The sequence below is a fragment of the Pseudomonas shahriarae genome (assembly GCF_014268455.2).
GTDB classification, from domain to species: Bacteria; Pseudomonadota; Gammaproteobacteria; order Pseudomonadales; family Pseudomonadaceae; genus Aquipseudomonas; species Aquipseudomonas shahriarae.
This window is the reverse complement of sequence record NZ_CP077085.1, coordinates 861105-918775: the sequence shown is the minus strand read 5'-3', so window position 1 is coordinate 918775 and position 57671 is coordinate 861105. Positions and strand designations below refer to the sequence as shown.

Genomic DNA, 57671 nt, shown 5'->3' with positions numbered 1-57671 from the left:
TGATAGAGTGCTGCCGCCATTTCACCCCCCAGATGGTCATGACAAAGCCGCGCCTGACGCAACGACGACGGTGCCAGCAAGGCCGCCACCGGCAGGCCGACTGCACTGCGCGCCACACTGGCCATGGTGGTACTGGCCAGCGCATCGACTGCCGCGCTCACATCGGCCGCCGCCATGCGAAAGAAGCGTTTGCGCCCCCGGGCTTCAATGCGCAGCAATCCACCCGCCGCCAATCGCGCCAGATGCGCATTGGCCGATGACGCGGATAACCCCGCCAGCATCGCCAGTTCTTCGGACGGCTTGGCCGAGCCGTCCATCAACGCCCAGATCATCGCGGCGCGTTTGGGGTCGGCCAGCAAGGTGGCGATCTGGCTGATGCAAGGTGCCTGTTCCATGTATTCACTCCCTGTAGATTCGTTGGTCTGCTCCATTTCGCGGAAAAGTATAAGTGTGTAAGCAGCAGATTCCGTGGCGTCTTACAGCCAAATCAGCGACAGCATTTGCCTGAAGTTTCCTGAATTCCCTGGGGTTATTACGTAGTCCCTTGCTGTTCAGGCAACTGCGCGCTCAACTTCCCACAACGTGCCACGAGCATTTCACGCAGGAGGTTGATCGGCTTACTCAACTGCGCGCGATGGGCGCACAGCAGATTGAGCGGTGTGCGCTCACCCTGCAGCTCCGGCAAGAGCAACCGCAGGCGGCCTGCCAGTACGTCGGCGCTGACATCCAGCCAGGACTTATAGGCAATCCCCACCCCGGCCACGGCCCAGCGCCGCACCACGTCGGCATCGTCACTGAAGCGGTCACCGGTAACCGTCAGACTGATTTCCCGTTTGCCATCCTGAAAGCTCCAATGGTCATGCACGCGGCTACCGAGCATGTACAGCAGGCAGTTGTGCTGGGCCAGTTCCTCCAGGTGGCGCGGCTCGCCATGCCGGGCCAGGTAGCTGGGCGCGGCGCACAGCACCCGGCGATTGTCCGGCGCGACCGGCAAGGCCACCAGGCTCGAATCCTCGGGTTCGCCATAGCGCAAGGCGATATCCACCGGCTGGCGGAACAGGTCGGCAATCCGGTCGCCCAGTAGCAGGCGCACACTTAATTGCGGGTGCTCGCGCTGAAATTCGTCCAGCCACGGCAACAGCAGGTTGCGGCCGAAGTCCGAAGGCGCCGACAGTTGCAAAACACCACTGACATGGTCCTGGCTGCTGGCCAGCAGGCGCCGGCCTTCATCCAGTTGGCTCAAGGCACCGCGGGCGTATTGCAAGAAACCCTCGCCCTCGGCAGTCAGGCGCAGGCTGCGAGTAGAACGTGCCAGCAAGCGCGCGCCCAATTGTTGCTCAATGCGTTTCAACGCTGCGCTGGCCACCGCCGCCGACATATCCATGACCCGTGCGGCGGCCGACAAACTCCCCAAATCCGCCGCACGTACGAACAACTGCAAATCATCAAAACGCAGCATGACCACCGCCCCGAGGGATTATCAAAAAACCATTGAAAGAGACTGCTCTTTTAGCGGGTTTTATCTGCAAGAGAAATAGCTAATGATCTAACCATCCCATTCCGCCCTTCCTGGAACTTGCCATGAAAGCCATCGCCTACTACGCCGCATTGCCAATCAACGACCCAAAGTCCCTGCAGGATATCCAGTTGCCTGAGCCGGTGGCCGGTCCGCGCGACCTGCTGGTAGAAGTCAAAGCCATCTCGGTCAACCCGGTGGATACCAAGATCCGCCAGAACGTCACCCCGGAAAACGGCGCGGCCAAAGTGCTGGGCTGGGACGTGGCCGGTGTGGTCAAGGCCGTGGGCAGTGAAGTGACGCTGTTCAAGGCCGGCGACAAAGTGTTTTATGCGGGCTCCCTGACCCGCCCGGGTGGCAACAGCGAACTGCACACCGTCGATGAGCGCATCGTCGGCCATATGCCCAAGAGCCTGGGGTTTGCCGAAGCCGCAGCCCTGCCGCTGACTGCCATCACCGCCTGGGAACTGCTGTTCGAGCGCTTGCAAGTGCCTGAAGGCAAGACCGATCAAGGCCAGAGCCTGCTGATTGTCGGCGCTGCCGGTGGCGTAGGTTCGATCCTCACCCAATTGGCGGCGCAACTCACCGCACTCAAGGTGATCGGCAGCGCCTCGCGCCCGCAAACCCAGGCCTGGGCCAAGGACCTGGGCGCTGACCTGGTAGTCGACCACAGCCAGCCACTGAGCGAAGAGCTCAAGCGCGTAGGCCACCCACAGGTGACCCACGTCGCCAGCCTGACCCAGACCGACCAGCACCTGGACCAGTTGGTCGAAGCGCTCGCGCCCCAAGGCAAACTGGCACTGATTGATGACCCCAAGTCGCTGGATGTGCTCAAGCTCAAGCGCAAGAGCCTGTCGCTGCACTGGGAATTCATGTACACCCGCTCGATGTTCGAGACTGCCGACATGATCGAGCAACACAACCTGCTCAATCGAGTGGCCGAGCTGATCGATGCCGGCACGCTGAAAACCACGGTGGGCGAGCACTTCGGCGTGATCAACGCAGAGAACCTGCGCCGCGCCCATGCTTTGCTGGAAAGCGGCAAGGCAAAGGGCAAGATTGTGCTGGAAGGCTTCTAAGACGCGGGCTCTGTCAGTGTCGTCCGTTCCACCTGTGGGCAACGGACGGCACCGCTAGTCAGACACTTGATCCTTGTCATATTTTTGAGCGTCTTCGGGTTTATATTGGCCGCCTTTGCCACGCAATCTTTTACGTGAGGAAGTCAGCAATGAAGATCCTGATAAAAGCGTTAGCAAAATCCCAAGGCAACAAATGGCAGGTCCGCCTGGACCAGGACGCCTTTACCTTCCGCAGTGAAGCCGAGGCCCGCGCCTTCGCCAACACCCTGCAAAACCGGATCCAGGCGCCCCACCGGTTTCCCGAAAACCAGCAGCGCGCTACGGGCTGAAAAGACTGTCAGACCTGCGCTTGCAAGGCTCGCTGCCGCTGCAGGCGCTGGGTCCACATGGCCACCACTACCGCCAACACCCCGCACAGGCTGATGACGATCGACATCGGCATGGCCGTGCCGTCGTGCAATGCGCCGACCAACGATGCCGCACCCGCCGCCACACCAAACTGGATACAGCCCAGCAGTGCCGAGGCGCTGCCGGCCCGCGCGCCCTGGCCGTTCATGGCGCACGCCGAGGTATTGGGCATGATGCAGCCCAGGCTGGCGATACACAGGAACAGCGGCACCAGCAGCGGCCACAGTGCTTCGGTATGCAAGGCACTGACGGCCAGCAATGCCAGCGCTGCCGCGAGGTAAACCCATACCGTACGGGTCAGGAGAAAGGCCGGCCCGCGCTTGGACAGCAGCCGCGCATTGACCTGCGCCACCAGGATAAAGCCCGCGGCGTTGGTGCCGAACAGCCAGCCATAATGCTCAGCCGGCACGCCGTACAGCTTGATAAAGACGAAAGGCGAACCGGCAATGTAGGCAAACATCCCGCCAATCGCGATGCCGCCGGTCACGGCATACCCCAGGTATACGCGGTCGGCCAGCAGGCGTCCGTACTGGCGCAACGCTCCGGACAGCGGCTGCCGAGGTTGATGGGCCGGAAAACTCTCCGGCAGACCGACAGCCACTGCCACACCCGCACCGACGCTGAACAGGGTCAACGCCAGGAAGATCGACTGCCAGCCCCACAGGCTGACCATCACCCCACCGAGCATCGGCGCCAGGATCGGCGCCAGCCCGACCACCAGCATCAACTGCGAAAAGACCTTGGCCGAACCCACCGCGTCGCACTTGTCGCTGACCACCGCCCGGGAAATCACCATGCCCGCACACCCGCCCAGGGCCTGGACGAAGCGCGCACCGATCAGCCACTCCAGGGACGGCGCATAGGCGCACGCCAGGGAGGCCAAGGTGAACAGGGTGACACCACTCAATAGCGGGATGCGCCGGCCAAAACGATCCGCCAGCGGCCCATAGATCAATTGACCGACCGCAAGCCCGGTGAAGTACACCGCCAGGGTCAACTGGATATGTTTTTCGTCGGTGCCGAACGCCACCGCCATGGCCGGGAAGCCCGGCAGATAAAAGTCGATGGCCAGCGGCGCAAATGCGCTCAAGGCCCCCAGAATGAGGAGTATGCGAAGGTTCATCAGGCACCCAAAAGAGTCGGCAGCCCGACAGTCTAGCCGCGCTTGGGTGCCTTGAACATTACGATAGCTCGCTAACTATTAAATAATCAGGCGAGCTTGGCGCTGTAGCCTTCTTCGGTAATCACGTGGATCACTTCTTCCGGCAACAAACGACTTTCCACCCCGACTTCCTTGGCCCCCAGATCGACCTTCACACTGGCTGCCGGGTCCAGGGCCTGAACGGCTTGGGTGACGGCACGAACGCAGTGGCCGCAGGTCATTCCTTCAACGCTGAATATTTGCATGACATGACTCCTTAAGTGAGGTTGCACCCAGTTTCATCCTTGCCACGATGGCAAGGTCAAGCGCCGAAAACAACAGCCGGGCTGGTATTCCCTGGCGGCGTCGGCCAAGCTGCAACCATCCACGATTTGAAACCCGGAGAATTCACCATGCGCTGGTCGCTTTTTGGCCTTGTGAGCCTGTTGAGCCTGTTCGCCGCCGCCCCCCAGGCCAGCGCGGCCGAGGATTATGCGGTGCTGATCATTTCCAGGGAGCGCCTGGAAGTCCCCACCAATTGCGAGATTGGCCTGTACGTCAATGACCAGTTGGCCGGGCGGCTGTTCCAGGAGCAATCCACCTCGTTCAACTTCCCCGCAGGCCCGGTCTCGCTGCGCCTCAAGCTACTGCCAGGCCAAGCCCCAGGCTGCCTGCCAGGATTGCTGGCGCCCAAGGCACAACACATCGAGTTGAAGGCAGGCGATGTGCGCAAACTGCGCATTGCCCAGGGTGCGGACGGCATGTACCTCAAGGCGGCAAAGCTGGGCTATTAATCTACGGCAGCCAAACAATGGAGCTTGACCTTCCCCTAAGGTCAAGGTTGATCCTACAGCTAACATTTCCCGGAAGACTGCCGCAAAGCGCAACCGCCGGCCGCGAGATCTGCGCAAAATTGGGCAGCATCCATTCGGGGCTGTTGTGTCCAACTGGTTCGGCCTGCTCGACCTGCTACGGACCCTGTCCAGCGCGGACATGGTGAGCAATGCGCTGCTGTTGAAACCTGGAAACCCAAGGATCTGGAGGATCACCGCCCATGAACATCGGTCTGGCAGCCCGGCAAAGCGGCTTGAGCGCCAAGATGATTCGCTATTACGAATCCATCAACCTGCTTAAACCGGCCAATCGCAGCGACAGCGGCTATCGCCTATATGGCCACGACGACCTGCACACCCTGGCATTCATCAAGCGTTCGAGGGATCTGGGGTTTTCCCTGGAGGAGGTCGGCAAGTTGCTGGAACTGTGGCAGGACCGGCAACGGGCCAGTGCCGACGTCAAGGCGTTGGCTCGCCAGCATATCGAAGAGTTGAACCACAAGATCCGCGAGTTGGGGCAGCTGCGCGATACATTGCAGGACCTGATGGAGCACTGCCAGGGCGATCACCGGCCGGACTGCCCGATTCTCAAGGAGTTGGCAGCGGGCGGTTGTTGCAAGTGACGGGGTATCACTGACCGCCCACAAAACCCAATGTGGGAGCCAGCTCCCACATTTACATTGCCAGTGACCTGAAGATCACTGCATCCAAGGCGGTGGCGGTTCTTCCGCCGGTTTGCCCGGTGGCGCATCATCCGCCGCACGGATCGCCTGGCGCCGCTCTTCGTCGAGCCGTGCCGCTTCGATCTCGCGCATCACGCCGCCCACATCCGCCAACTCTTCCGGCTCGTCGAACTCGCCGGTCAGCACGCTGGCCGGGTGCAAGGTGCCGGCTTCGTACAGCGCCCACATTTCCTTGGCGTACTTGGTGGTCTTCAATTCCGGGGCAAAGCGCCCGAAATACGAAGCCATGTTGCCCACGTCCCGCTCCAGCATGGTGAATGCGTGGTTGTTACCCGCCGCATCCACCGCTTGCGGCAGGTCGATAATGACGGGGCCGGTCGGCGTCAACAGCACGTTGAACTCCGAAAGGTCACCGTGCACCAGGCCGGTACACAGCATCAGCACGATCTGCGAGATCAGGAAGGCGTGATATTCACGGGCCTGATCCGGTTCCAGGACCACGTCGTTCAGACGTGGCGCCGCGTCACCGTATTCATCGGCCACCAGCTCCATCAGCAACACGCCTTCGAGGAAGTCGTAGGGCTGGGGCACACGAACGCCCGCACCGGCCAGGCGAAACAGCGCCGCTACTTCGGCGTTCTGCCACGCGTCTTCGGTTTCTTTCTTGCCGAACTTGGAGCCCTTGGCCATGGCCCGGGCCTGTCGGCTGTTGCGGACCTTGCGGCCTTCCTGGTATTCGGCCGCCTGACGAAAACTTCGTTTATTCGCCTCCTTGTAAACCTTGGCGCAACGTAACTCGTTGCCGCAGCGCACCACATAAACAGCTGCTTCTTTACCACTCATAAGTGGGCGCAGCACTTCGTCGACCAGACCGTCCTCGATCAGGGGTTCAATGCGTTTAGGAGTCTTCATCAGCTTTTATTGTGGGTCCTTTATTACCAAACACGCGTATGGCACTCGTTATACGGCAATCCTCGCACAGCGGGGAGAGGGTAACGAGCTTTGATCTGCTAAAGAATGCATCCAATATGCCAGATTAATCCGACAAAGCCGTTATTGCCCAAGGCGTTCGGATGATAGCCGAGATCAGCGCTCAATGATCGCTGTCACACCCTGCCCGCCCGCCGCGCAGATCGAGATCAGCCCGCGCCCCTTGCCCGCCGCATCCAGCAGCTTGGCCAAGTTGGCGACGATACGCCCACCGGTGGCGGCAAACGGGTGCCCGGCCGCCAGGGAGCTGCCCTTGACGTTAAGGCGGCTGCGGTCGATGGCGCCCAACGGCGCGTCCAGGCCCAGGAGGGTCTTGCAGTAATCGGCATCTTCCCAGGCCTTGAGTGTGCACAACACCTGGGCGGCGAAGGCCTCGTGAATTTCGTAGTAATCAAAATCCTGCAGTGTCAGGCCATTTCTCGCCAGCAGGCGTGGCACGGCATACACCGGCGCCATCAACAGCCCTTCGGCGCCGTTGACGAAATCCACCGCCGCCGCCTCGCCATCGCGCAGGTAGGCGAGGATCGGTAGGCCACGCTCCTTGGCCCAGGCTTCGCTGCCCAACAACACCAGGGACGCGCCATCGGTCAGGGGGGTGGAGTTGCCGGCGGTGAGGGTACCCTTTTCGCTGCGTTCAAAAGCCGGTTTGAGGCTGGCGAGTTTTTCCAGGGTCAGGTCCGGGCGCAGGTTATTGTCGCGGGTCAGGCCGAGAAACGGTGTGAGCAAATCGTTGTGCCAGCCCTCGGCGTAGGACGCGGCCATCTTCTGGTGGCTTTCCAGGGCCAGTTGGTCCTGTTCGGCGCGGGGAATCTGCCAGGTCTGCGCCATCAACTCGCAGTGCTGGCCCATGGACAGGCCGGTACGCGGCTCGCCATTGCGCGGCAGTTCCGGCTTGAGGTGTTGCGGACGAAGTTGTAACAGGACTTTTAATTTATCCGCCATGGATTTGCTGCGGTTGGCTTGCAGCAGGATCTTGCGCAACCCCTCATTGACGCCAATGGGCGCGTCGGAGGTGGTGTCGACGCCGCCGGCAATCCCGCATTCGATCTGCCCCAGGGCAATCTTGTTGGCCACCAGCAGCGCCGCTTCCAGCCCGGTGCCACAGGCCTGTTGAATGTCATAGGCCGGGGTTTGTGGCGACAGGCGCGAGCCCAGCACGCATTCGCGGGTCAGGTTGAAATCCCGCGAGTGCTTGAGCACTGCACCTGCGGCTACCTCGCCCATGCGCAGGCCGTGCAGGTTGTAGCGCTCGATCAAACCTTCCAGGGCGGCGGTCAACATGGCCTGGTTGCTCGCTGTGGCGTAGGGGCCATTGGAACGAGCGAAGGGGATACGATTACCGCCAATGATCGCGACGCGGCGCAACTGAGTCATGTAAAGCTCCCTGAAGGTGGTAGGTGCAATCCTGAGCCTAGACTAGGAACGACTGTCACCGATTGATGGTCCACCCTTTGAACCCCAGCAGCCGGAGAGCGTTCCATGTCTGACCGTTATATCGACTTCGCCAACTCAAGCCTCGGCCACCGCCTGGTCTCGGCCATTGGCCTGCCGTCCCCGGTACGCCTGGAGCGCTGGCAAGCCGGGCGCCTGCGCCCGGTGGACGGCGCCCTGCTGTTGGGCGGCGGCCCGCTCGCGGCCCAGGTACACGGGTTTGCCAATAAACTCACCGAGGCCATCTACAGCTACGGCCCCGAACCGCTGCAGGCCACGCCGTGGATTCCCGGGCATGGTCCCAAGCTCAAGGCGGTGCTGTTCGACGCCAGCCACTTGCAGCACACCGACCAACTCAAGCAACTGCGCGAATTCTTTCAGCCGCTGCTGAAAAATCTCGACCACAGCGCACACCTGGTGATTCTCGGCCGCGCCCCGGAAAGCCTCGACGAGCCGTTTGCCGCCAGCGCCCAGCGCGCCCTCGAAGGCTTCAGCCGGTCCCTGGCCAAGGAGCTGCGCAACGGCGGCACCCTGCAACTGCTGTATGTCGCAGAAGGCGCCGAGGATCAGTTGGAAGGTGCGCTGCGGTTTTTCCTCTCGCCGAAAAGTGCCTATATCAGCGGCCAAGTGCTACGCCTCAGCGCCTGCCCGACCCAGGTGCACGACTGGACGCGCCCGCTGGCCGGGCGCAAGGCCCTGGTGACCGGAGCTGCCCGTGGCATCGGCGCGTCGATTGCCGAAACCCTGGCGCGCGACGGTGCCGAAATTGTGTTGCTGGATGTGCCGCAAGCCAAGGCCGATCTCGACGCCCTCGCCGCACGGTTGGGCGGGCGTGGCATTGCCCTGGATATCTGCGCCGATGACGCGGCCACGCAATTGATCGAGCAATTGCCGGACGGCATCGACATTGTGGTGCACAACGCTGGCATCACCCGCGACAAGACCCTAGCCAATATGACCCCGGAATACTGGGACGCGGTGCTGGCGGTCAATCTCAACGCCCCGCAAGTGTTGACCAAGGCCCTGCTCGACAGCGGCACCCTGCACGACAATGGCCGCGTGGTATTGCTCGCGTCCATCAGCGGCATCGCTGGCAATCGCGGGCAAACCAACTACGCCGCGAGCAAGGCCGGGCTGATCGGCCTGGCCCAAGCCTGGGCGCCGTTGCTGGCGCAACGCGGCATCAGCATCAACGCGGTGGCACCGGGCTTTATCGAGACCCAGATGACTGCGCATATTCCCTTCGCCTTGCGTGAAGCCGGGCGACGCATGAGCTCCCTGGGCCAGGGCGGCCTGCCGCAGGACGTTGCAGAAGCAGTGGCCTGGCTAGGCCAGCCAGGCTCGGGGGCGGTCAGTGGTCAGGCGTTGCGGGTGTGCGGGCAAAGCCTGCTGGGAGCATAACGATGCTGTGGCACACATTACCCAGCAGCCCGGCGCTGCCACCGTTGTACTGGCGCGCCGCACTCAAGCGCAAAATCACCGGCACCACCCTGCCCGACTTTGGGCTGCACTGCCGGGTGCAGGTCAATCCCGAGGCAGTGGCGGCCTATCGCAAGGTCTGCGGGTTTGCCGACAGCCCAATGCTGCCGGCGACCTATCCGCACATCCTGGCGTTCGGCCTGCAGTTGCAGTTGCTGACAGCCCGGGAATTTCCTTTCCCACTGTTGGGGCTGGTGCATCTGAGCAACCGTATCCGCGTATTCCGCCCCATGGGCGGGGTCAGCGAGGTGCGGGTCAGTGTGCATACGCGCAACCTGCAACCCCATGCCAAGGGTGCGACCTTTGACTTGATCACCACCGTCGAGGATTCCCTGGGATTGCTGTGGGAAGGCGAAAGTCGAATGCTCTGTCGTGGGGTGAAACTCGAGGGGGAGACGCCGGAGCAATCCCTGCCAACACCCAATACCGTCAGCGAACTGACCCGCTGGCAGGCGCCGTCCGACATCGGTCGGCGGTACGCCCGGGTATCCGGCGACTACAACCCGATCCACTTGAGCGCCCTCACTGCCAAGCTGTTCGGCTTCCCCCAGGCGATCGCCCACGGGCTGTGGAACAAGGCACGCACCGTCGCCGCCCTGCATGAACATCTGCCGGCGGCGAATATCGAGATCTACGTTGAGTTCAAGAAACCTGTGCGGCTGCCTGGACAGGTCATCTTGTTAAGCAGTGCCTCTGGCTCCAGCGGCGAGTTGCAACTCAAGGGCAATGGCGACATCGAACATATGCTCGGGAAGTGGCAGCCGATTGCCTGAAAGCGGGGTAATTTGCTGATTAATTGTATATATACACCCTAAGTTATAGCGGGCCATTGGTAGCCCGCTAACTTATTTAACTTATTGATCTAGAACACATAACCACAAATAAAAAACCGCCTTATATACCTTTGGCATTAATCATCAGGACGAGTAAGTCTGCCTGTATATAAATCGTTAATACCAAGTTGAGCATTGCGATAAAGAGTACCGGGGACTGTTATAGCCACAACGGACGCATGTATTGCTCGCTGAAGAACGGGCGAACTAGCGAAACCAACAAAGGCTGTACCAGGTGCTAAGGAACTCATCATGAAAACTCAAGTCGTGTTGTGGAAGGCAAGTACTGCATTGGCCCTTATTCTGGCGATGAGCCTGGGAGGCTGCAGCAGTGGTGGTGGCGGCCATAAGAGCAGCGTCGCATCCTCCTCCCCGGATGCCGGTACCGACGGTGGTACAGGTGGTGGTGACGGTGGCGGCACTGGTGGCGGTACCGGCGGCGGCACTGGTGGCGGTACCGGCGGCGGCACTGGTGGCGGTACCGGCGGTGGCACTGGTGGCGGTACCGGCGGCGGCACTGGTGGCGGTACCGGCGGTGGCACTGGCGGCGGCACTGGCGGCGGTACCGGCGGTGGCACTGGCGGCGGCACAGGCTCGACCACCAGCCCCTTGGTCACTGGGCAGATTGCAGCCAACCTGGGCGACACGCTCGGCAATGTCGGCACAGCCATTGGTGGCATCGGCACAACCGTTGGCGGTGTTCCAGTAGTCGGCACTACGGCAGGTGGCCTGGTGACCAGCGTGGGCACCGCGGTCGGCAGCATCGGCACTGGCGTCGGCGATGGCCTGGGTTCCCTGGGCACTAACAGCAACTCCCTGGGCGTTACCGTGGCCGGCGTGGCCAACGGCGTCGCCGACCTGGGCACCGGGGTTTCGAACACCGGTAAAACCCTGTCGACCACCTTGGGCGGTATCCCAGTAGTCGGCGGCCTTACTGGCGGCGTCGGTGGGGCCGCCGGTGGCCTGGTGGATAAAGTCGGCCAGGCGGTCACCATGCTCGGCGATACCTTGAGCACTGCCAGCACCACCGGTCCCCTGGGATCGGTCACCAACACCCTGGGCGGCAAAGTGCTGGTGCCTGTGGTCTCGCTGGTGGAAAACACCACGGGCAATCTGGGCAAAGCCACTGGCCTGGGCAACCCGGTCAACGGCCTGCTGGATAAAGTCGGCTCTACCGCCACCGGCCTCGGCACCCAGGTGGCAGGCGCAGGTGGCACAGGCAACCCGGTGACCGGTGCCCTGGGCACGGTACTCGGCGGTGTCGGTGCGGTAGCAGGCACTGCAGGTGGTTATGTCGCACCGTCTGCCGGAACCGGCAGTGGCAGCGCCCCAGCCTCCGGTCTGCCTGAACTGGTGGGCGGCCTGGTGGCCAACGTCGGTAACGGCCTGAATGCGGGCAACACCAACGGTACCGTCAGTGCGGGCGGTGTGGCAGGTGGCGCATTGGGCAACACGGTGGCTTCGCTCGGCACAGTGATCGGTGGCAACGGCGTCGCCAACACGGCGGCAACCGCACCGGTCGCAGGTCTTGCGAACAATGTGGGCGCGGCGCTGAACCCTGTGACTTCGGGGGTCAGCAGCCTGACCCAAAACATCGGCACCTCTACCGGCATCGGTGCACCGGTTAATGGCCTGGTGACTCAAGTGGGCGGCGCAACCAGCGGCCTCGGTGGCAACATCACCGCAGCCAATGCCAACCCGATCACCAACACCGTGGGCCAGACCGTCAACGCAGTCGGTGGAGCGGTCTCCTCAGTGGGTGGTCTGGTCACCGGCGGCACCAGCGGCAGTGGCGGTGGCCTGCTCGGCGGCCTGAACATCAACGCCAACGCCACGGCGTCTGGATCGGCCACTGCAAACACCGGCGTAGGCGGCCTGCTCAAGGGCCTGACCGGTCAATAGAAAAATTGCACCTGGCCCATTAGACGGCCTCCCCTACAGCGCCTACGCTTGGTTGAGACGAGAGATTCCAATGGGTCTCTCGTCTTTTTTATTGGACTCCCAACCGCGTCCAAGAGCCCGGTGGGAACCTGCGAAATGCCGCTGCAGTTTTGACCATGGAGTGTCCTATGCGCGCCTTGACCCCGTTGTTATTGCTCACCCTCAGCGCCTACGTCCACGCCGAGACCCTACCCAGCTTCCTCAACAGCAACGACACCATTCGCAATCTCCCGGTCCCCAACCTGCCGGCCGACGCCTACCGCCCGGTGACGCCGCAGACCCAGCTACCCGAGACCCCGGCCGCACAAGCGCAACCGCTGCTGATGGACACCAAAGTCACCATCCGCAAGCTGCAGATCGAAGGCGGCACGGTGTACCCGCTCAAGGACGTTGCACAGGTGTTCGAGCCGTTGATTGGCCGTGAAACCAACCTCGCGCAACTGATCGAAGCGACCCGCAGCATCACTCGCCGCTACCAGCAGGATGGCTACTTGTTGTCCTACGCCTTCCTGCCCGACCAGCGTTTCGAACAGGGCCTGGTGCGCGTGGTGCTGGTCGAGGGCTATATCAAGGACTACCAGGTACAAGGCGACATTGGTTCGGTCTCGGCCTACGTCGACAAACTGGCGCAAAAACTCCAGGCCGAACGCCCGCTGACCCGCAAGACCTTTGAGCGCTATACCACCTTGATGGGGCGCATTCCGGGCGTCACGCTGCAAGCGCAAGTACCGCCACCGGGCACCACCGATGGTGCCGCGCACATGAACATCCAGGCCAGCCGCAAACCCTTTACCAGCAGCATGAACATGACCGACGACAGCCGTGGCGGCCTACAAGCCTTGATCGCCGGCACCAGCAATTCCCACACGGCAATGGGCGAACAAGTGAGCCTCAGCGGCCTGTTCCCGCCGGGTGAAGACAAAGAGCATTACTACCGGCTCGACTACAGCCAATTCATCAACGCCGAAGGCACACAACTGAGCTTGTATGGCGCGCGCTATCGCAGCGATCCGAGCACCCATATCCGCCTGAACGGCGGCTTCTCGCTCAAGCCACACCGCGAGAACGACCGCTTCTCCATCGGCCTGAGCCACCCATTGATCGCCTCGCCCAGCGAGTCCCTGACCCTCGGCACCCGCTTCTACGGGGTGAACGACAGGACTCGCTATCAACTGGTGGGTTACCCGCAACGCTTTGACGTAGAAACCGACTTGCGTGCGCTGGCCTTTGAAGGGGATTGGCGCAAGGCCGACAATCGCCAACTGCGCATCCTAAGCGCCGGCCTGTACCAGGGCATCGACGGACTGGGAGCCCACACGCGCAGTGACCTTGAGGGGATAAAGTCGGACCTGGACTTCTTCCGCCTGCGCCTGTCCGGGGTGCAGAGCGACAAGTTCTTCGACAACTGGCAAGGCGTGCTCTCGGCAGCGCTGTACTGGAGCGACGACACCTTGCCCGACAGCGAACGTGCGGTGTTCGGTGGGCAAAATTTCGGCCGAGGCTACCCGGATGACCAGGGCTCGGGCGACAAGGGTTGGGGGGTGGCCTACGAGGTGAACTACAGCTACAACCGCGCCGGCGACTGGGTAAGAATCGTGCAGCCCTACGTCGTGCTCGACCGCGCCAAGGCCTGGTTCAACAACCTGCCGGTCAAGGACAGCGACATGTCATCCGCCGCCGTTGGCGTGCGCTTTGGCGATGCCAAGTACTACAACATCGCGCTGGAGGCGGCCAAGCCGATGTCCGATATGGCAATGGATAGCTTTAACCGGCGGCCGCGCTATACATTGAGTTTTAGCTATCAGCTATAGGAACCGGCTTGCCGGCGATGCGGCGACCCGACAAGCCAGCTCCCACAGGGAACACAGCTTCGCGCTCTGACTCTGCGGTTGCCGTAGCTCTGCTTTTGATCTGGCTGTTGCTGTGGCTCTGCTTTTGATCTGGCTTTTGATCTTGATCTCAGGCGCCCCGTTAAACCACGATGGCCGCAGGCAGGTATTGCGCAGTGGGCACCCCGGCATGGATGCCGGGGTAGCCGCGACACGGCCAGGGATGGCCGATCGCGGCGGGCCCACGGAGCAATGCCTGACTGCGGGCATGCCGAGCCTAGGCGAGGCACCGAGTGGTGGGGCAAGAGCGTTTTGCTTACTTTGGCGCTTCTCCAAAGTGAGCCGCCGTAAGGGCGGAACCCTAAGTGGCCGTGACCGCAGCAACGGATATGTACACAAACCCAGTGTAGATACCTATGGCCATCGCACTCAGGTCAACGCATCCCCCACCTTGCCAAAAAACGCCTCAATCTGCGGCCCCAGCAACCTCCCAGCCGCCAACACCACCAACGCAATCACCACAATCAAAATCACATACTCGATAGCCGTCGCACCGTCCCGCCGGCGCCAGAACAGCATCGACCACGCATACATCCTCAGCAGCAGGGCAAGCAACATAGGGCATCTCCTCAGCTGGGCGCTACGGACAGGCCAACTGTTCCCTACGCCCGGGGAAACAGATTGTTCAGAGTGTCGATCAACCGAACCAGATAGATCGGTTTGCGAAACAGGTCCAGGACCTGCAACCGCAACATGTCACTGACATCATCCATTTCGGCATGACCGGACATAACAATCACGGGCAAGTGCTGGCGTGAGGTGTGCTCACGCAAGCGCTTGATCAGGGAAATGCCGCTTTCTTCAGGCATGCGCAGGTCGGTAATGACCAGCGCAATATCAGGATGCAGTGTCAGTTCCTGCAATGCGTCCGTGACGGAGTTGGCGCAGAAACAAACGAAGCCCTCGTCTCCCAGCGATTCCGCCAGTTCAACGAGGGCATCTTCTTCGTCATCCACCAACAGGATCTGCTGGCGGTTCGCATCAACAGCGTTCATGAGCAATACCTTCCAAGACAATCACTGATGGGCTTGCTCAAGGCTCTATTGCCAATCAGGTCAAGGCATCCCCGATTCTTTCGAACATGTCCGCGATCTGAGGCCCAAGCAGTTGCCCGGCCGCCAGCACGACCAGCGCAATAACCGCGACAAGAATCACGTACTCAATCGCCGTCGCCCCCTCTTTGCGATGAAAGAACAGTTGGAGTTGAACGTAGAGTTTCATCATGAAGGTAAGGAACATATGACTTCTCCTTTGCGCTTGCTTGCGCTGATATCGCAGTGCTGCACGGTGATTGCCGCGTGCCACTAGAGCATTGTCAACAAAACCCACCTCAACAACTGTAAGAACGGATTAATCACAAAGTATTAGCCGCCATTCTGGCGCCATAACCCTGTGCGTTTAAGGCAATGCGCGAGGGTTCCAAAATAAATCGTGGTGGCTAATGGCATTTTGTCTTAGCTCGGCTACCGTCAAATAGCGAAATCGTTAGATGTTCATAGCTGCCTGGTTGCGAAATCAACTCGTTAGGAAAAACGGGCCCATAGTGCAACAGGATAGGGAGAGCCTTCATGAACAGTCGTGTCAGCATGATCCTGGCCGGGTTGTTATTAATCGGTGCGCTGTTTGCAGGCTATTGGGGGCTGGTACTTAGCCGTCCGCCTGAGCCAACTGCAGAGCCATCGCCCTCTGGCGTTTCCATAGAAAAAACCGTCGCCGCCGTTGAAGACCAGACCCGCCAATCGGTGGTGGTGCTGGCCCATGATGTGCCGCCCTATGTGGCGCTCACCGCCACCGACCTGACCCTGGAAAAGCTGCGCACCGCACCGGCCGGCAGCTTGACCAGCCTCGACCAGGCCATCGGCCGCACGCCCTTGAGAGCCCTGAGCGCTGGCACTTGGCTGGACGATTCCAGCTTCAATGCCGGTGGCCCACTGGCCCGCATGATCCGCCCTGACGAACGCGCCCTGGCGGTGGCCGTCGATGAAGTCATCGGTGCCGCAGGCCAGTTGAGCCCTGGGGATTATGTGGATGTGCTGCTGTTCCTGCGCCCGGAAGGCACTAATCCGGAGCCCACCTCGCAGATCATCGTGCCGGCCCTGCGCCTGCTCAGTGTGGGCGATAACCTGGGCCCCACCAACGATGGCAAGCCCGCCGTTGCGCCGCCCACCACCGATGAAGAAAAAGCCCGCCAGGCACAACGTCAGGCAAGTCCACCGCGGACGGTGGTGCTGGCGGTGCCGCAACAGTTGATGAGCCGCTTGATGCTGGCCACCAGCGTCGGCGCCTTGCGCCTGGCGGTGCGCAGTGCCGATGAACAATTGCTGAGCCAGTACTGGGCCGGGGACAACGAGGCCTTCGCCAAACTGCAAAGCGCCAATCGCGAGCTGTACCAGTTCACTCAACTGGCCATGCTCGGCGCGCCGAAAAGACTCGCCCAGGCCGGGGGTGCCAGCGAATTCCGGCGCTCCGGCATTGAGGTCATACGCGGTAACCAAGCGACCCAACACAATCCCTGATTGAACAAGGATGCCTTGCATGCGCCAACATCTCGCACCTGCGCTCACACAAATGGCCTGGGCCCTGATGCTGTCCAGCCTGCCTGTGGGCCTGGCGTTCGCCGCCGCTGACAGCTGCAGCAACCTGGGCGCCTTGCCGGCCGTGGTCGAGGTCGGTGAAGGCCTGCAACAAACCCTGCAATCGCCCATGCCTATTACCCGCCTGGCCATCGGCGACCCGAAAATCGCCGACGTACACCTCAACGGCGATCGTGCGTTCCTGCTCACCGGCGTGGCCTCTGGCGCCACCAGCCTGATGGTCTGGACCCGTTGCTCCAACGCGCCGCGCCAGAGCATGGTGTTCGTCAAGGGCAAGGCCACCTCGACCCTGACCAGCCTGGCCCTGTCGCCCTCCGACGACCCGTTCCTGCCGAGCCAGGTGCAGACCGATATCCGCTTTGTCGAAGTCAGCCGCACCAAGCTCAAGGAGGCCAGTACGTCGATCTTTGGCGGCACCCGCAACTTCCTGTTCGGCAGCCCGCGCACAGCCGGGGGGGGCCTGCCGCTGGACAACGAGAGCTTTAACATCGGCATCGGCGGCGGGCGCTTTTCGGCGATGATCAACGCCCTGGAGCGCAGCGGTTTTGCCTATACCCTGGCACGCCCGAGCCTGGTTGCCATGAGCGGGCACAGCGCGACCTTTCTTGCCGGCGGTGAAGTGCCGATCCCGGTGCCAAGTGCCGGCAGCGACACGATCTCTATCGAGTACAAAGAGTTCGGTATCCGCCTGACCCTGACCCCCACCGTGATCGACCGCACGCGGATTTCCCTCAAGGTCGCACCGGAAGTCAGCGAGCTGGATTACGCCAACGCCTTGGAGTTAGAAGGCATCCAGGTGCCGGCCCTGACCGTGCGCCGCACCGACACCACGGTCTCCCTGGCCGATGGCGAAAGTTTTGTGATCAGCGGCTTGATCAGCAATAACAACCGCTCCACCGTCAGCAAGTTTCCTGGCCTGGGCGATATCCCGATCCTTGGCGCGTTTTTCCGTGACAGCAACGTCAGCCGCGAGGAAAAAGAACTGCTGATGATCGTCACCCCGCACCTGGTCCAACCCCTGGCCGCCAACGCCCGCCTGCCGTCCCTGCCCGGTGAAAAGCTGCGCAACTACGACCCCAACTGGTATCGCCTGTACTTCCTGGAAAATGGCAACTTCGACCGACGCACAGGACTTTCCCAATGAGCGATAGCCTGAGCCAGACGTTCCTCGCAATTACCCGCAACACCACCGACCTGGAATGGCTGCAAGGGGCCCTGGCGCCCCTGGGCCAAGTGGTCAGTGCCGGTGGCGGCAGCCTCGACGAGCTGCTGGCCCTGGTGGACGTAACCTTCGCCAACCTGGTATTCGTCGGCCTGGACCGCGAGCATGTGGTCGCCCAGAGCGCCTTGATCGAGGGTGCCCTGGAAGCCAAGCCGATGCTGGCCATCGTCGCCCTCGGCGACGGCATGGACAATCAACTGGTGCTCAACGCGATGCGCGCCGGGGCGCGGGATTTTGTCGCCTACGGCTCACGTTCCAGTGAGGTCGCCGGCCTGGTGCGGCGCTTGAATAAACGCTTGCCGCCAGTCGCCCACAATGCGCACCTGGGTGGCCTGACGGTACTGTATGGCACCCAGGGCAATGCCGACGGTGCGCTGCTGGCCAGCCACCTGGCGATGGTGGTGCAGAAGAGCGGGCAAGAGACCCTGCTGCTGGACCTGGGCCTGCCCCGTGGCGACAGCCTGGCACTGCTGGGCCTGGAAAGTTCGTTCAACTTTGGCGATGCCCTGCGCCATTTGCGCCGCCTGGACACCACCTTGATCAACAGCGCCGTCACCGCCACCGAAGGCGGCCTGCGCATCCTCGCCTACACCGAAAACGACGAACCGCTGGAAATGACCAGCGCCGCCGAGCTGTACATGCTGCTCAGTGCCTTGCGCCAACACTTCCAGCACATCGTGGTGAACCTCACTGGCCAGCGCGACAGCGAAGCCCTGCGCACCTTCGTCAGCCACTGCGACAAGCTTTTGTGGTGTACCGACCAGAACGTCCTCGACTGCCGGCGCAACCTGGCGGTGCTGAATCAGTGGCGGGAAAAAGGCATGAAACTGGAGCATGCACGGCTGCTGATCGACCGCTATCTCAAGGGCGCCGCCCCCGACACCGAAACCCTGGAAAAGAGCTTCGGCCTGGACGTCATTGCCGTGCTGCCATTGAGCCCCGAGGTGCGCCTGAACGCCAAGAACCAGGGGCAGACCCTGTTCAGCCTGGCCCCCCGGGAGCCCCTGACGCAGAACCTGAAAGCGCTTGGCGAACGCCTGGCCAAACGCACCGAGGGCATGGAGAAACCCTCCACCCGTTGGTTTGAACGGCTGCTGGGGACAACCAAATGAGCAGCGAAAATCTCTTCGGCACCCCCGCTCGCGGGCTTAACAGCGCGGTGGATCACGACGGCCTGAAACTGGTGCTGCACCGCTACATCATCGACGCCATCGAAGAGTCGGGGAAAAACCTGCTGGAAGGTTCGCGCCAATCCCTGGCGCAATTTGTCATCGACAAGGTGTCCGAATACATCACCCGCATGCACCTGGCGATTTCCCGTTATGAGATGGAGCGCCTGGCCGAAGAAATCGTCGATGAGCTGACCGGTTTCGGCCCGCTGGAAGTGCTGTTGCGTGACCCGTCGGTGACCGAGATTCTGGTCAACGGCCCGCACCGGGTGTTTATCGAGCGGGACGGCCTGCTGCACCAGAGCGATCTGCGTTTTATCGACGCCCACCATGTGGAGCGGGTCATGCAACGCATCCTCGCCCCCCTGGGCCGGCGCCTGGATGAGTCATCGCCGATGGTCGATGCCCGGCTGCCCGACGGCAGCCGGGTCAACGCGATCATCCCGCCGATTGCCCTGGACGGGCCGTGCCTGTCGATTCGAAAGTTTCGCAAAGACATGCTCAAGAGCAGCGACCTGGTGGCGATGCAGACCATCGACCAGTCGATCTTCGAGTTCTTCCAGGAAGCGGTGGGCAAGCGCTGCAATATCCTGATCAGCGGCGGTACCGGCACCGGCAAGACCACCTTGCTCAATATTCTCAGCCAGTTGATCAACCCCCACGAACGCCTGGTGACCATCGAAGACGTCGCCGAACTGCAACTGGGCCACCCTCACGTGGTGCGCCTGGAAACCCGCCCGCCGAATGCCGAAGGGCACGGCGAGGTGAAGGCCAGCGACCTGATCCGCAACGCCCTGCGGATGCGCCCGGACCGCATCATCCTCGGCGAGATCCGTGGCGTGGAGGTGCTGGATGTGATGACCGCAATGAACACCGGCCACGACGGTTCCATGAGCACCGTGCACGCCAACAATGCCCAGGACGCCCTGTTGCGCCTGGAAACCCTGGTGGGCCTGACCGGTCGCGTGGTTGCCGAAAAAACCCTGCGCCAGATGATCTGCGCGGCCCTGGATGTGGTGATCCAACTGACCCGCCTGCCCGATGGCCGGCGTTGCGTCAGCGAAGTGGTGGAAGTGGTGGGTGTGCGCGATGACGTGTATGTCACCAACACCCTGTTCCGCCATGACCGGCGCACCGGCTTTGGCTTCCTGCGCGAGGCCCTCAACCCGGCGGGTGACAAGCTGCGCCGCGAATCCGCCCTGCCGCTATAGGAGCGTCACCATGACCGGCGCCATCCTGATGTTCAGTTGCGTGATTCTGATTGGCGTGTCGCTGCACCTGTTCCTCAGTGGCCTGCGCCAGGCGGAAACCGACCGCGTGCTGGAACGGCTCGCCGCAGGCCAGCCACTGCTGGCCGAAGAACGCGGGCGCTGGGTCGGCCTGGAGCGCATGTTCCAGCGTGCGGGCCTGGGCAAACCCACCGACAGCCTGGGCCTGTGGCTGACCTGTTGGGTGCTGGGCGCAGTCCTCGGGTTTCTGGTATGGAGCTGGGTCGGCCTGCTCGCCATGCTTCTGCTGCCGCCGCTGATACTGCGGCTGTACATCGCCTGGCGCTATCGGCGGCGGGTGAAGCGGATGATCGAACAACTGCCCCAGGTGCTCGACCATACCGTGCGCAGCCTGAAGTCCGGGCGCACCCTGGCCGATGCCTTGCTGGGGGCCATCGACAGTACCGAGGAACCCTTGAAGCCCGCCATGGGGCGCATTCAGCGCAACGTGCAACTGGGGGTCAGCCTGCCCGAGGCCGCCAGTGATTTCGCCGAATTCTACGAACAGGACGAGTTCCGCATGCTCGCCCTGGGACTCAAGGTCAACCATCGCTATGGCGGCAACGCCAGCGACTTGCTGGAGAACCTGATCAAGGTCATTCGCGAGCGAGAACAAGGCGCCCGGCAATTGCGCGCCATGACCGGCGAAACACGCGTCACCGCGTTCGTGCTGGCCGGCATGCCGATTGCGATGGTGGGCTATTTCATGCTGATCAACCCCGGCTACCTGATGACCATGTGGAATGACGACAGCGGCCGCTACATGCTGCTGGCCGCGCTGAGCATGCAGGTGCTGGGCTGCCTGACGATGTGGCGCATGTTGCGGAGTATTTGAGATGGTCCTGCTGATCAGTGCCTTATTATTTCTGGCTGCGCTCGTGCTGATCGCCGGCCAGTTGCTGAACCAGCGCCGCCGCGAACGCCTGGTCAACCAACGCCTGCAAGGCCAACTGGTGCGCGGTGACCGTCTCGGCACCCTGCTCAGCCAGTTTGGCAGCAGCCAGTTGGCCCAACGCTCAGTGAGCATGGATAACGAAACCCAGCTCCTGCTCAACCGCGTGGGCTGGCGCAAAGCCAATCAGCGCTCGATCTTCGCTGCCTGCCAGATTGGCGTGCCGCTGGTGCTGGCCGGGGTGATGCTGGTGGCACAAAGCCTGATCTTTCCCAATGCCGACTCCCCGTGGATCGCCCCCATGCTCGGCCTGGGCGTGGGCTACCTGATCCCCAAGCGCATCCTCGCCAGTGCCGCCAAGGCCCGGCAGCAGCAAATCTCCCGCGAGGTGTCGACCTTTATCCCGCTGCTGCGCATTCTGTTCGAGTCGGGCATGGCGGTTGAGCAGTCGCTGCGTGTGTTGAGCGTTGAAGCGCAGCGCCTGCTGCCCGCCCTGACCCAGGAATTGCGCTTGATCCTGGCGCGGGTCGACTCGGGCCTGGAACTGGGCGAGGAACTGGGCAAGACCGCCAGGCTCTTGGCCGTGGATGAGTTCACCGACACCTGCATCATTCTGCAGCAACTGATCCAGCAGGGTGGCGGTGCCATGAAGTCGCTGCTGGCCCTCAAGCAACTGCTCGATGACCGCCGCTTGACCCGTTTGCAGGAATTCATCTCGAAGATGTCGGCCAAGATGTCAGTGGTGATGATGGTCTTCCTGTTTCCCGCTTTATTGATTGTGCTGGGGGGGCCGGCGTTTATTGCGATCTCCCGGGCCCTGAGCAGCTTTTGAGGAGCGCTCGATGAAAGCACTGATTGCAGGCCTGAGCCTGCTGATGCTCGGCGGTTGTGCCAGTAACGGCCAGACGCCGTGGTCGGCGTTGATGACCCCGGGCAGTTGCACCACGCCCAGCGCCGAACAGGAGCTGTCGCTGAACCTGGCTGACGACATGGCCAACGAAGGGAAGATGCACGCCAGCCTGGCCAACCTGCAAAGCCTGCCGGAGTCGTTGCCGCAAGTGCGCCAGCGCAAGGCCAAGGTTTATCGCCTGCTCGGGCGCAGCGAAGCGCAACCGCTGTACCGCAGCCTGCTGGGCACCTGCATGGCCGCCGAAGGGGAACACGGCCTGGGGCAATTGGCGGCGACCCAGGGCGACAACGCCCAAGCCCTGGCCCATATGCAGCGGGCGGCGCAACTGGCGCCCACCAACGAGAAAATCCGCAATGACCTGGGCGTGGTCTACCTCAATCAACGGCGCCTGGAAGAGGCGCGTTTTGAGTTCATGACGGCCATGGAGCTCAAGCAAAGCGACCAATTGGCGGCGGTCAACCTGGTGACGCTGTTGATCTACCAGGACCACTGGGGGCAGGCCGCGCAACTGGCCAGCCAGGTGGGCTTGAGCCCCGAGCAGGTCAGCGAGGCCCAGGCCCGCGCCGAGAAACTCAAGGCTGCCGGCACACCTGCGGCCAAGGACCAGGTCGCGGCGGCCAGCGATGCACCGCCTGTACTAATCAAGTAAGCGCTTGAAGGAGCCGATGATGAAATTCCATTACCTCGCCAGCCTGACGCTGCTGGCCCTGCCCCTGACGGCAATGGCCATCGAACCGGGGCCCTCGTCCAAGGCCCAGGAGGAAACGGAAAACTGGCTGGGGCTGCAAGTCAACGGGCAAGCCGCCTCGCCCACGGTGCAGAGAGCAACGCCCGCCGAACGCGAACTGGCGATGCAGCGTTTGCTGGAAAGCAAAAGATACGCGATCCCCGAAAAGTTCGGCGAAGGCAGCGAAGGCGGGAGCTCGGGTGGCAGCAAATAAACCACAGCCACTGGAGAAATGTGGGAGCGGGCTTGCCCGCGATGGCGGGTGTCAGCCGATAAATGCCCTGGCTGATCCGACGCTATCGCGGGCAAACCCGCTCCTACATGGCTGTACGCAAAGCGTCAGTGCGCCGTCACCCGCTGGCGCAATGCCGAGTTGCTCGGCGACAGTGCCAACGCCAGTTGGGTGCGGTTGTGCATATGGGTCAAGCGCAACACCTGGGACACGTACAGCTTGACCGTGTTCTCGGTAATACCCAGCTCGCAGGCAATCTGGTAGTTGGTCTGGCCCTTGCCCACCAGCCGGGCAACATCCAGTTGCCGGGGTGACAGCTGATTGAAGATCGCCGGCACCTCCAGGACCTCCTCGCTTACCGCCTCACCCTCGGATTGCGGCGCCGGGGCGCGACGGACCTTGTCCAGGTCCTGGTACAAATCGTCGATGGACTCGGAAAGATACTGCAGCTTCTGGTTCAGCTTCCCCAGGTGCAGATTCTTGTGGCGTTCTTCCAGCGCGGCTTCCTGGCGCTGCAACCCCTCCAGCAACTCATTGAGGTTGATGGGCTTCTGGTAGTAATCGGAGATGCCCACGCGCAAGGCCTTGATCACATCCTGCTTGTCGGCCCGACCGGTCAACATAATGGCTTCGAAGGCACGCTGCTTGCCGGCGATTTTCTGCAGGGCCTGCACCAGCTCGATACCGTCCATGTCCGGCATATGCAGATCACACAGCACCAGGCCGATCTGCGGATCGTCACTGAAGCGTTGCACGGCCTGCTGGCTGGACTCACAAGGGACACAGCGATAACCGCTGCTTTCAAGAAATTCGCAAAGCTCCTCCACAATCAGCGGCTGATCGTCGACCACGAGCACTTTTACTGCAGATGTAACTTTGTCCACGCGCTACTCCATGCCTGGCAAGCCAAAGATTGACCTATCGGTTGCGAAGAACCTTCCTACTAGCTTGTATAAATAAACGTAGACGTACTTTCCAACTATGTACATAGCGATACAGAGCGCCCACGACTAATGGAGCCACGCCCAGGCCAGGCTAAAACCCACTAAAAGAAACGGCGCGAAAGGCAGTTTTTTTGACGGGTCCACCACCAGGTAACCCAGGCGCGCTCTAACACCTTGGCTGGCAAGGGGCAGCAGCCGCGGCCCATAGACCAGCCAGGCGACATTGGCTACGCCAGCGCCGATCAGCGACCACAACAGGTAGGTCGAATTCGACGCCAGCGCCAACGCCGCCAGCATCTTCACATCGCCCGCGCCCAGGCGCCCGAGGGCGTAGCCGGGCAAGGTCAACAGCAGGGCCAGGCAGAACGCCCACAGCCCTTGCGCCCTGGAAGTGCCCAGCCACGTGCTGCCGCTCCACAGCAGATAGACCAGTGCCAGCAGCAGCGCACCCAGGGTCAGGCGATTGGCAATCTGCCGCTGGCGAATATCCTGCTGCGCACACACCACCAACCAGACAAATACCACGAGGCCTTGGATCACGTAAAAACCGTCCCTTTTTGCTGATTGATTCTATGCTGATAGCAGGTAGTAGCAGTCAGGGTAGTCGCAGTGATGAAAACCAGCCTCCCTAGAAAGCAAAAAGGCGCCGTCGCTATCGAATTTGCCGCGGTGTTCGTGATTTTTTTTGCCGTGTTCTATGCCATGGTCAGCTACAGCCTGCCACTGTTGCTGCTGCAGTCGTTCAACCAGGCCACCGCCGAGGCCGTGCGCCGCAGCGTGGCACTGGACCCCAGCACCCCCAACTACAATGCAGCGCTCATCCTGCGGGCGACCCAGACCGTGCAAAGCCAATTGCAGTGGATTCCAGCGACCTTCCAGTTCCAGACGGCCCATATCAATCCGACCTACACCGCAGGCGTGCTGACCGTCGAGATCAACTACCCCTCGGCCAACCTGAAGAACGTCCTGCCGTTTATTGTGCTGCCGGGCATTGGCACGGTGCCTCGGCTGCCGACCACGTTGCACGCCCAGTCGAGCCTGCAATTTTGAACTCCGGTGACAAAATCTTCGGCAGGCTGCTCGGCCGCAACAGCGCCCAGGCCCTGGAGACGCCCGCCAGCCCACCCGCACAAGGCTTGCACCTGCGCCTGGATCAGCATGGTCATGTGCTGGATATCAGCCGCGCGTTGCACCCACAGTTAGCCCGTCACCTCAGTGCCCAGGCCCACCCGCTGTTGCGCGACCTGCTGTGCCTGCCTGGCGCCCTGAGCATCGAAGGCACCCCCGCCGACTGGCAGCGGCACAGCCTGGACCTGGATTTCCAGGGCGCCGCCGAGACCATCCTGCATACCCGTGGCTGGATCGAACCGGATGGCGACGGCTGGATCCTGCGCCTGCTGGATATCAGCGACCTGCTGAGGGGCCGGCAGTTGGCCCAGCAGCGCGAGCAGAACCATCTGCTCGCCAGCCAGATGAGCGAACAACTGCGCGTGTGCAGCCTGTCGCGGCTGCCGCAAGTGTTCAGCGAGCACCTGCGCAGCCTGACCCAGCGCTGGCGTATCCCTTGCGCGGCGATGGTGCTGCTCGACCAGCAGGATCAGGACTGGCTGGTCTACAGCAGCTACAGCGCCCATGACGCGCCGCAACTGTGGACGCCTGGGCAGCGCCTGGGCACCTGCCTGGACAGCCTCAACGGCAACACCCCGCTAAGCCTGAAAACCCTTCAGGGCCGCAGCGAGCACCCGCGCCTGCACAGCGTGTTTGGCAATGCCGAGGGCCTGCTGGTGCCGTACCGCGATAGTCAGGGGGTCGCCGCGTGGTTGCTGTGCGGGTTCTACAGCGGCCACGCCGACGTCAGCGAGCGTGACTGGCTGAACCTCACCGCCGCCCTCGCCGCGCCCTTGCTCAGCCGCCTGCGCGAGCAGCGCCATCACCAACAACTGGAGCGGGTGGAAGCCCTGCAAGGCCTGCTCGGCACCGGCTGGTGGGAACTGCTGGCCAACGGTGAAGAGATCCTGCTGGCCCCCCAACTGATGCGCAGCCTGAGCCCGGAAGATGCACCGACCAAACAGGTGCTGGCCAACTGGCTGGAACTGATCCACCCCGCCGACCGCCAGGAACTCAACAGCCGCCTGCAAGACCTGCAAAGCCTGGGCAAACCTTTGCTCGCCAGCGTGCGCCTGCTGCGCAGCGACGCCAAACAGAACCCCATCTGGTACCGCGTCCAGGGCCAGGTGCTGGGCGCCGGCGAGCAGCGGCGCTGGATCGGCTTCATGCTCGACATCAGCGACATCAAGAACCAGCAACTGCAGGCCGCCGCCGCCCATGCCCGCCTGGACAACCTGATCGCCAGCTCACCGGCGGTGATCTACGTGCAGCGCTATGTCAACGGCGCGCTGCACCCGGCATTTTTCAGCGACAGTCTGCTGCCGCTGCTGGGCTGGACCCTGGCCGAATGCACCCACGACACCTCCGTGGAATGGGTGCACCCCGAAGACCGCGACCTGTACTTCGAACGCACCCGGCAATTGCTACGCGAAGGCAACGTGCGCAGCCGCTACCGCGTACGCGATCGCCAGGGCAACTACCACTGGCTGCTGGACGAAGCCAAGCTGCTGCGCGACGACCTGGGCTTGCCGGTGGAAGCCGTCGGCCTGTGGCTGGACGTCACCGAAGCCACCCTGGCGGCGCAACAGATCAAGGACAGCGAAGAGCGCTACCGCCTCCTCGTCGAAGACTCGCCGGCGATGATCTGTCGCTACCGCCCGGACCTGACCCTGACCTTCGGCAACACGCCCCTGGCCAACTACCTGGAATGCACGCCCGCCCAATTGCCGGGGATCAACCTGGGCCACTGGTTATCGGACGAACAGCGCAACGCCTTTGTAAAACGCATCGGCCAACTGAGCCCGGAATTCCCGGTCAGCACCGCCGAAATCAGCCTGCAACTGCCGGGACGCGAACATGCGTGGTGGGTCTGGTCTGACCGTGGTGTGTTCGACGAGCACGGCCAGTTGCAGGAAATCCAGGCCGTGGGCCGCGACAACACCGAAGTGCGCCGCTCCCAGCAACAACTGACCCAAAGCGCGAAAATGGCCACCCTCGGCGAGATGGCCACCGGCCTGGCCCATGAGATCAACCAGCCGCTGAACGTCATGCGTATGGCCATCGCCAACGTGCTCAAGCGCCTGGGCAACGGCGACGTGCAACTCGACTACCTGACGGAAAAACTCCAGCGCATCGATGCACAGGTCCAGCGTGCGGCCAGGGTGGTGGACCACATGCGCGTGTTCGGCCGCCGCTCGGAGGTCGAGCAACAGCCCTTCGACCCGGCCCAGGCGGTGGAAGGTACGCAATCACTGCTGGGCGAAGGCCTGCGCGGTAAAGGTGTGGATCTGCGCATCACGCCCATGGACTTCAAGGTGCAGGTCAACGGCCATGTCGACCAACTGGAGCAAGTACTGATCAACCTGATGGTCAACGCCCGCGATGCGCTGATGGCGCGACACGAAAAAAACCACGATTTTCGCCCATGGATCGCCCTGTATAGCGAACACGACAGCCGCCATGTGCGCATCTGGGTCGAAGACAATGGCGGCGGCATTGATGCACGGCTGCTGGAGCGGATTTTCGAGCCCTTTTTCACCACCAAACCGATTGGCGTCGGCACCGGGCTGGGGTTATCGGTGAGCTACGGCATTGTGGAAAACATGGGCGGACGCCTGAGCGTCGCCAACAGTGAACATGGGGCGCGGTTTTGCGTGGAGTTGCCGGTGGTGGGTGGGGGGTTAGATGACTAGGTAGGCGCGGCCTGATTGACAACTCAGGTTGGCACCTACATCCACTTTGTTCAGGTCGACGCCCAAGGCTAGTAATAGGGTGTTGATCAGCGAGTCCAGCAACGGTGTCAGTGTGGTTTTGATGGTATTGATCAACAGGGAAGTTACGCTGTTAAACACGGTTCCAAGACCACCAATGATATTACCTAGTAAGTTTTCATTTCCGGGCTGTGGGCCGTACATATTTAGAACAAGACCCGCTGCCGTCCCCTTGGCCGGGTCCGTGAGCCCGCTGACGATATTGCTAGTGGTGTAAGCGTAATAAAACGGTGGCTGCGAAATTTCCGGCAAATCGGGGGACAGGTATGTATGGGCAAGGTTTTTACTCCCACCCACATCAATGTTGGCAGATAACCCAATACCACCCCCTACGGAGGGAACACGGGCGTTGCAGTCGTTGAATATCAAAAAGCGGCGGCATGACTCGGTACCGATATCCACGACCTTCAATGGTTTCACAACCATCTGGGGCGGAGTTTGACTGCTGCCGAAAATGCTGGACAAGCCATCAACCTGACCCAGTTTCAAATTGACCAGCGAGGTATTGGTGCTGGTTGTCAGGCTTTTATTGGTAGGACTTGCGCAACTGTAGGCTGTCACCCAACTACTGGCACTGGCGGCTTCCACCGCAATATCCACACGGACAGGCGGAGGCAGAATCTGCAGGCTGGGCGAAGTACACAGTGCTCCCAAGCCACACGTCAGCGCATTGATCACGCCCACAACATCCAGCTGTAGCAGTGCACCCACCGTATTTGCCAGCGGTCCTGCCAATCCAGTCACCCCGTTCACCAGATCCAGGACTGTGTTCATTACGGGCAAGTTGACCGAGAGCAGAACCCGCAATTGAGACGTGCGCACATAGATGCGATTCGGACCGGTTTCAGGATTATGCCCCGCTGCTACAGCTTTGGCTGGATTGCCGACCGCAGATAATTGAGGCGGCTGTAAAACCTGAACGGTCGCAGTGATTTGCGCCACTCCAGGCACGTTGATCGGAACACTCGCCAGCAGGCCATTTTTCTTGTTGGCCAGTTGCACAAAACCTTCGATCAGATCAAACACCCGCATGTTCACTGCCAGAGACGCCACATCCGTGCCACTTGCAATCTGCAGAATATCGCCCAACACCACTTGAGTGGCACCGGCCGCCGTCTTGAGCGCGTTCAAGCCGACAATCGTCACATCTGTGGCCAATGTGTTGGTGGGGTCCAATACATTGATTGCACTTTGAATGAGCTGACCAACACCGACGGTATTGCCAAGAACTTCGGTATAGCCGACCGCTGTCAGGCCCAGGTCGAGCTTTAGCCGGTCCAGGTAACTCAGTAGAGAGATATTGGTATTAACTAAACCATTCCACCCGGCCACCGACAGGTTCAGGCCACCGCCCAACAACCCTCCGAACAGAGCATTGAGAGTGGAAGCCTTGTTGGCTGTATCGACAACGACTGCCGTGCTGCGGATTGTGAGTGCCGCCACCGGAGTCGCCAGCGCCGCAACGGCCGTCGCGCTCAATGTCGTATTAGCGTTATACGTACCGCTGAACAACCTCCAGACCCCGTTGGCGATACCGGTGGTCACCGTGCGGGTAGCAACGACGCGGATGGCTTCATTCTTGCTGGCATCTGCAGTAAAGACACGGATATTGGCCGCATTGGTCAGCAACGTCCCACACGTCACCGCCAATGCGCGGCTGCTGTCGTTGGCGACAACGGTGAAGCCGTTCCGGGTGGCATTCTGCTTGGCGTAATCGACGGCGGTGGTGCTGCCTGAACACTGCCCGCCACGATTGGCGGCTTCCAGGGCGGCAGTGTCGGCGACGGCCTGCAGCTTGCGCTTTTCCAGGTACAGGCGGCCGCTATCGACCACCAGCAACAGAAACACCAGGGCCAAGGCCAGGGTGCCGGCGAACACCAGACCGATTGCGCCACGCTGGCCAGAACGAAGTCGGGGAGACATCGAGCACTCCTTTGCCGGCGAACTGCCGAGCGCTTACTCTCCTGTAGTCAACAGCAGTGTAGACAAGGCTTGGCAGGTGCGCTGGCAAGTCGCCACTTTGGCGACTGACGGAAATAAACAGCGCCTGATGCTGGCTTGTCGGGCCGCCGTATTGTTGCGATGCGGGCACCTCAGTGGATCGGGTGTAAGGAGGCGATCCCATCGCAGCCTCGCCGGGGCTCGACAGCTCCCACAGGGGAGCCGCGGCACCTGCAAATCTATCTTGGAAACACAGATCGAATGTGGGAGCTGTCGAGCCCCGGCGAGGCTGCGAAGGGATCGCCTCGGTGTACCTGTTAAACCGCAGCGCCCGCATCGCAGTGATGCAGCGGCCCTACACGGACCGAGTACAACTTAGCGTGGCGGATAGTTGGACAGCACCTTGGTCACTGTCGCCCGGATCGCCGCACTGCGGTCCTGGGGGCTGGGCGAGTTGCTCATCATCTGTTCGTCGCTGCCGCGCCACACCAGCTTGCCGTCCTTGCCGTCGAGCAAGTCGATCTGGAGGGTCGCGACCTTGTAGGTGACGTTGCGGGTTTCGTTGTACATCGGTGCGCCCCAGTAGCCATTCCACGGGCCGCCCCAGGCGCCGCCGTAGTTGGTGGTGACTTGCTGCTGACGGTCTTCGACGATCAGGTAGGCCTGCACGTTCAGGTCTGCCTTGGCCCCGGGGGCTGCCGAGCGCAAGCCGCGCTGATCGAGCTGATCGGCCACCGCCTGGCGGATGCGCTGCTCGGTCAGGTCGCTCTTGATCCGCGGATCGTCAGGGCGGTACTGCAACGCCGGGTCTTTCCAGGCCCAACTGCGGTAGGCGGCAAAGTCGCGGCTGGCGTCAAAATCGTGATTGACCTGATGAGTCTGGCAACCGCCCAGCAGCACGGCAAAAGCGAGCAACGCGATACGACGCAACATGGTAGTTCTCCAAAGGGCAAACCGAGCCTGAAATGAGAATAGCTGTTAACTGGGAGGATACGCCGTCATGGCCTTCTGCACAGCCTGGCGCAAGGCATCGCCGCGCTCACTCAGGCTGCCCTGGCTGCCCGTCTCGGCGCTGGCGCTCCATACCGCCTGGCCCGTGCGGGCGTCGAACAGGTTGACGCGCACCACCACGACTTGCACTTCATAGGTGCGCACGATCGGCACCGAGTTGTACATGCCGTAGCCGTTGCCATAGCGGTTGTAGCCACCGTAGCCGTAGCCATAATCGTCCTGCACCTGGCGCAGGCGTTTTTCCAGATGCACATCGGCGCTGACCAGCAAGTCCGGCGCGCGCTGGTCATGCACCGGCCGCAGGCCACGCTGGTCAAGGGCACCGCTGACGGCTTCGGCGATCTGCGCAGGATCTGCCCAGGCCGAGCCGGCCGGCAACTGGCCGTTGCGCCAGGCCCAATTGCGATAGGCACCGTAGTCACGCACCGGCGCCGGGTAGGCGCTGGCATCAAAGGTGTTGGCCGCCTGGGCAGGCGCCGGCGGCATGGGCTTGGAGGCCGCCACATACGGGTTGTTGCTGGAGCAGGCCCCCAGCCCCAGGCACAGCAGGATCAATGCACAGCGCTTCATTTCGATCTCCGCAGACTGGGCCGCTTAAACCGGACGGCAGATCCAGTGCAAATAACGCCCAAGTCCGGCAAAGCTTGGGTGACGACGGTGAGCGAGTTCCATCTCCAACAAGTCCTGCAAATCGGCGCGGGCCTGGAATTCCACCGGCATATAGTCGTGGAAGACCCGCACCCCGCTCTGGCTTTCGACCTGCCACAGGCCTTCAAGTTGCGCCGCCAGTTCCCGTGGGTCCAGGGGCTGTTGCGGGGTCAGGCTCTGTTTTTCGCCGGCCATGTCATTTTTGCGCATCTTGCGAAAGTGGCCCTTGAGCAAGTTGCGGTAAATCAGCGCATCACGGTTATAGAACGCCAGGGACAACCAGCCACCCGGCGCCGTCAACTGGTGCAGCACCGGCAGGATCGCATGGGGTTCGGCCAGCCATTCCAGCACGGCGTGGCACAGCACCAGGTCGTAGGGCTCGGTGAGCTGACCCAACAGGTCCTGCCAGGGCGCCTGGATGAACGTTGCACTCTGCCCCGCTGCGGCGAACCGCTGGCGGGCGCCTTCGAGCATCGGCTCGGCGGGCTCGGCCAAGGTCACATGATGCCCGCGCTCGGCCAGCCACAACGACATATGGCCCAGGCCGGCGCCGATATCCAGCACGCGCAACGGCCGCTCCGGCAGGGCCTCGGTCAAGTCGGCCTGCAACACCGCCAGGCGAATCGCGCCCTTGGCACCGCCGTAGATCTTCTCGGCAAAACGCGTGGCCAACTGGTCGAAATGGCGATCACTCATGGGTAAACCGCCGCTCGTTGTCGGCCAGCTTGGCGCTGACCACTTGATCCATATCCAGGCCCAGCTCACCGCAGAGCAGCAGCAGATAGAGCACGATGTCCCCCACTTCCTGGCCGGCATGGGCGAGTTTGTCGGCGGGCAACTGGCGCGACTGGTCTTCGCTCAGCCACTGGAAAATCTCCACCAGCTCGGCCATCTCTACGCTGGCGGCCATGGCCAGGTTTTTCGGGCTGTGGAATTGTTTCCAGTCGTTGTTATCGCGGATGCGATGCATGCGTTCGGTAAGGTGTTCGAGATTCATGGGGCGCTCCTGAAGGGGTATAGCTTCAGGCTCAAAGACGGGGATGGCAAATAAATTTGCGCTGCTTGTCAGGGCACTATCGCAGGCAAGCCAGCGCCCACATTGGACGGTGTCAACAAATCAAACTGTGGGAGCCGGCTTGCCTGCGATGGCGATCTAATCAACCACGCTGAACTCAACCCTGGCCGTCTGCCCCGCCTCATCGAGCACACTCAGTTGATAGCGCCCCAACTGCTCCAGGCTGGCATTGATGCTGTCCTGGTTGGCACTGTCGCCCAGCGGCGCACCATTGAGGAACCACCAGCGCCGCCCACTGCCGCCCAGGGCCGAGAGCTTCAGGCGCAGTTGCTGCTGGCTGCCCGCCGGCAAGCGCAGTTGATCGCCCTCACGCACACCCACCACCGACAACGGCGACGACGCCGCCAGCGCCGGTGGCGGGCAATCCGGGTCTGGCGCAGGGATGCGTGCGTCACGCCGCTCGATCCTCGGCAACCACGGTTCCAGCGGTGCCGGCCACAGGGCAATGTCCCGCGATACCGCGCCCGGGCAACTGGCCGCCACGCGCAGGCCCTTGGCATTGACCCACACGGTTTCCATCAAGCCGACACCCAAAGGTTGGTCCAGGGCCTGCAAGGTCGGCGGCGTGGTGTTGTCCAGCGTCCAGGCAAACCGCTGGCGCCGGCAATTGGCGTCGCTGCGGCTCATGGGCTGGCCCAGGGGCCAACAGATCGCCGCCACGCCGACATTCATCGGCACGGGTTTAACCGGCGCGATAATGCCGCGCTGGCTGTCGCGGTTGGTCAACACATCGTGCACTTGCAGCATCAACGGCGCCGCCGAGGCCAGGCCAAACTGGCCGGGCACCGGGGTGCCGTCCGGGCGGCCGATCCACACACCAATCAAATAGCGCGGCCCGACGCCAATGGCCCAGGCATCGCGAAAGCCGTAGCTGGTGCCCGTCTTCCACGCCAACACCGGGCGCTGCACCAGCTCGGCCCGGGGATCACGGTCCGGCCGTGCCTGGCCACTGAGGATGCGCCGCACAATCCACGCCGAACCCGGCGATAACAACGGCCACTCCTTGAGCACATCATCGGGCTGCAAACGGATGGCAGCGCTCTTGCCGTCGCGGGCCAACGCGCTGTAGCCACCGACCAGGTCTTCCAGGCGGCTGCCGGCGCCGCCCAGGATCAACGCCAGGTTCGGCTCGGCCAGCGCCGGCAGCGCCAGGGGCATGCCGCCGATGCGCATTTCGCCGGCAAAACGCTTGGGCCCATAGGCTTCCAATAGTTGCACCGCCGGCAGGTTCAGCGAGCTGGACAGCGCCGTACTGGCCGGCACCGCGCCGGTAAAGCCCATGGAGAAGTTGCCCGGCCGGTAATCGCCATAGCGCCGAGGCACATCCTGCAACAGCGATTCAGAGTGAATCAGCCCCGCGTCCAAAGCCATGCCATACAGGAAGGGTTTGAGGGTCGAGCCCGGCGAGCGCAGAGCGCTGATCATATCCACATGGCCAAAGCGCCGCGCATCGTTGATATCCACCGAGCCCAGGTAGGCGCGCACGGCCATGCTTTCTTCTTCGACCACCAGGATCGCGGCCGAGGTGTGCTCCGGCAGCCGCGCGCGCCAACCCAGCAGCAGGTCTTCGAGACGGCGTTGCAGGGTCGCGTCGAGAGTGGTGCGAATCAGCGGCGGGCTGTCGGGACGGTTCAAGCGGCGCGCCAGCAGCGGCGCCAGGCTGGGTTCCAGGCGCGGCGCCAGCAACAGGGGTTCTTCCAGGGCTTCGTCGACCGCCGATTGCGGCCACACCTGGAACTCGGCCAGGCGCCGCAGCACTTTGTCCCGGGCCTCCTGGGCGCGCTGCGGGTGACGGTCCGGGCGCAGACGGCTCGGTGCCTGGGGCAGTACCGCGAGCAACGCTGCTTCGGCGTGGGTCAGCTGTTGCGGCGACTTGCCCAGATAGGCCCAACTGGCTGCCGCCACGCCCTGCAAGGTGCCGCCAAAGGGCGCGCGATTGAGGTACAGGTTGAGTATCTGGTCTTTGGACAGGTGCCACTCCAGTTGCGCGGTGCGCCACAGCTGGCGCAACTTGCCCGGCAGGGTGCGCGAATGGGGATCGAGCAGGCGCGCCACCTGCATCGACAAGGTGCTGCCGCCAGACACTACCCGCGCGCCGGTCAGGTTCTGCCAGGTCGCCCGCACCAGGGCCAGCGGGTTGACGCCGGGGTGCTGGTAGAACCAACGGTCTTCGTAGGTCAGCAGCGCATCGAGGTAATACGGCGAGACTTCATCGGTCGCCACCGGGTAACGCCATACGCCGTTGGCATCGGCAAAGCGCCACAACGGCGTGCCGTCCTCCGCCAGTACCACACGGGCCAGATCGTCCTTGGGCAACGGCAGGGGCCAGAGGCGGTCGGCCAGCCACAGCAGAGCTATCACCACCAGCAGGCTACCCAGGGTAGCGCGTGCAACTATTCGCAAATTCAAACGGGCAAACCTCTATGCTTCTAGGGAACTCGCCCAAGGGATTGGCGACCAAAGGCTCAGGTCCGGCAGATACGCCCACCCTTTCATCAGGAAACTCATATGCAGGTAGAAAGCTTTTTCGAATGGCTGGGCCAGGCGCTCGGTTCGGTCATCCGCTTTATCGTCGATGGGCTCAGCGGCTTGTTCGGCGCCCTGACCAATGCCGGCGGCAACTTTATCGACGGCCTGTCGCGCACCCTGGGCATGGACACCTCGATCATCAGCATCATCACCCTGATCATTGGCCTGATGCTGCTGTACTCGGCAGTCCGGGCGTTTATGCGGGCCTCGATCATCATGGGGATTATCTGGTTGATGCTGGGGTTGTGGCTGCTCAGTTGGGTTGTGCATTAAATACAGGCCCTGTGGGAGCGAGCTTGCTCGCGATAGCGGTGTGTCAGTCGCCGAATACATCGGCTGAAAAACCGCTATCGCGGGCAAGCTGCCACATTAAAGGCAGCACCAGTTCCTACAGGAGGCGCTTAACGCCCCTTGATCACCATATCCACTGGGGTATCCCCCACTGCCTGCCAGTTCGGCCGGTACATCGACTCCACTTGCGGCGGCGGTACGCGATAAGTCCCAGGCGTGACAGCGCGGGCCAGGTACAGCAGGTGCGTGGTGCCGTAGCCGTCCAGGTTCAGCGCGGCCACATAGCGATCATCGCGGTATTCCTGATGCTTGATCGACGCATTCTGCATCGACTCGCGCCATTCCTTGACCTGACTGCTGGCGTTTTCCAGGCTGGCGGCGCTTTGGCCCAGGTTCTGGTTCTCCAGCTCCAGGCCAGCTGGTAGCAGGTCGACCACCAGTGCATCCGGCACCCGTTGCTTGTTGGCGCTGACCGCAATGTGCACCAGCACCAGGTCGCCGCTGCGCAGGTTTTGCAGGTTCAGCGGCTGGCCATTCATCCCCAGGTACTCACGACGAATACTCAGGTTTTCGCCACCCGCTACCGGCGCGTGCTGTGGATAACCGGAGATGCTCAGTTGCTGGTAAATCGGCTCGCTGCCCGGGTTGCGCAGGGTCAGCGGTGAAGCCAGCAACGGGCCTTCCAGCTTCAGGCCGGACTGGCCGTTGTTCAGCTCGCGGGTTTCGCCGCCGCTGCTCAACTGCGCCGTCCAGTTGGTTTCCGGTTTGCCCAGCAGGCCACGGCCGGCGAGGAACAGCGAGTTGCGCTCCTGGGTCGACAGCCATGGGCTGGCCGCCATCTGGTCCGACAGCTCGAACAGGCGTTCTTCACGCTTGCCTTTGGCCAGGTCGTTTTCTTCCAGCAAGGCCAGGATCATCGCCTGATCACGCAGGGGGCTGCCGTAGTCGGCCAGCCATTCATTGGCTTTGCGCTTGACCGCCAAACCGGCGAGCAATGCCTGGTCGGCGCGCGGCTGGTCGCCCATCTTCTGCAAGGCAATCGCCAACTGCACCAGGGGCAGGCCGGAACGCGCATCGCTGCGGCGCTCGAACAAGCTGCGCAATGCGCCCAGCGGCGCCTGCTGACTGCGCGCCAGCACCAGCCCGGCGTAGGCCTGCACGGCGAAGCGCGTGTGGTCGGCGTTGTCGCTGTAGTCGACTTCAATCAGGTTGCGTTCCTGCACATAACGCAGCAGGCGTTCGCTGGCCTTCTTCAGCGCTTCAGGCGGTACGGCAAAACCCTGGTCGCGGGCGCGCAGCAGGAAGTCGGTGACGTACGCCGTCAGCCAGTATTCTTCCTCGCCATCGGCACCCCACAAACCGAAGCTGCCGTTGTAGCGCTGCATGCCCAGCAGGCGCTCGATGCCCAGTTCGATCTTGCGTTTGCGCTCGGCATCCGGCTCGCCGGTCAACCCCAGGCGTGTCAGCACGGCGGCGTCGGCGTACAGCGACGGGTACAGGCCGCTGGCGGTTTGCTCCAGGCAGCCATACGGGTAGGCCTTGAGCGCACGAATCTGCTCGCCCAGGTTCAACGGCGGGCGGCTCGACAGGCTCAACAGCGCCTCACGCCCGGCCGGTTCAAACAGGGCCAGTTCGCTGTCCGGCAGGCTCCAGGCTTCGTCCTTGAGCACTGCGCGGTATTGCTTGAGCAGCGCCGGATAAGCCGGACGCACGCCCAATGTCCATTCGCGGGTAAACGCCGGCAGGTTCTCGCCCGGCAGGTCCAGGCCGTTGACCGTAACCTTGATCTTGCCCTGGCCAAAACCGCCCAGCGCACGCACTGGAATCTGCAAGGTGGTGCGCTGGCCCTGGGTCAGTTGCACGCTTTGCGATGGCTCGCCCAGCAGGGTCAGTTGACCTTCGGCGGTCAGTTGCACATCGAGCTTCTGCGCCTTGCCCGACAGGTTGGACAGGTCCAGCGCCAGGCGCGTCTGGTCGCCGCCAGCGAGGAAGCGTGGGGCCGACAGCTCGGCAATCAAGGGCGCGGCGATCACGGTCTTGGCTTCGGCCATGCCGTAGCGGTCATCGCTCCAGGCCTGGGCCATCAGGCGCAACTCGCCGTTGAAGTCGGGGATATTGACGCTGACTTCGCCCTCGCCTTTCTCATTCAGGGTCACCGGCGCGCTTTGCAGGGCGACGATGGTGACGCTGGTGTCCGGGCGCTTGCCGCCCTTGGCCAGCGCCGCGTCACCACCAAAGGCCAGGCTGGCCAGGCGGCCCTGGCCGGCTTCGATCAACTGCCCATAGATATCGAACTGATCCACGCCATACGCCTTGCGGCCGAACAGGCTGGAGTATGGATCCGGGGTCGGGTACTCGGTGATATTGAGGATGCCCACGTCCACCGCCGCCACCAGCACATGCACCTGTTTCGGCACGCTGCCATCGGCATTTTTTGCCGCAACCTTGACCGTCAGTGGCTGCTTGGGGCGCATTTTTTCCGGTGCAGTCAGGGTCAGGCCCAGTTTGCGCTGGGTACGATCCAACGGCAGGTGCAGCAAACCCACGGCGCGTTTGGGGGTGATGTTGGCTTTGCGCTCGCCGGGACGGATCACCAGCGCGCTGACATACAGATCATGACGCGACCATTTCGGATCGAGCTTCACTGCAAAGCTCTTGCCTTCGGCCGGCACCTCGATTTCCTGCCACCACAACGGGCCTTCACTGGATTCGACCAACAGGTAGCCCTTGCCGGCTGCCGGCGGGGTGACGGTGACGTTGGCCGTATCGCCATCGCCATATGCCGGTTTGTCCAGCGCCAGCTTGACCTGGTCCGGGCGCACGGCGCCGCCTTCGGTGTTGTCCTGAGCCTGGTAGCCAGCCCAGAAGCGCTTGCTGCTGATCAACCCGGTCTGTGGGTCTTCGACTTCGACGCGGTAAGGGCCCCACTCCACCTGGAAGCTGACCTTGGCCGTATCGCCGGCCTTGATGTTGACGGTCTGCTCATCGAGGTTGAGGAATTTCTCGTTGTAGTGATAGCTCCAGCCGTCGTTGTCCGAGTAGTTCCAGTAGTAGTCGCGGCGCTCGCGGATCAGGCGGACCTTGAGGTTGTCCGCCGCCAGCTTGTCACCTTGCTGGTTGGCCAGCAGTACTTCGAATTCCGCCGGGCCATCGCCATCGGTCTCCTTGCCATCGAACAAGCCGCGCAGGCCGGGCAGTTGCTCGGCCGGCCATACCGGCTGTACCAGGCGGCGGGTGATCGGGCGCCCGCCGGATTCTTGCAGGCTGGCCTGCACGATCAGTTGCAGCGGCGACTTGGCCTCGCTCCATTTGCTTTCCAGGGTCAGCTTTTCCTGGCCCTGGGCATCGAGCACGCTTTCGTCCAGTTCAAAATCCTGGCTCAGCTCTTCTTCCGTTACCGAGCCAAACTCGTAGCCCGGCAGGGCTTTGACCGCCTCGCGCAGAGGGCGCACATACACTTGCCCGCTCAGGCGATTGCCCGCCGCCGGGGCGCCGTAGAGGTAGCGGCCGTTGACCTGGATAACGGCGTTGTCCGCCGGGCTCAACGGCGTGTCGCTGCCCTTGAGTTCCAGGGCCAGGCGCTCGGGCAGGAAGTCCTCGACGAGGAATTCATACAGCTGCGGCTTACCGTCACCCAGGTCAAACACCAGCTGCCAGCGCCCGGTCGGCGCTTCGCCGGCCAACTGCAACTGGTACTGATAGAGGCCAGAGGCATCGGCGTCCCATACGAATTTGCGGCTGACCTGCTCATCCGGGCGGCGCACTTCGACACTCACGGGCTGCGGCTTGACGGCATTGCCGTCCTTGTCGCGCAGCAGGGCGTTGAGCAGCACGGTTTCGCCAGGGCGGTACAGATCACGCGGGCCGAACACAAAGAATTGCAGCGGGTGCGCGGGCTGGCCGCCGATATCGAACTCGGCCAGGTCCAGCGCTGCGCTGTCGAGGCGCAACAGGCTGGTTTGCTCGCCCTGCTTGGCCAGCAGTACCTGGGCCTTTTTCGGCAATGGCAGTTCGGCGTGGCCGCCCTTCTCGGTCTTGCCCTGGCCCAACACGCGGCCTTCGGCATCGAGGATTTCCAGCTCGACGCCATCGAGTGCCTTGCCGCCTTCCAGCGCCTGGGTAAACACATCCAGGCGGTTGGCGTAACGGTGCACCGACAGGCCGATATCACTGAGGGTGAACAGCGTGGCCGGTTGCGAATAGTTGTAAGTGCCCGAGGCGCGCATCACCGCCAGGTACACGCCCGGCTGTTGCAGTTGCTTGAGGCCGGCGATGGGCAGCAGCAGGGTTTCACGGGTGTTGCGCGCAGGATTCAGGTCGAAACGGCCGCCGTACACCAGGTCGGCCATGGGCAGCAGTTCACGGGACTCATAGCTTTGCAGGCTGGTATTGCGGCCCCACTGGGCGAGAAACGCCGGTAGCGATTCGGGCTTGATGCGGAAGAATTCGACGTCGATCTTGTCGACATTCAGCGCGATCACCGGCAAACCTTCGGCCAGACGGGTGGGCAACAGGGTGCCACGGCTGGCGAAGCCGACGGTGGCTTGCAGGTCGCGGGTTTCCAGGCGGCTGACGTACTCGGCGGCGAGCTTGGCGTCATTCACCCCACGCAGGCCGGCGTCCACGGTCAGCACCAGTTTGCGCTGGGGCTCCAGGTGACGCAGGCGCAGTTCCATCAGGTTGTCGGAAAGCTCCCAGGCACCGTCGACCTTGCCGGATTTGCTGTCCACCAGGTGCAGCTTGTCGGCGAACTTCTGGTCCGGGTCCAGCGGAATCGAAAAACTCACCGACAAGGTGCTGGCGCCATCCAGTTGCACCTCAGACACGTCCACCACGCTTAACTCACGGCCGGCATAACGCTGCTTGAGCGTCGCCACGTCTACCGCGGCCTTGGCCGGCGCCGTCACCGCTGCCGCAGGGGCCGCTGGCGCTGCTGGTTTGTCGGAAGAATCGCAGGCGCTCAGCAGGGCCAGCGCGCAGGCCAGGAACAATCCTTTGTTAAGCATGGGGCACTCGTTGTGAGGGTGTCTGAGGGGTGAACTATATATCAGCGCCAGTGAAGCGGGTGATGGTGGCGATCACATTGACCGACGGAGGGCGATTTGGTTCTGTGTACAGACCAAGTCAGGTCAAACCCTACCTCTGAAATGCTCCAGCGCCCGCTATTTGCGGATGCCTCGCCCCAACCTCCCGCAGAAACTCACCCGCGCTGAGCTTGAGCCACTCAATCAACCGGGCGATGGCCGGCTCGGACTGTCGACCCTTGCGGCAAATAATGTAGTACGCCGCCGGCGACATCATCACCGGGCTGCTCAAGGCAACCAATCCCCCCTCTTCCAACTGGTCATATACCAACGCCGTCCTGCCCAGTGCGATCCCAGCCCCCTTGAGCGCAAGGCTTATAGCCAGGCTCGAATCCGGAAACCGAGGCCCAGGGTGATACGGGGGGGCCGCAACCCCTGGAACGCAAACCAACTCTCCCACCCCGGACAGATCTGATCATCCGCCCGGTGAATCAATGGGTACCGGGCGATATCCTTCGGCGCAATATCGCCATGCTCGCGATAAAACGCCGGCGAACATACGGGAAACACCGCATCGCGCATCAGCAACTCGACATGATGCTCCGGATAGTCCCCGCCCCCTATGACTACTGCGACATCAAATTGATGAGCACCCAGGCTGGCAGGGCTCATATCTGCGCTGGTCAGCACCAGGTCGAGATTGAACGAGGCGTCAGTATGCGAGCCATGCACTCTGGGAATCAGCCAGGTCGAACAGAGTGAAGAGGTGCACGAGAGGTACAACGGTTGGGCTTCGCGCGGATTGAGAACCTGCAACGCCGCCTCCAGCCCTTTGAAAAACCCATCAGTGACCGGCAACAAGGCGTGCCCTGCCGACGTCAGCTTGACGCCACGTGAGTGCCGCTCAAACAACTGCACGCCCCACCACTCCTCCAGGCCCGCAATTTGATGGCTGATGGCACTGGCGGTGAGGTTAAGCTCAGATGCCGCACGCGCGAAACTGCCCGTTTGCGCGGCGCTGACAAAAGCCTGAAGCATCGCAGTGGGTGGAGGACGCTGAGCCATCAAGTGCTCACTTTGATCAGGATGATCCCGCAAACAATGACGCACGCCGAGAGCATCCGTCGCCAGCCGAACCGTTCATGAAAGAACAGCGCGGCAATAATGGCGCCGATAATAACACTGGTTTCCCGCAGCGCTGAGACCTTGGCCACCGCGTCCAGCGACAGCGCGAACAACACCAGGCCGTAGGATGCCAGGTAAAAAACACCCCCCAAGACACCCACTCGCCAATGACTGCCAATGGTTTGGACAAGTGCCGCACGCTCCTTGCAAAACGCCAGCAGCGGGATAGGAATGCTCTGGAACACCGTCAGGTAAATAATGTATTGCAGCACCGTTTCACTGGCTCTCACGCCCTTGGCGTCCACCACTGTGTAGGACGCAATAAACACTCCAGCGCCCACCGCCATCAGGATTGGTTTGAGCATGTGCGCGGTCATCCTGCGCACAAATGTCAGGCTGATGATCCCCAGGCAAATCAACAACACCCCGGCCATCGCCTGGAACGACAGTTGCTCATGTAGCAGAAAGTAGGAAAACAACGCCACCAGCACCGGCGGCACACCGCGCATCACCGGGTAGACCTGACCGAAGTCGCCCGTCTCATAGGCCTTGATCAGAAACAGGCGATAGACCGTATTCAATATCACCGAGAGCAGTACGTAACCCCAGACTTGCAGGCTCGGCACATTGACCAGCGGCAGCGCCGCCAGGCAGATCACCAGCGCCGTGCCATCGACGATGGCCAGGGTCATGAAGCGGCTGCTGCCGGCTCGGACAACAGCGTTCCAGGTGGCGTGCATGAAGGCGGAGATCAGGACCAGGGTGATCGCGATATCGGAGTTATCCATGGGGTTTGGCTGTTCTGAGGAGAAGGCGGGTATTTAACTCAGCCTCGCGTGCTGGCCAGAAGCGAAAGCTCATCAGCGCAGCCATGAGCCTTCATCATGCCGACATTGCCACCCAAAACGCTGGGACCTGCTGTGGGAGCTGGCTTGCCTGCTCCCACATTGGGTCTGCGGTGCTGCCCAGGCAGCGTTACAATGCCGCTCCCCCAAGGAGCCCGCATGTCCACCTTACTCACCGACTGGCGTCATCGCCCCACTCACCGCCGTGTCTGGGCCCTGGCCGCGCCGATGATTCTGTCGAATATTTCGGTACCGCTGGTGGCGCTGGTGGACAGCATGGTCATCGGCCATCTGCCCCACGCCCACCAATTGGGCGCCGTGGCCGTAGGGGCCAGCCTGTATACCTTCCTGGCCTGGGCCATGGGCTTTCTGCGCATGGGCACCACCGGGTTTGCCGCCCAGGCCGCCGGGCGCAATGATGGCGCGGCGCTGCGGCAAATCCTGCTGCAAGGTCTGCTGCTGGCACTGGGGTTGGCAATGGTGCTCGGCACGGTGGGCATTCCCCTGAGCCACCTGGCGCTGGAGTGGATGCAGCCCTCCGCCGAGTTGAATCAACTGACCCGCGAGTTCTTCCACACCCGCCTGTTCGGCCTGCCCGCCGCCCTGGCTACCTATGCCTTGGTGGGCTGGTTCCTGGGCACGCAAAACGCCCGGGCGCCGCTGGCGATTCTGTTGACCACTAACCTGGTGAATATCGCCCTGAACCTGTGGTTTGTGCTGGGCCTGGACTGGGGCGTAGTCGGTTCGGCGCGGGCCTCGGTGATTGCCGAATGGACCGGCGCCCTGCTCGGCCTGGCCCTCACGCAAAAAGCCCTGCGCGCCTACCCTGGGCATATCGCCTGGGCGGCGCTCAAGGTCTGGCAAAGCTGGCGCGCGCTGCTGGCGGTCAACCGCGACATCTTTATCCGCAGCCTGGCGCTGCAGTCGGTGTTTTTCATGATCACGGTGCAAGGCGCACGGTTGGGCGATGCCACCGTCGCGGCCAATGCCCTGCTGCTCAACGGGCTGTTGCTGACCGCCCATGCCCTGGACGGTTTGGCCCACGCGGTAGAAGCGCTGTGCGGCCACGCCATCGGCGCCCATGACCGCCAGGCCCTGCGCCGCTCACTGGTGGTCGCTTGCGGTTGGTCGCTGATCGCCAGTCTCGGCTTCGCCCTGCTGTTTACCTTCGGCGGGCACCTGTTTATCGCCATGCAGACCGATATCCCCAGCGTGCGCGCAACCGCCGATCTCTACCTGCCGTACCTTGCGGTACTGCCGTTGATTGCGGTGTGGAGTTACTTGTTGGACGGTTTGTTTATCGGCGCGACCCGTGCGCGGGAGATGCGCAATGGCATGCTGCTGACGGTGCTGATTATGCTGCCGCTTGCCTGGGCGCTGCAGGGGTTGGGTAACCACGGGCTGTGGATAACGTTCCTGCTGTTTATGGCGGTGCGCAGTCTGACGTTGTGGGCGATTGCGTGGCGACTGAACAAACAGGACCGCTGGCTCGGCCAACCCTGAGAACGCGGGCTATCTGTTGATTGTTACAAAACAGCTTGGCTGTTTTTCGGGGAGCAGACCACAGAGCATTTACACCTTCGAGGTCAAACATCACCTCTCATCCAAGGTAGGTCTGTGAATGAATATACTCCCGACACCAGCAACCGCAGCCCCCCTTTCACCACGCGTCACTCCACCGGCGGAACCGGTCGGCACCCCACATATCAGCGTTTTAGCGGATGATGGAAACACCAAGATCCAGCAGATTTCAACCTATAAAACAGACCCTCAAGGCAAGCGTGTACCCGGTGTCAGCAGAGTACTGATTTCCACCTCCGACCGGGCTGACAACGTCAGTATTACCGTAGGCGCAAACCACCAGCTCAACGCGCGTATCAATGGCAAAGACTACAAACTCCCACTGACAGCAAACAACAACGCGCACTCACTGAGGATCAACACTGCTGGAGGCAATGACCGCATTACCGTCGACAAGTACGTCAACATCGAAATGCACATAAACAGCGGCGACGGTGATGACGATATTGTTTCAAATGGGCGAGTGGGGACCGTGATCGGTGGAAAAGGAAACGATCACATACGCCTGGGCACCGGCGATATGGCGGTAACTGGCGGTGATGGCGACGACACAATTACTGCCGGCACGGGCAACGCTGCGATATCGGGAGGAAAAGGAAACGATCACCTGTATGCAGGCTTTGGTCCTGCCAACAGAGTGTTATTCCTCAACGGCGACAGGGGAGATGACCATCTTTATGCTGGGCCTGGCAAGGTTGTACTAAACGGGGGAAGGGGCAATGACACACTGAGTGGTTATTACCGGACTACTTTTTATAGCGGCGAGGGCGCCGACACCATTAACTCTTATGATAAAAACGATAAGATCTATGCCAAGTCTACCGACACAATTAACAACCAAGGCAACTCTAAAATCATCCCTGTTACATATTCCGAGAGCGGTAGAAAAGGCTTGGTAATAAAAGGTACAGAACAATTCATAGAACAGACGGAAGATGTTATAGACCGACTAAGAGCCTCACCAGCGGGTCAAAAAGCACTCGAAGCCATGGATCAATTTGTTGAAGACGGGCATAGGCCTATCGTCCTTACCGAATCGCACACCCCAGGCTTTAGCGCCTACGGATTCAGGAATGAGTACACCTCAAACGCTGAGCTCAGGAAAGACCCTTTCCGCCCTGAGTTTGGTTATATAAAAGACAACAAACCGGGTTCAGTTTCGACCCAGCCCGAAATCGTTTTCGAACCCGCTGACTTTGACCAGACCTTTTCCATCTCCCCGGAGATTACGCTCCATCATGAACTCGCTCACGCGTTCAATGGAGCCACAGGGACGGGCATACCTGGCAAACAAATCCTGAAGGACGCTAATGGAGCCCCCCTCCTCAGAGGCGGAGTGCCGAGAACCGTAAACAACGAGGAATACCAAGTGGTTGGAATTCCCACGGATGCCACGCCTTTCGACTTTGACAATAACCCCAACACTCCAGCGACCAACGTCAACCCTTATCCCTTCACGGAAAACGCCCTCCGTGAGGAAATGGGCGTTCCGCTGCGCGACCGTTATGACGTGGATGAGGCGCCGCGCATCTGATAAGTCAGGAAGACAGGTACGAGGAGCGGGTCAGGCCCAGGCGCAAAGCATCCAGGAACTGCGTACGCTCCGCCGCCGTGATCTTCGCGCTGGCGCACTTGTCACGGTAGTGGGTCATCAACTCCTCCGGCGACAAGTGCACGTAGCGCAGCATGTCTTCGATGGTGTCGTGGGTCTCGATCCCGGCGCTGTAGACGGTGCCGTCGTCGCGCTGGTAGATGTTCACCGAGTCGGTGTCACCGAACAGGTTGTGCATGTCCCCGAGGATTTCCTGGTAGGCGCCCACCAGGAAGATGCCCAGCAGGTAATCTTCGCCTTCGTTCAAACCGTGCACCGGCAAGCTGGTCTCGATGCTCTGCTCGTCGACGTATTGCTTGATCTTGCCGTCGGAGTCACAGGTCAGGTCTTGCAGCACCGCACGGCGCAGCGGCTCTTCGTCGAGGCGATGCAGCGGCAGAATCGGCAGTACCTGGCCGATGGCCCAGGTGTCCGGCAGGCTCTGGAATACCGAGAAGTTGCAGATGTACTTGTCGGCCAGCTTGTCATTGAGTTCGTCCAGCACCTGGCGGTGCGAGCGCTGGCGGGCCTTGAGCGAGTTGTGCAGGCGGCGGCACACGGCGAAGTAGCACTGTTCGGCCAGGGCTTTTTCCGCGAGGGTCAGTTTGCCGTCGGCGTACTGGGCGGCCACGTCGCTCATGTAGTGGGTGGCGCGCCAGTAGGTTTCGGTGACCATTTCAATGTCGGTCGGGCCCAGCAGGTCAACCAGCCATTGCACGGTTTCCGGCAGGCTTTCCTTGTTCTCGATCACCGGCACGTCGTCGTTGTGTTTCTCGACGTCGGTGACTTGCACCACCAGCATGGCGTGGTGGGCGGTCAGGGAGCGGCCGCTCTCGGAGAAGATATTGGGGTGCGGCAGGTTCTGCGCGTCGCAGAACTCCTTGAGCATGCCCACCACCACGCCGGCGTAGTCGTCCATGTCGTAGTTGATCGAACTGGCGTTGCGCGAGTGGGTACCGTCGTAGTCCACGCCCAGGCCGCCGCCGACGTCGATGTGGTCCACCGGCAGGCCAAGGTTGCGCAGTTCACCGTAGTAACGGATGGCTTCCTTGAACCCGTGCTGGTAGTCCGCCAGGTTGGCGATCTGCGAGCCCATATGGAAGTGCAACAGGCGGATGCCCTGGTCCAGGCCGGCGGCGCGGAAGCGCTCGACCACCGACAGCAACTGCGCCGCCGACAGGCCGAACTTGGACTTCTCGCCACCGGTGTCTGCCCACTTGCTCGACGCCAGGGACGACAGGCGCACCCGCAGGCCGACCTGTGGCTTGACCTTGAGGTTGGCGGCTTCTTCGATCACCAGGCCCACTTCGGACTCTTTCTCGATCACGATAAACACGTTGTGGCCCAGCTTCTGGCCCATCAGCGCCAGGCGGATGAACTCACGGTCCTTGTAACCGTTGCAGACGATGGTGCCGCCTTTCGGTGCCAGGGCCAGCACCGCCAGAAGCTCAGGCTTGGAGCCGGCTTCCAGGCCGATGGACACGTCCTGGGTGGCGATGATGTTCTCGATCACCGCTTCCTGCTGGTTGACCTTGATCGGGTACAGCGCGGTGTATTTGCTCTGGTATTCCAGGCGCTCGATATTCGCGTCGAAGGCGCCGGTCAGCTGGCGCACGCGGTCTTGCAGGATATCCGGGAAGCGCACCAGCAACGGCAGGGACAGGCCGCTTTTGCGCAGCTCGTCCACTTGCTCGTACAAGTCGATGGGCGAGCTGTTCGGGCCGTTCGGACGGACTTCAACGCGACCGGCATCATTGATCGCGAAATATCCGGCCCCCCAATGGCGAATCCCGTAAACACTGCGGCTGTCCGCAACTGTCCATTGGCTGCCATCGTCTTTGCGTGTGCGTCGTACGGACATCGAAGTCCCCTATATAAAGTCGAAGAGCGCCACCCAAGTCAGAGGCTGGCGCAGTCTAAAGAGTGAAAATGACGATTTGCCTGTGAGAGAGGTAGACCCCGCTCGCAGGACAGAGTTTAGACACCGGTCAGGAACAGGCTCTGTGAAACCATGGAGACGACGAGCGCGCTCGTCGGTGCGGGTTTCACAGAGGCTGCTAGCCGCCGGATTTCTTCGCCTTGTAACCGAGCTTGATCAACTCGGCCAACAGCAACTCGACGTGATCGCCCTGGATTTCGATGATCCCGTCTTTCAGGGCGCCACCGGTGCCACAGCGCTTTTTCAGCACGGTGGCCAACTCCTTGAGTGGCTCGGCCGCCAGAGGCACGCCGGTGATGGTGGTCACCGTCTTGCCGCCACGGCCCTTGCTCTCGCGGCGTACGCGGGCAATACCGTCACCTTCGGGAATCAGGGTCTGTTTGCAGGTACAGGCGTCCACGGGCTGGCGACAGTCCGGGCAATGCCGACCTGCGTCGGTGGAAAACACCAGGCCACCAAGGGCGGCGAAGGATGCGGCTTTTTTGGCCACCGGCAATCCTCTTGGGAGGATGAAGACTGATCAGTGCCCGTCAACCGGCCACCAACCGCGAAGCCCCACTCAGGCAGGGGCAGCGCTACCGAACCGCCAAGGCAGTTCGGCTTGAAAAGTCGCGCAGTGTAACGGCAAAAAGCCTACTTGCTAAGAGCCAAATGGCGCCAATTTATGCAACTTTAGCGACGCGCCGCCAGATAGCGTTTTAAGGCGGCCAGGGAGTCGGGGCAATAGGACTTTTGCTCGATATCGGCCAGGACTGCCTCAATGGACATAAAACGCGCTTCCAGCACCTCTTCGGGCTGCAGCTGCAGCGGCCCATCCCAGACCGCAGAAAACGCCGAGCACCAGAGCCGGTTACCCGTATCCTCGAAAAAGAAGTGGTCGTGGGCGGTCAGTTCTACACCGCTGACGCCCAATTCTTCTGCCAGCTCACGGGCGGCCGACTGCTCGTAGGTCTCGCCAGCCCCGACCATGCCGCCCGCCGCCACGTCCCAATAACCGGGATAGATGGCTTTGCTCAGGGTGCGCCGGTGCACGCACAGTTCACCCTTTGAGTTAAACAGCATGATGTAGGTGCCGCGCCCGATCAGCCCGCGCTCGCGCAGGTCAGCACGCACCAGGGCGCCGAGCAGGTTGTCCTGCTCGTCGACCCAGGCGATGTGTTCGGCATCCGAGGCCGCGCGGTGCGCGACCTCCTTGGCGCTATCGACCATGACTCAACCCTGGTTCAGCAGTTGACGCAAGTCGATCACCGCCGCGTTGGCGCGGGAGATGTAGTTGGCCATCACCAGCGAGTGGTTGGCCAATACGCCATAGCCGCTGCCATTGAGGATCATCGGGCTCCACAGGGTTTCCTGGGACGCCTCCAGCTCACGAATGATCTGGCGCACGCTGACGGTGGCGTTTTTCTTGGCCAGCACGTCGGCAAAGTCGACTTCGATGGCGCGCAACAGGTGGGACAGGGCCCAGGCCTGGCCGCGGGCCTCGTAGAACACGTTGTCGATCTGCATCCATGGGGTTTCCACCACTTCTTCATCGAGCTGCGGCACTTCGCCCGGCGCCAGCGTTTCGGTTTTCAGCGCGGTATTGAGCTTGACCCGGCCGACACTGGCCGACAGGCGCTGCGACAACGAACCGAGGCGGGTAGCAACATCGCCCAGCCAGTTGTTCAGGTTGTCGGCACGCGCGTAGAACAACGCGCCTTTCTGGTTGGGGTCGGAGAGACGCGCCTGATAGCGGTTCAGGGAGTTGATGCCTTCCTGGTACTCCGATTCGCTGGAGGGCAGCACCCAGCTCTTGTTGTCGAAGTTAAAGCGCGGCTCGGCCTTGGCCAGGTCGGCGTCTTCGGCCGATTGCGATTGCGAGCGGGCGAAGTCCTTGCGCAGGGCACGGGTCAGGTCACGCACCTGCACCAGCACGCCATATTCCCAGCTGGGCATATTGTCCATCCACAACCCAGGCGGGAAGCGGTCATTGGAAATATAACCGCCAGGCTTGTTCAGCAGGGTACCCACCACGGTCTTGACGGTTTCGACAGTGGTAAAGCCGAGCACCATTTGTTTGCCGTCTTTTTCGGCGGCAATTTGCGCATTTTGCTGGACCGGGAACAACGCCGGCTCCTGGCTCCAATACCAGCCCAGGCCACCGGTGACCAACAGGTAAATCACCACCAGGGTCATCAGGGCACGGCTCATCAACAGATTACGAAAATAGCTGCGGGAGGCCGACTTGGGCGCAGGGCTTGGGCCTGGGGCGCTGCCTGCACGGTTTTTCCAGTCCAGCATGGCGGATATCCTTTCAGTCACTTGAGTTCAATAGCTACGACCACAACCCTACCCCATCGTGCCCGTCGGTGCGGGGCTTTTAATCAAGGTGGCGTAAAGCTGGCACTCAACTATAAAGGATGGGCGCCGATGCGCCTACGCGACCCAAGGGTCAGCAAATGAATCCACAGGACGCTGCAGTTAATTGACGTATGACACTCGTGCGAATGAAAAGAGGTGCTAGCATAGAGCCACCAGTCGACCTCAGCATGCACCCTTACCTAGTAGTCAGGATATGACCGAGCCAGAAGACCCCAGTCGTGAGCGTCTCAAGCACCACTTTGCCCAGCGGGTAATTCATCAGGCGCGTCAAATTCTTGAGATCTGGCAGCGTTTACAGCGCAGCGAATGGTCGAACGCCGAATTGAATGAACTCAGCGAGGCCAATCTGCGCCTGCTGCGTTTTGCCGAACGCTTCGAACAACCCGAGCATGGCCAACTGGCCCGGCACATCATCGAGTCGCTTAAAGCCGTGGACGAAAACCGCGGCCGCCTGAGCAGTCACCTGATCACCGACCTCAACCGTTTGATGCAGCGCCTGTCGCGGACCGGTCTGCGTCAGGGCGACCAGCTGGACCAGACCTTCCTGCCGCCGATGCGCAAGCCGATCTACGTGATGCTCGCCGATCACGACCGCGCCGAGCGCCTGGCCAAGCAGCTGGAATTCTTTGGCTTGAGTGCGCAGTCCCTGGACAGCGTGGCCGCCTTCCGTTCGTCCATGGCCGAACGCCTGCCGGCGGCGATTGTGATGGACGTGGACTTCTGTGGCGCCGGCCTGGGCCTGAAATTGGCCGCCGAAGCCCAGGAAGGCCTGGAGCAGAAACTGCCGCTGCTGTTCTTCAGCCTGCACGAAACCGACACCCCCACCCGCCTGGCCGCCGTGCGCGCCGGTGGCCAGGAGTTCCTTACCGGGACCCTGGAGGCGTCGAGCCTGCTGGAAAAAATCGAGGTGCTGACCTGCGTCGCCCAGTACGAACCCTATAAAGTGTTGATCATCGACGACTCCCGCGCCCAGGCGATGCACACCGAGCGCCTGCTCAACAGCGCCGGGATCGTCACCCGCACCCTGATCGAGCCGATCCAGGCCATGGCCGAGCTGGCGGACTTCCAGCCCGACCTGATCATCCTCGACATGTATATGCCAGCCTGTACCGGCACCGAGTTGGCCAAGGTGATCCGCCACAATGACCGCTATGTCAGCGTGCCGATCATTTATCTGTCGGCCGAAGATGACCTGGATAAACAGCTGGACGCCATGAGCGAAGGCGGCGACGACTTTCTCACCAAGCCGATCAAGCCGCGCCACCTGATCACCACCGTGCGCAACCGCGCCGCCCGCGCCCGCCACCTCAAGGCGCGGATGGTGCGCGACAGCCTGACCGGCCTGTACAACCACACCCATATCCTGCAACTGCTGGAAGACTGCAGCTTCCGCTCGCGCCGCGAGAACAAGCCGTTGAGCTTTGCCATGCTCGACATTGACCACTTCAAGCGGGTCAACGACAGCCACGGCCACCCCATGGGCGACCGCGTGATCAAGAGCCTGGCGCTGTTTCTCAAGCAGCGCCTGCGCAAGACCGACTACATCGGCCGTTACGGCGGCGAAGAATTCGCCATCGTGATGCCCGACACCGACCTGGACGCCGCTTGCAAAGTGCTCGATGAAATCCGGGGGCGCTTTGCCGAAATCCACTACCCGGCCCAGCCCCAGGACTTGTGGTGCACCTTCAGCGCCGGAGTGGTCGAGCTGTGCGACGGCTCCGACAGCCTGATGATGGCCGCCCAGGCCGACGAAGCGCTGTACCGCGCCAAGGACGCCGGGCGCAATCGCGTGCACGCTGCAGGCACATCAAGGCAAAGTGCCACCTTTTCATCGGACTCCACTCAGTCCGTCATAACGCTGTAACGAAAACGCAATAACTTCAGGCACTTATTCTTCCGCCGTTGGTTGAAACCACGCATGCGCCTGAAGCTGCTGACAAATCTCAATACCCTTCTGCTGGTCGCCGTTTGCCTGGCCCTGGGCGCTACGCTCTGGTGGTCGCAACGGGCGCTTGAACGCCCTTATGTGCTGATGGAGCGCTATCTGGGCCTGTCCCAAGCCTTCCAGAACCAGACCGCGCGCAATATCGACGACTATTTGGCCAGCGGCGATGCCTTGCGCCTGAGCGCTGCCGGCCAGAGCCTGGAAAGCCTGGCGCTGAACCTGGACGAACTGCCGCCTGAGCTGAGCGAAAAATTGCGCCCCGGCTTGCTGGACCTTGAGGGTTTCAGCAAGACCGACCTGCTGGCCGCCGGCAAGCTGGCCGGCGACCCACAAGCCTTGCTGCTGCAAGCCGAGCGGGAGCTGGGGGCCAGTCTGGAGCAACTGAGCCAGTACGCCATCGGCGTCAGCTCACCGGACGCGGCGCGTTATCTACCACCGTTGCTCGCCGCCGCGCAGCATCTGGGCCGGCTATCCCTGGCGCGAGACAAACTGGTGAGCAGTGGGCGCAGCGAACTGGCGGCCGATGTGGAGCGTGAACTGGCCAACATCCGCAGCCAGGCGGACTTGATTGAGCAGCTACCGCTGTTGGGCGTGACCGCCAGCAGCGCCTCCAACAGCGATGATTTTTCGGCGCTGATGGGCCTGGAAAGCAGCGAAACAACGGTCGCCGAAGACACCGGCGTGGGCCTCAAGCGCGAGCTCAACAGCCTGCTCATGCGCTACCCTTCCGAACTGGCGCGGACCCGCGAGCAAATCCAGAAACGTACCGAACTGGCCGCCGCCACCCACCTGAAAATCAACACCGTGCAGCACGCCATTGCTGCGCTGGAGCCCGAAGTGCGCGCCCAGCACGCTCGAATCCAGGGCGAAGTGCGGGTGATCCAGGGCGTAATGATTGGCCTGATCCTGCTGATCGCCCTGCTCATCGACACCCTGCAACGGCGCCTGGCGCGGGTGCTGACCAGCCTGGCGCCGGCCCTGTCGACCTGGGCCGAGGGCGACTTCAGCCAGGAGATCGCCCTGGGTGCAACCAACCGTGAACTGCATGATATTGAAGCCTCGCTCAATCGCCTGCGGATTTACCTGGTGAACCTGGTGGGCACTATTCGCGCAAATGCCGAGCAAGTGGCCGGCAGCAGCCGCGCCCTGGCCGAACTGAGCGGCGGCCTGCATGACGGCGCCGAACGCCAGGCCGGGGACACTGCGCAAATCCGTGATTCATTGGGCGAGTTGGAGGCCACTATCCAGCAGGTCGCGGGTGACGCCAGCCAGGCCGCCGGGGCCAGCCGCAGCGCCGGCGAGGCCGTGGAGCATGGGCAACGGGTGATCGGCTTGAGCCTGACCGGCCTGCACGCGCTGGTGGGCGAAGTGCAGGGCAATGCGCAAATGATCGAGAAACTCGCCGAAGAGTCCGCGACCATTGGCAACGTGCTCACGGTGATCCGCTCGATTGCCGAGCAGACCAACCTGCTGGCGCTCAACGCCGCCATCGAAGCCGCCCGCGCCGGCGAGGCCGGGCGTGGGTTTGCCGTGGTCGCCGACGAAGTACGCTCCCTGGCCCAGCGCACGGCGGGCGCCACCGCCGAGATCCAGACATTGATCGCCGGCCTGCAAACCGCAGCACGGCAATCGGTGGAAGGCATGCGCGCCCAGGTCGAACACGCCGAAGCCACCGCCCAGCAAGCCGAAGCGGCCGACGGCGCACTGGACGAAATCGTCGGCGCGATTCAGACCATTTCCGACACAGCCATCCGGATTGCCGATGTAACGGCCCAGCAGAGCGGCGCGGTCAGTGAGATCCGCGATAATAGCGAGCGCATCCACCAGTTGGGTGAGGACAACCTGCTGCGCATTGGCCAAGGCCGCCGCCAGGGCGAGCATCTGTTGGTGCTCGGCGGGCAGCTCAACACGGCCGTGCAGGCATTTCGCGTCTGATTCCATCCTCCAAATCAGACGGACATCAAAAATGTGGGAGCGGGCTTGCTCGCGAATGCGGTGTATCAGTCAACCTATCCATCACTGACCCACCGCATTCGCGAGCAAGCCCGCTCCCACATTTGATCTCCTGTGTACTCTCAACCGTGTTACCAATGACCGGATCCAAGGCCCTAGTCACAAATTTTGCGCAATCCTCGCTAATCGTGCTGGCTATTGCAGAGAACTGGACAGTCACAAAGGCTTTGCGGCATAGTCGCCGGGTTCTGACGTACCCACATCAATAACAAGGAACAGCCGATGGCGACCTTACTGGTTCTGCACGGACCCAACCTGAACCTGCTCGGCACCCGCGAACCGGGTGTGTACGGTGCAGTCACCCTCGAACAGATCAACCTCGATCTGGAGCGACGGGCCCGTGAAGCCGGCCACCATCTGCTCTACCTGCAAAGCAATGCCGAGTATGAATTGATTGATCGCATTCACGCCGCGCGCAGCGAAGGCGTGGACTTTATCCTGATCAATCCCGCCGCTTTTACGCACACAAGTGTTGCTTTACGTGACGCGCTGCTGGCGGTGAGCATCCCATTCATCGAAGTGCATTTATCGAACGTGCATAAACGCGAAGCTTTCCGCCATCACTCTTACTTCTCCGACGTAGCGGTAGGAGTGATCTGCGGCCTTGGCGCCAGCGGTTACCGACTGGCCCTGGAGGCCGCCCTGGAACACATTGAAGAACAGGCTAAACGCCCCTGACCGACCCTTGGGAGTTGATGATTCATGGATATCCGTAAAGTTAAGAAACTGATCGAACTGCTGGAAGAATCCGGTATCGACGAGCTGGAAATCAAGGAAGGCGAAGAATCCGTACGGATCAGCCGTCACAGCAAGACCCCGGCCCAACAGTTCTACGCACCCCAGATGCAAGCGCCGACGCCTGCCGCTGCTGCTCCAGCCGCCGCACCTGCTGCTAGCGCTGCACCTGCCGCACCTGCTGCCCCTGCGCTGAACGGTTTCGTGGTCAAGTCGCCAATGGTCGGTACTTTCTACCGCACCCCGGCACCGACCTCGCCAGCCTTCGTTGAAGTGGGCAAGACCGTGAAAGTGGGCGACACCATCTGCATCGTGGAAGCGATGAAGATGATGAACCACATCACGGCCGAAAAAGCCGGCGTCATCGAATCCATCCTGGTAGAAAACGGTCAGCCGGTTGAGTACGACCAGCCGCTGTTCACCATCGTTTGAACCGCGGAGCGCCTTCGATGTTGAAACCTGCGAAGAAACTGCAAAAAGTCCTGATCGCCAACCGCGGCGAGATCGCGCTGCGGATCCTGCGCGCCTGTAAGGAAGAGGGCATCAAGACCGTCGCTGTTTACTCGACGGCCGATACCGAATTGATGCACGTGAAACTGGCGGACGAAAGCATCTGCATTGGCCCGCCACTGGCCACGAACTCGTACCTGAAGGTCTCGAACATCATCGCCGCGGCTGAAGTGACCGGCGCTGACGGCATCCACCCTGGCTACGGCTTCCTCGCGGAAAACGCCGATTTCGCCGAACAGGTGGAAAAATCCGGCTTCGCCTTCATCGGCCCGAAAGCCGAGACCATTCGCCTGATGGGCGACAAGGTGTCGGCCAAGGACGCGATGATCGCAGCCGGCGTGCCAACCGTTCCAGGCTCCGACGGCCCACTGCCGGAAGACGAGGAAACCGCCCTGCGCATTGGTCGCGAAGTCGGTTACCCGGTGATCATCAAGGCCGCCGGCGGCGGTGGTGGTCGCGGCATGCGCGTGGTGCACAAGGAAGAAGACCTGATCGAAGCGGCCAAGCAGACTCGCTCCGAAGCGGGTGCCTGGTTCGGCAACCCGATGGTCTACCTGGAAAAGTACCTGACCAACCCACGTCACGTGGAAGTCCAGGTACTGTCCGACGGCCAGGGCCACGCCATCCACCTGGGCGACCGCGATTGCTCGCTGCAACGCCGTCACCAGAAAGTCCTGGAAGAAGCTCCGGCACCGGGCCTGGATGAAAAAGCACGTCAGGAAGTCCTGGCACGCTGCGTCAAGGCTTGCATCGATATCAACTACCGTGGCGCCGGGACTTTCGAGTTCCTCTACGAGAACGGCCGCTTCTACTTCATCGAGATGAACACTCGTGTGCAGGTAGAGCACCCGGTTTCGGAGATGGTCACCGGTATCGACATCGTCAAGGAGATGCTGAGCATCGCCGCTGGCAACGTGCTGTCCTTTACCCAGGACGACGTGAAGATGCACGGTCACTCCCTGGAGTGCCGGATCAACGCCGAAGACCCGAAAACCTTTATCCCGAGTCCAGGCCTGGTCAAGCATTTCCATGCACCAGGCGGCAACGGCGTTCGCGTCGATTCGCACCTGTACAGCGGCTACAAGGTTCCGTCCAACTACGACTCGCTGATCGGCAAGCTGATCACCTGGGGCGCCACTCGCGACGAGGCCATGGCCCGTATGCGCAATGCCCTGGACGAAATCGTGGTCGACGGCATCAAGACCAACATCCCCCTGCATCGGGATCTGGTTCGTGATGAAGGCTTCTGCGAAGGTGGTGTGAACATTCACTACCTGGAACACAAGCTGGCCAACCAGTAAGTTTGTGCTCCACCCACAAAACCGCCTTCGGGCGGTTTTGTCGTTTATGCGCACACAAGAACACCACAAAACCCTGTAGGAGCTGGCTTGCCTGCGATAGCGGCAGGCCAGGCACTGATGAGCAAGCTGACACCCCGCCATCGCAGGCAAGCCAGCCCCCACATTTGGCTCCCGTGCTGTCAGTGGTGTCGTCTTCTGGCCTGCTCTCGCGTAAACTTGCGCCCTTTCGCAGCCCCACCCCGCTGCACACTCATTTTTTCAAAGGTGCCCGCCATGCCTTGGCTGCAAGTCCGTCTCGCCATCAGCCCAGAACAAGCCGAAACCTATGAAGACGCGTTCCTCGAAGTCGGCGCCGTGTCGGTGACCTTCATGGACGCCGAAGACCAGCCGATTTTCGAGCCTGAGCTGAACACCACGCCGCTGTGGTCCCACACCCACTTGCTGGCCCTGTTCGAAGACGGCACCGACGCCAGCAGCGTGTTTGCCCATATGGAACTGCTGACCGGCGGCCCGCTGCCCGAGCACCATAGCGAAGTGATCGAAGACCAGGACTGGGAGCGCAGCTGGATGGATAACTTCCAGCCCATGCGTTTCGGCCAGCGCCTGTGGATCGTACCAAGCTGGCACGCGGCCCCGGAGCCTGAGGCGGTCAACCTGCTGCTGGACCCGGGCCTGGCGTTCGGCACCGGCACCCATCCGACCACCGCCCTGTGCCTGGAATGGCTCGACGGCCAGGACCTGCAAGGCTGCAACGTGCTGGACTTCGGTTGCGGCTCGGGCATCCTGGCCATCGCCGCGCTGTTGCTGGGCGCCAAGGAAGCCGTCGGTACCGATATTGACGTGCAGGCCCTGGAGGCCTCCCGCGATAACGCCGGGCGCAACAACATTCCTGAAGGCAAATTCCCACTGTACCTGCCGGAGCAATTGCCCCAGGTGCAGGCCGATGTATTGGTCGCCAATATCCTCGCCGGGCCGCTGGTTTCGCTGGCTCCGCAACTGTCGAGCCTGGTCAGGCCCGGTGGGCGCCTGGCGCTGTCGGGGATCCTCGCCGAGCAGGGCGAAGAAGTCGCCGCCGCCTACGCCCAGGACTTCGACCTGGACCCCATCGCCAACCGCGATGGCTGGGTACGCATCAGCGGTCGTCGGC

General features: G+C 61.9%; 51 protein-coding genes and 1 pseudogene (2 of these 52 cut by a window edge). 27 read left to right on the top strand and 25 right to left on the bottom strand.

All coding sequences use genetic code 11. From position 1 onward, the window contains the following. Both HU773_RS04035 and vimR read right to left on the bottom strand, forming a co-directional pair. A protein-coding gene (locus tag HU773_RS04035; RefSeq protein WP_057958245.1) for an ArsR/SmtB family transcription factor crosses the window boundary here: on the bottom strand, positions 1 to 395 show its 5' portion. Its footprint begins 304 nt before the window's first position; only the first 395 of its 699 coding nucleotides appear in the window; the start codon lies at positions 393 to 395; its stop codon lies off the left edge, out of view. Between the two features lie 137 nt (positions 396 to 532). Further along, positions 533 to 1459 carry a transcription regulator VimR gene (vimR, locus tag HU773_RS04030; RefSeq protein ID WP_057958244.1) on the bottom strand — a complete coding sequence of 309 codons (927 nt, stop codon included), beginning with the start codon at positions 1457 to 1459 and terminating at the stop codon, positions 533 to 535. A 122-nt stretch (positions 1460 to 1581) separates the two neighbouring features. On the opposite strand from vimR, the gene HU773_RS04025 reads away from it, so the two are divergent. Together HU773_RS04025 and HU773_RS04020 are read left to right on the top strand one after the other, a co-directional pair. Further along, on the top strand, positions 1582 to 2595 hold the full coding sequence (locus HU773_RS04025; protein ID WP_057437646.1) for a zinc-binding alcohol dehydrogenase family protein: 1014 nt from the start codon (positions 1582 to 1584) through the stop codon (positions 2593 to 2595). A gap of 149 nt (positions 2596 to 2744) precedes the next feature. After that, complete coding sequence (locus HU773_RS04020) at positions 2745 to 2924, top strand: hypothetical protein (RefSeq protein ID WP_057437642.1); 180 nt, start codon at positions 2745 to 2747, stop codon at positions 2922 to 2924. An 8-nt stretch (positions 2925 to 2932) separates the two neighbouring features. Here the strand turns inward: HU773_RS04020 and HU773_RS04015 are convergent, their stop codons facing one another. After that, the gene (locus HU773_RS04015; RefSeq protein ID WP_057958242.1) at positions 2933 to 4126 is read right to left on the bottom strand and encodes a multidrug effflux MFS transporter; all 1194 of its coding nucleotides are present in this window, start codon (positions 4124 to 4126) and stop codon (positions 2933 to 2935) included. An 86-nt stretch (positions 4127 to 4212) separates the two neighbouring features. Next, positions 4213 to 4410 (bottom strand): heavy-metal-associated domain-containing protein, encoded by a 198-nt coding sequence (locus HU773_RS04010; protein ID WP_057958241.1) that lies wholly within the window; start codon positions 4408 to 4410, stop codon positions 4213 to 4215. Between the two features lie 147 nt (positions 4411 to 4557). Between HU773_RS04010 and HU773_RS04005 the strand changes: the two genes are divergently transcribed. Then, entirely contained in the window at positions 4558 to 4938 is a 381-nt protein-coding gene (locus HU773_RS04005) for a hypothetical protein (RefSeq protein ID WP_057437637.1), read from the top strand. 260 nt (positions 4939 to 5198) lie between these two features. Beyond that, positions 5199 to 5600 carry a Cu(I)-responsive transcriptional regulator gene (gene cueR, locus HU773_RS04000; protein ID WP_057437636.1) on the top strand — a complete coding sequence of 134 codons (402 nt, stop codon included), beginning with the start codon at positions 5199 to 5201 and terminating at the stop codon, positions 5598 to 5600. A 75-nt stretch (positions 5601 to 5675) separates the two neighbouring features. Here cueR and HU773_RS03995 read toward each other — a convergent pair whose 3' ends face one another. Together HU773_RS03995 and HU773_RS03990 are read right to left on the bottom strand one after the other, a co-directional pair. Then, positions 5676 to 6572, bottom strand: a complete 897-nt coding sequence (locus tag HU773_RS03995; protein WP_029297573.1) for a PA4780 family RIO1-like protein kinase — start codon at positions 6570 to 6572, stop codon at positions 5676 to 5678. A 174-nt stretch (positions 6573 to 6746) separates the two neighbouring features. Further along, positions 6747 to 8024: an acetyl-CoA C-acetyltransferase gene (locus tag HU773_RS03990; protein WP_186626260.1), complete on the bottom strand. Its 1278-nt coding sequence runs from the start codon at positions 8022 to 8024 to the stop codon at positions 6747 to 6749. A 105-nt stretch (positions 8025 to 8129) separates the two neighbouring features. On the opposite strand from HU773_RS03990, the gene HU773_RS03985 reads away from it, so the two are divergent. The 4 genes from HU773_RS03985 (at position 8130) to HU773_RS03970 (ending at position 14145) form a co-directional block, all read left to right on the top strand. Beyond that, entirely contained in the window at positions 8130 to 9482 is a 1353-nt protein-coding gene (locus HU773_RS03985; RefSeq protein ID WP_186626261.1) for a 3-oxoacyl-ACP reductase, read from the top strand. Positions 9483 to 9484: 2 nt separating this feature from the next. Continuing rightward, the gene (locus HU773_RS03980) at positions 9485 to 10333 is read left to right on the top strand and encodes a MaoC family dehydratase (protein WP_057958238.1); all 849 of its coding nucleotides are present in this window, start codon (positions 9485 to 9487) and stop codon (positions 10331 to 10333) included. A 312-nt stretch (positions 10334 to 10645) separates the two neighbouring features. Next, positions 10646 to 12295, top strand: a complete 1650-nt coding sequence (locus HU773_RS03975) for a collagen-like triple helix repeat-containing protein (protein ID WP_186626262.1) — start codon at positions 10646 to 10648, stop codon at positions 12293 to 12295. A 167-nt stretch (positions 12296 to 12462) separates the two neighbouring features. Beyond that, positions 12463 to 14145, top strand: a complete 1683-nt coding sequence (locus tag HU773_RS03970) for a ShlB/FhaC/HecB family hemolysin secretion/activation protein (protein ID WP_057958237.1) — start codon at positions 12463 to 12465, stop codon at positions 14143 to 14145. 447 nt (positions 14146 to 14592) lie between these two features. Here HU773_RS03970 and HU773_RS03965 read toward each other — a convergent pair whose 3' ends face one another. From HU773_RS03965 to HU773_RS03955, 3 genes are read right to left on the bottom strand one after another with little or no spacing between them, the layout of a single operon-like run. Then, positions 14593 to 14781, bottom strand: coding sequence for a Flp family type IVb pilin (locus tag HU773_RS03965; protein ID WP_128593916.1), 189 nt, complete (start codon positions 14779 to 14781; stop codon positions 14593 to 14595). A 44-nt stretch (positions 14782 to 14825) separates the two neighbouring features. Further along, positions 14826 to 15218 carry a response regulator gene (locus HU773_RS03960; RefSeq protein WP_186625831.1) on the bottom strand — a complete coding sequence of 131 codons (393 nt, stop codon included), beginning with the start codon at positions 15216 to 15218 and terminating at the stop codon, positions 14826 to 14828. Positions 15219 to 15273: 55 nt separating this feature from the next. Continuing rightward, a complete protein-coding gene (locus HU773_RS03955; RefSeq protein ID WP_057958234.1) occupies positions 15274 to 15462 on the bottom strand; it encodes a Flp family type IVb pilin in 189 nt (62 codons plus the stop codon). A gap of 329 nt (positions 15463 to 15791) precedes the next feature. Between HU773_RS03955 and cpaB the strand changes: the two genes are divergently transcribed. Genes cpaB through HU773_RS03915 form a run of 8 tightly spaced genes read left to right on the top strand, consistent with a single transcriptional unit; the run spans position 15792 to position 23219 of the window. Then, entirely contained in the window at positions 15792 to 16739 is a 948-nt protein-coding gene (gene cpaB, locus HU773_RS03950) for a Flp pilus assembly protein CpaB (protein ID WP_057958233.1), read from the top strand. Between the two features lie 19 nt (positions 16740 to 16758). After that, entirely contained in the window at positions 16759 to 17961 is a 1203-nt protein-coding gene (locus HU773_RS03945; RefSeq protein WP_057958232.1) for a type II and III secretion system protein family protein, read from the top strand. Next, a complete protein-coding gene (locus tag HU773_RS03940) occupies positions 17958 to 19151 on the top strand; it encodes a CpaE/TadZ family protein (RefSeq protein ID WP_057958231.1) in 1194 nt (397 codons plus the stop codon). The genes HU773_RS03945 and HU773_RS03940 overlap by 4 nt, the downstream gene beginning before the upstream one ends. Continuing rightward, positions 19148 to 20419 (top strand): TadA family conjugal transfer-associated ATPase, encoded by a 1272-nt coding sequence (locus tag HU773_RS03935; RefSeq protein WP_057958230.1) that lies wholly within the window; start codon positions 19148 to 19150, stop codon positions 20417 to 20419. Before HU773_RS03940 ends, HU773_RS03935 begins: the two co-directional genes overlap by 4 nt. 10 nt (positions 20420 to 20429) lie before the next feature. After that, positions 20430 to 21311 carry a type II secretion system F family protein gene (locus HU773_RS03930; protein ID WP_057958229.1) on the top strand — a complete coding sequence of 294 codons (882 nt, stop codon included), beginning with the start codon at positions 20430 to 20432 and terminating at the stop codon, positions 21309 to 21311. A 1-nt stretch (position 21312) separates the two neighbouring features. Then, complete coding sequence (locus HU773_RS03925) at positions 21313 to 22200, top strand: type II secretion system F family protein (RefSeq protein WP_186625832.1); 888 nt, start codon at positions 21313 to 21315, stop codon at positions 22198 to 22200. A 10-nt stretch (positions 22201 to 22210) separates the two neighbouring features. Beyond that, positions 22211 to 22927, top strand: a complete 717-nt coding sequence (locus HU773_RS03920) for a tetratricopeptide repeat protein (protein ID WP_057958227.1) — start codon at positions 22211 to 22213, stop codon at positions 22925 to 22927. 19 nt (positions 22928 to 22946) lie between these two features. Further along, positions 22947 to 23219, top strand: coding sequence for a DUF3613 domain-containing protein (locus HU773_RS03915; protein ID WP_115127306.1), 273 nt, complete (start codon positions 22947 to 22949; stop codon positions 23217 to 23219). Between the two features lie 125 nt (positions 23220 to 23344). On the opposite strand, the gene HU773_RS03910 is transcribed toward HU773_RS03915, so the two are convergent. After that, on the bottom strand, positions 23345 to 24121 hold the full coding sequence (locus HU773_RS03910; protein WP_057958225.1) for a response regulator transcription factor: 777 nt from the start codon (positions 24119 to 24121) through the stop codon (positions 23345 to 23347). Between the two features lie 126 nt (positions 24122 to 24247). Beyond that, positions 24248 to 24721, bottom strand: a complete 474-nt coding sequence (locus HU773_RS03905) for a prepilin peptidase (RefSeq protein WP_115127305.1) — start codon at positions 24719 to 24721, stop codon at positions 24248 to 24250. Between the two features lie 72 nt (positions 24722 to 24793). On the opposite strand from HU773_RS03905, the gene HU773_RS03900 reads away from it, so the two are divergent. Together HU773_RS03900 and HU773_RS03895 are read left to right on the top strand one after the other, a co-directional pair. Then, positions 24794 to 25231 (top strand): TadE/TadG family type IV pilus assembly protein, encoded by a 438-nt coding sequence (locus HU773_RS03900; RefSeq protein ID WP_057437602.1) that lies wholly within the window; start codon positions 24794 to 24796, stop codon positions 25229 to 25231. Further along, positions 25228 to 27981, top strand: coding sequence for a PAS domain-containing sensor histidine kinase (locus HU773_RS03895; protein WP_186625833.1), 2754 nt, complete (start codon positions 25228 to 25230; stop codon positions 27979 to 27981). The genes HU773_RS03900 and HU773_RS03895 overlap by 4 nt, the downstream gene beginning before the upstream one ends. Here HU773_RS03895 and HU773_RS03890 read toward each other — a convergent pair. The 6 genes from HU773_RS03890 to pbpC all read right to left on the bottom strand — a co-directional run bounded on the left by HU773_RS03890 (position 27970) and on the right by pbpC (position 35143). Further along, positions 27970 to 29982 (bottom strand): pilus assembly protein TadG-related protein, encoded by a 2013-nt coding sequence (locus tag HU773_RS03890; RefSeq protein ID WP_186625834.1) that lies wholly within the window; start codon positions 29980 to 29982, stop codon positions 27970 to 27972. The two genes, HU773_RS03895 and HU773_RS03890, sit on opposite strands and share 12 nt — an antisense overlap. A gap of 393 nt (positions 29983 to 30375) precedes the next feature. After that, on the bottom strand, positions 30376 to 30933 hold the full coding sequence (locus HU773_RS03885; RefSeq protein WP_186625835.1) for a DUF4136 domain-containing protein: 558 nt from the start codon (positions 30931 to 30933) through the stop codon (positions 30376 to 30378). Between the two features lie 45 nt (positions 30934 to 30978). After that, positions 30979 to 31581 (bottom strand): DUF4136 domain-containing protein, encoded by a 603-nt coding sequence (locus HU773_RS03880; protein ID WP_057437597.1) that lies wholly within the window; start codon positions 31579 to 31581, stop codon positions 30979 to 30981. A gap of 24 nt (positions 31582 to 31605) precedes the next feature. Then, positions 31606 to 32355 (bottom strand): methyltransferase, encoded by a 750-nt coding sequence (locus HU773_RS03875; protein WP_057437591.1) that lies wholly within the window; start codon positions 32353 to 32355, stop codon positions 31606 to 31608. After that, entirely contained in the window at positions 32348 to 32656 is a 309-nt protein-coding gene (locus HU773_RS03870) for a MazG-like family protein (RefSeq protein WP_057437589.1), read from the bottom strand. Before HU773_RS03870 ends, HU773_RS03875 begins: the two co-directional genes overlap by 8 nt. 156 nt (positions 32657 to 32812) lie before the next feature. Further along, complete coding sequence (pbpC, locus tag HU773_RS03865; protein ID WP_186625836.1) at positions 32813 to 35143, bottom strand: peptidoglycan glycosyltransferase PbpC; 2331 nt, start codon at positions 35141 to 35143, stop codon at positions 32813 to 32815. 99 nt (positions 35144 to 35242) lie between these two features. On the opposite strand from pbpC, the gene HU773_RS03860 reads away from it, so the two are divergent. After that, entirely contained in the window at positions 35243 to 35536 is a 294-nt protein-coding gene (locus HU773_RS03860; protein ID WP_057437585.1) for a hypothetical protein, read from the top strand. A gap of 128 nt (positions 35537 to 35664) precedes the next feature. Here the strand turns inward: HU773_RS03860 and HU773_RS03855 are convergent, their stop codons facing one another. From HU773_RS03855 to HU773_RS03845, 4 genes are all read right to left on the bottom strand, one after another. After that, a complete protein-coding gene (locus HU773_RS03855) occupies positions 35665 to 40560 on the bottom strand; it encodes an alpha-2-macroglobulin family protein (protein ID WP_115127301.1) in 4896 nt (1631 codons plus the stop codon). Between the two features lie 130 nt (positions 40561 to 40690). Further along, positions 40691 to 41038, bottom strand: coding sequence for a LysR substrate-binding domain-containing protein (locus tag HU773_RS27535; RefSeq protein ID WP_264083181.1), 348 nt, complete (start codon positions 41036 to 41038; stop codon positions 40691 to 40693). Beyond that, positions 40954 to 41643 carry a LysR family transcriptional regulator gene (locus tag HU773_RS03850; RefSeq protein ID WP_264083180.1) on the bottom strand — a complete coding sequence of 230 codons (690 nt, stop codon included), beginning with the start codon at positions 41641 to 41643 and terminating at the stop codon, positions 40954 to 40956. Before HU773_RS03850 ends, HU773_RS27535 begins: the two co-directional genes overlap by 85 nt. Then, on the bottom strand, positions 41643 to 42491 hold the full coding sequence (locus HU773_RS03845) for an EamA family transporter (RefSeq protein ID WP_057958219.1): 849 nt from the start codon (positions 42489 to 42491) through the stop codon (positions 41643 to 41645). The genes HU773_RS03850 and HU773_RS03845 overlap by 1 nt, the downstream gene beginning before the upstream one ends. 216 nt (positions 42492 to 42707) lie before the next feature. On the opposite strand from HU773_RS03845, the gene HU773_RS03840 reads away from it, so the two are divergent. Together HU773_RS03840 and HU773_RS03835 are read left to right on the top strand one after the other, a co-directional pair. Beyond that, positions 42708 to 44051, top strand: coding sequence for an MATE family efflux transporter (locus HU773_RS03840; protein ID WP_120731453.1), 1344 nt, complete (start codon positions 42708 to 42710; stop codon positions 44049 to 44051). Positions 44052 to 44169: 118 nt separating this feature from the next. After that, entirely contained in the window at positions 44170 to 45663 is a 1494-nt protein-coding gene (locus tag HU773_RS03835) for a M91 family zinc metallopeptidase (protein ID WP_186625837.1), read from the top strand. Positions 45664 to 45667: 4 nt separating this feature from the next. On the opposite strand, the gene speA is transcribed toward HU773_RS03835, so the two are convergent. The 4 genes from speA to HU773_RS03815 form a co-directional block, all read right to left on the bottom strand. Then, complete coding sequence (gene speA / locus HU773_RS03830) at positions 45668 to 47581, bottom strand: arginine decarboxylase (protein WP_029297633.1); 1914 nt, start codon at positions 47579 to 47581, stop codon at positions 45668 to 45670. Positions 47582 to 47777: 196 nt separating this feature from the next. Beyond that, on the bottom strand, positions 47778 to 48149 hold the full coding sequence (locus tag HU773_RS03825; protein ID WP_029297635.1) for a translation initiation factor Sui1: 372 nt from the start codon (positions 48147 to 48149) through the stop codon (positions 47778 to 47780). Positions 48150 to 48331: 182 nt separating this feature from the next. Next, positions 48332 to 48868 carry an NUDIX hydrolase gene (locus HU773_RS03820; RefSeq protein WP_057437578.1) on the bottom strand — a complete coding sequence of 179 codons (537 nt, stop codon included), beginning with the start codon at positions 48866 to 48868 and terminating at the stop codon, positions 48332 to 48334. 3 nt (positions 48869 to 48871) lie between these two features. After that, a complete protein-coding gene (locus HU773_RS03815) occupies positions 48872 to 49939 on the bottom strand; it encodes a DUF2333 family protein (RefSeq protein ID WP_057958214.1) in 1068 nt (355 codons plus the stop codon). Between the two features lie 274 nt (positions 49940 to 50213). Here HU773_RS03815 and HU773_RS03810 point away from each other — a divergent pair, with 274 nt between their 5' ends. The 6 genes and pseudogenes from HU773_RS03810 to prmA all read left to right on the top strand — a co-directional run. Beyond that, complete coding sequence (locus HU773_RS03810) at positions 50214 to 51884, top strand: response regulator (protein WP_115127297.1); 1671 nt, start codon at positions 50214 to 50216, stop codon at positions 51882 to 51884. Positions 51885 to 53390: 1506 nt separating this feature from the next. Continuing rightward, positions 53391 to 53900: pseudogene (locus HU773_RS27715) on the top strand (methyl-accepting chemotaxis protein); the annotation flags it as partial. Positions 53901 to 54200: 300 nt separating this feature from the next. After that, positions 54201 to 54656 carry a type II 3-dehydroquinate dehydratase gene (gene aroQ, locus HU773_RS03800; RefSeq protein WP_057437567.1) on the top strand — a complete coding sequence of 152 codons (456 nt, stop codon included), beginning with the start codon at positions 54201 to 54203 and terminating at the stop codon, positions 54654 to 54656. Positions 54657 to 54680: 24 nt separating this feature from the next. Next, positions 54681 to 55145, top strand: a complete 465-nt coding sequence (gene accB / locus HU773_RS03795) for an acetyl-CoA carboxylase biotin carboxyl carrier protein (protein WP_057958211.1) — start codon at positions 54681 to 54683, stop codon at positions 55143 to 55145. 17 nt (positions 55146 to 55162) lie between these two features. Beyond that, on the top strand, positions 55163 to 56524 hold the full coding sequence (accC, locus tag HU773_RS03790; RefSeq protein ID WP_003188188.1) for an acetyl-CoA carboxylase biotin carboxylase subunit: 1362 nt from the start codon (positions 55163 to 55165) through the stop codon (positions 56522 to 56524). A gap of 273 nt (positions 56525 to 56797) precedes the next feature. Next, positions 56798 to 57671, top strand: the 5' portion of a protein-coding gene (gene prmA / locus HU773_RS03785; protein WP_057958210.1) for a 50S ribosomal protein L11 methyltransferase. It continues 5 nt past the right edge of the window; the window shows 874 of its 879 coding nt (coding positions 1–874); its start codon is at positions 56798 to 56800; the stop codon falls past the right edge of the window.

Bases quoted from the DNA above. Each gene is read 5' to 3' on its own strand.
- HU773_RS03870 (WP_057437589.1), bottom strand. From the start codon at position 32,656: ATGAATCTCGAACACCTTACCGAACGCATGCATCGCATCCGCGATAAC.
- HU773_RS04010 (WP_057958241.1), bottom strand. From the start codon at position 4,410: ATGCAAATATTCAGCGTTGAAGGAATGACCTGCGGCCACTGCGTTCGT.
- HU773_RS03925 (WP_186625832.1), top strand. From the start codon at position 21,313: ATGGTCCTGCTGATCAGTGCCTTATTATTTCTGGCTGCGCTCGTGCTG.
- HU773_RS03970 (WP_057958237.1), top strand. From the start codon at position 12,463: ATGCGCGCCTTGACCCCGTTGTTATTGCTCACCCTCAGCGCCTACGTC.
- HU773_RS04005 (WP_057437637.1), top strand. From the start codon at position 4,558: ATGCGCTGGTCGCTTTTTGGCCTTGTGAGCCTGTTGAGCCTGTTCGCC.
- HU773_RS03840 (WP_120731453.1), top strand. From the start codon at position 42,708: ATGTCCACCTTACTCACCGACTGGCGTCATCGCCCCACTCACCGCCGT.
- HU773_RS03940 (WP_057958231.1), top strand. From the start codon at position 17,958: ATGAGCGATAGCCTGAGCCAGACGTTCCTCGCAATTACCCGCAACACC.
- HU773_RS03810 (WP_115127297.1), top strand. From the start codon at position 50,214: ATGACCGAGCCAGAAGACCCCAGTCGTGAGCGTCTCAAGCACCACTTT.
- HU773_RS03960 (WP_186625831.1), bottom strand. From the start codon at position 15,218: ATGAACGCTGTTGATGCGAACCGCCAGCAGATCCTGTTGGTGGATGAC.
- HU773_RS03975 (WP_186626262.1), top strand. From the start codon at position 10,646: ATGAAAACTCAAGTCGTGTTGTGGAAGGCAAGTACTGCATTGGCCCTT.
- HU773_RS03890 (WP_186625834.1), bottom strand. From the start codon at position 29,982: ATGTCTCCCCGACTTCGTTCTGGCCAGCGTGGCGCAATCGGTCTGGTG.
- HU773_RS03850 (WP_264083180.1), bottom strand. From the start codon at position 41,643: ATGGCTCAGCGTCCTCCACCCACTGCGATGCTTCAGGCTTTTGTCAGC.
- HU773_RS03855 (WP_115127301.1), bottom strand. From the start codon at position 40,560: ATGCTTAACAAAGGATTGTTCCTGGCCTGCGCGCTGGCCCTGCTGAGC.
- HU773_RS03935 (WP_057958230.1), top strand. From the start codon at position 19,148: ATGAGCAGCGAAAATCTCTTCGGCACCCCCGCTCGCGGGCTTAACAGC.
- HU773_RS04025 (WP_057437646.1), top strand. From the start codon at position 1,582: ATGAAAGCCATCGCCTACTACGCCGCATTGCCAATCAACGACCCAAAG.
- HU773_RS03860 (WP_057437585.1), top strand. From the start codon at position 35,243: ATGCAGGTAGAAAGCTTTTTCGAATGGCTGGGCCAGGCGCTCGGTTCG.
- HU773_RS03835 (WP_186625837.1), top strand. From the start codon at position 44,170: ATGAATATACTCCCGACACCAGCAACCGCAGCCCCCCTTTCACCACGC.
- HU773_RS03900 (WP_057437602.1), top strand. From the start codon at position 24,794: ATGAAAACCAGCCTCCCTAGAAAGCAAAAAGGCGCCGTCGCTATCGAA.
- HU773_RS03965 (WP_128593916.1), bottom strand. From the start codon at position 14,781: ATGTTGCTTGCCCTGCTGCTGAGGATGTATGCGTGGTCGATGCTGTTC.
- HU773_RS03930 (WP_057958229.1), top strand. From the start codon at position 20,430: ATGACCGGCGCCATCCTGATGTTCAGTTGCGTGATTCTGATTGGCGTG.
- HU773_RS03820 (WP_057437578.1), bottom strand. From the start codon at position 48,868: ATGGTCGATAGCGCCAAGGAGGTCGCGCACCGCGCGGCCTCGGATGCC.
- cpaB (WP_057958233.1), top strand. From the start codon at position 15,792: ATGAACAGTCGTGTCAGCATGATCCTGGCCGGGTTGTTATTAATCGGT.
- HU773_RS03995 (WP_029297573.1), bottom strand. From the start codon at position 6,572: ATGAAGACTCCTAAACGCATTGAACCCCTGATCGAGGACGGTCTGGTC.
- HU773_RS03815 (WP_057958214.1), bottom strand. From the start codon at position 49,939: ATGCTGGACTGGAAAAACCGTGCAGGCAGCGCCCCAGGCCCAAGCCCT.
- HU773_RS03875 (WP_057437591.1), bottom strand. From the start codon at position 32,355: ATGAGTGATCGCCATTTCGACCAGTTGGCCACGCGTTTTGCCGAGAAG.
- HU773_RS03980 (WP_057958238.1), top strand. From the start codon at position 9,485: ATGCTGTGGCACACATTACCCAGCAGCCCGGCGCTGCCACCGTTGTAC.
- speA (WP_029297633.1), bottom strand. From the start codon at position 47,581: ATGTCCGTACGACGCACACGCAAAGACGATGGCAGCCAATGGACAGTT.
- cueR (WP_057437636.1), top strand. From the start codon at position 5,199: ATGAACATCGGTCTGGCAGCCCGGCAAAGCGGCTTGAGCGCCAAGATG.
- HU773_RS03990 (WP_186626260.1), bottom strand. From the start codon at position 8,024: ATGACTCAGTTGCGCCGCGTCGCGATCATTGGCGGTAATCGTATCCCC.
- HU773_RS03915 (WP_115127306.1), top strand. From the start codon at position 22,947: ATGAAATTCCATTACCTCGCCAGCCTGACGCTGCTGGCCCTGCCCCTG.
- accB (WP_057958211.1), top strand. From the start codon at position 54,681: ATGGATATCCGTAAAGTTAAGAAACTGATCGAACTGCTGGAAGAATCC.
- HU773_RS03955 (WP_057958234.1), bottom strand. From the start codon at position 15,462: ATGTTCCTTACCTTCATGATGAAACTCTACGTTCAACTCCAACTGTTC.
- HU773_RS03885 (WP_186625835.1), bottom strand. From the start codon at position 30,933: ATGTTGCGTCGTATCGCGTTGCTCGCTTTTGCCGTGCTGCTGGGCGGT.
- HU773_RS03945 (WP_057958232.1), top strand. From the start codon at position 16,759: ATGCGCCAACATCTCGCACCTGCGCTCACACAAATGGCCTGGGCCCTG.
- HU773_RS04020 (WP_057437642.1), top strand. From the start codon at position 2,745: ATGAAGATCCTGATAAAAGCGTTAGCAAAATCCCAAGGCAACAAATGG.
- HU773_RS03845 (WP_057958219.1), bottom strand. From the start codon at position 42,491: ATGGATAACTCCGATATCGCGATCACCCTGGTCCTGATCTCCGCCTTC.
- accC (WP_003188188.1), top strand. From the start codon at position 55,163: ATGTTGAAACCTGCGAAGAAACTGCAAAAAGTCCTGATCGCCAACCGC.
- HU773_RS03920 (WP_057958227.1), top strand. From the start codon at position 22,211: ATGAAAGCACTGATTGCAGGCCTGAGCCTGCTGATGCTCGGCGGTTGT.
- HU773_RS03985 (WP_186626261.1), top strand. From the start codon at position 8,130: ATGTCTGACCGTTATATCGACTTCGCCAACTCAAGCCTCGGCCACCGC.
- aroQ (WP_057437567.1), top strand. From the start codon at position 54,201: ATGGCGACCTTACTGGTTCTGCACGGACCCAACCTGAACCTGCTCGGC.
- HU773_RS04015 (WP_057958242.1), bottom strand. From the start codon at position 4,126: ATGAACCTTCGCATACTCCTCATTCTGGGGGCCTTGAGCGCATTTGCG.
- vimR (WP_057958244.1), bottom strand. From the start codon at position 1,459: ATGCTGCGTTTTGATGATTTGCAGTTGTTCGTACGTGCGGCGGATTTG.
- HU773_RS03880 (WP_057437597.1), bottom strand. From the start codon at position 31,581: ATGAAGCGCTGTGCATTGATCCTGCTGTGCCTGGGGCTGGGGGCCTGC.